Origin of the sequence: Ensifer oleiphilus, from assembly GCF_013371465.1 — a bacterium.
Taxonomy (GTDB): Bacteria; Pseudomonadota; Alphaproteobacteria; order Rhizobiales; family Rhizobiaceae; genus Ensifer; species Ensifer oleiphilus.
Genome location: NZ_JABWDU010000008.1, coordinates 56,292 through 113,962 on the forward strand (window position 1 = coordinate 56,292; position 57,671 = coordinate 113,962).

Sequence of the window (57,671 nt, forward strand, 5' to 3'; positions counted from 1 at the left end):
AACGGATCGCCTCCTGCGGGCAGGCATCGCGACAGGATTGGCAGGCGACATTGTTGCGGGCGAGACAGCCGTCGCCGACAGCAACGACATGGGCGAGCTGCGTCGAGCCCAAGACCACGAATACCGGCTCCGGGCAGGCCCGCGCGCAGTCGCCGCAGAACGTGCATTCACCGCCGGAAAAATCGAGTGTCGGACGCTCGTCCAACAATGAAATGATGTGGGTGGGACAGCGCTCCACACATCGGCTGCACCCCGTGCATGCCGTCAGGCTTTCAAGCGTGACGCCCGGCGGCAGTACGCGCCTTCGCGTCTCCCGGCGACCGAGCAACAATCCGCGTCTGGTTGTCACTGCTCCCATCGATCACCTCAATGTCCGAGGGGCCCCGGAGGGCCAAAGATCATTTGATAGAACCAGACCAGGAAGCCGTAACCGGCGACCGTGCCAACGGCAACGATCGGCCAGATGCCGAAGGCAAGAACGAGAAAAGTCAGAAGCTCCTGGCGCCGGCGTGAGCGCGGCTCCTGATCGGTCAAGTGCTGTGAAGGTACCTCTGACACGTCAGGCTCCCGGGCTCGTTGATCCGGAAGCATAGTAACAACCCGTGACAGAAAATAAAGCGGAACAAACTACACAATCTTATTCAAGTAAAAAATAACATCTGTCAATTCAAGAGGGATACTTACCCCAACAATTCCAGTGGTTCTTTGCAAATCTGGAGCAAGAGTCACACTTCGTATTTTCGTAGATCACCATATGATGGGAACAATGAAAGAACGATGGCCCGCCGCAGCGCGTCGGTAAAGCGCCAGCCGCGCGCGGCTTGCTGACGTCGAAGACATTGGATTTTGCAGAGAACTTGGCGAATCGCTGCGTCGCCGATCGCAGATCTGCCGAAGCGGACAGGGTGTCGCACGACAACACTATGCGCCGCCCAGCCAACTCGCCCCTCCCTGAACGACACGCTAACCGTGCCACCTTCCCCGCGATTGCCGGTTGACAACCCGCATCAGATCAGGACACATATTGCATTACAAAGGGATCAATTCCTTAATACGGGAATAAACGGAGGATCAGGGGTGCCGGACTTGCTTGTGAGCTTGTATTCGCCGACGCTCGCCAATCTCAAGCGCAAAACCGAAACGACCGGCATTCGCATTCGCCCGGCGCTTCCGCCGGAAATGCATGTCGTCGTCGAATGGGTAAGGCAGCACTTCAGTGAGAATTGGGCGAGCGAGGTTTTGGTCGCCTTCTCCCGCCAACCGATTGCCTGCCTGATTGCGGTGGAACGTGCAAATCTGCTCGGCTTTGCCTGCTATGACACGACGGCGCGCGGCTTCTTTGGCCCGACCGGAGTGTCGCCCGAAAGTCGCGGCCGCGGCATCGGCGTCGATCTGCTCACCGCGTCGCTCGAGACCATGAAGACGCTGGGGCACGCCTATGCCTTCATCGGCGATGCCGGTCCTGTCGATTTCTACGCCAAGACCATCGGCGCGGTCGCCATCCCCGCCACCGACAAGGGCATCTACGAAGGCATGCTTCGCAGCCCATCCAAATAATCATTAGAACATCGGAGCTTTCCCATGGCATCGACGCCGCTTGCCCTTTTCGTCGGGCTTCCAAATCCGACACTGTCGGACGACGAGTTTGCACTCTTCCGCGAAACCAATCCTCTCGGCCTTTTTGTGGGCCGCCGCAACCTTCGCGAGCCCGGCCAGGTCAAGGTCCTGATCGAGCGCTTCCGCGAGGCCGTTGGCCGTGAGGATGCGCCTGTTTTCACCGATCAGGAAGGCGGCCGCGTCCAGCATCTCGACGCCGGTCCGTGGCCGCTTTTCCGCAGCTTCGGCCAGTTTGCCGAACTTGCCCGCCATGATCTTGACCTCGGAAAGAAGGCGCTGCGCCTGTCGTCGCAGGCCATGGGCACGATGATGACCGAACTCGGGCTGACCAGCGGCTGCTCGCCGGTTCTCGATCTCGTCTTCGAAACGACCAGCTCCGTCATCGGCGCACGTTCCTTCGGTTCGGATCCGGACTTCATTGCAGCGCTTGGCCGCGAGGTGGTCGACGGCCTGCTCGAGACCGGCAACATGCCGGTGATGAAGCACATTCCCGGTCACGGCCGCGCAACGCGCGATTCCCACAAGGAACGCCCCGTCGTCGACGCATCGCGCGAAATACTCGAAACCACCGACTTCAAGCCCTTCGTCGCCCTCAGGGATACGCCCTGGGCGATGGTCGCTCACGTCGTCTACTCCGCCTATGACAAGGAGCTTCCGGCATCGATCTCGCCGACCATGCACGACGTCATCCGCAAGGACATGGGCTATGAGGGCGTGCTGGTCTCCGACTGCATCTTCATGGAATCGCTTCGCGGCACCCTGCCCGAGCGCGTGAAGCAGGTGCTCGACGCCGGCTCCGACATCGCACTCCACAGCCACGGCGATCTGGCCGAGAGCGAGGCAGCCGCCAAGGCGGCGCGCCCGCTGACGGAGGCGGCCCAGAAGCGCATCGCCGCCGGCCAGAGCCGGATCGGCAAACTCAAGGTCGATGTTCGTGCGGCGCACGCCGAAGTCGAAGAGATGTTCAAGAGCGTTCTCGTCGCCTGACGAGACGCCATTCACCAATCAAGGGGGGAGACACCATGAAAACATCCATTCTCTGGGCAGCGACCGCGCTGACCCTTTTTGCCGCGCCGGCCATGGCGCAGTCGGTCCTGACCGTCAACATCGAGCCGGCCACGACCTGGGTTCGCAACTTCAACCCGTTCAACCAGACATCGGCGCGCCAGAGCACGCTCGATTTCATCTATGAGCCCCTGATCGTCTTCAACCGTTTCGATGACAACAAGCCGACATTCCGCCTCGCCGAGAGCTTCAAGCTTGCCGACGATCTGAAGTCGATCGAGTTCAAGCTGCGCCCGAACCTGAAATGGTCCGATGGCAAGCCGCTGACATCAGCCGACGTCAAGTTCACCTACGACTACCTGAAGAAGTTCCCTGCGCTCGATTTCGTCAGCATCTGGACCTTCATCACCAGCGTCGAGGCCGTCGACGGCCAGACCGTACGCTTCACGCTCGCCAACCCGAGCTCGCTTGCCGCCGAGCAGCTGGCCCAGCTGCCGATCGTACCGGAACATGTCTGGAAGGACATCGCCGAGCCGGTGACCTTTGCCAACGAGACACCTGTCGGCAGCGGCCCGATGACGGAAATCCCGCGCTTCACCGGCCAGACCTATGACCAATGCCGCAACCCGCACTACTGGGACGCAGCGACGCTCAAGGTCGATTGCATGCGCTTTCCGCAGCTCGCCGACAACAACCAGATCCTGACCGCGACCGCGTCGGGCACGCTCGACTGGGGTGTTTCCTTCATCCCGGATATCGAGAATGTCTATGTCGCCAAGGATCCTGAGCACTTCCATTTCTGGTACTCGCCAAGCAGCATGGTGGCCTTCCTGTTCAACCAGGAAACCGCCAACGAGAACAACCGCAAGGCCTTCAACGACGTAAAATTCCGTCGCGCGGCCTCGATGGCGCTCGACCGCGGCACCATGGTCGACGTCGCCGGCTACGGCTACCCGACGCTCAACGAAGATCCGGCCGGCATGGGCGAACTCTACAAGAGCTGGGCTGATCCTTCTGTCGCGACCGACTTCGGCACCTACGGCAAGTACGACGCCGATGCCTCCAAGGCGCTGCTCGACGAGGCCGGCTATGTCGACAAGGGCGGCGACGGCTTCCGCGACAATCCTGATGGCAGCAAGATCTCCTTTTCGATCATCGTGCCGAGCTCCTGGACCGACTGGATCGACACGGTGACGATCGCGGTCGAAGGCCTGCAGGCCGTCGGCCTCGATGCCAAGATCGAAACACCGGAGGAAGCCGTCTGGACCGGGAACCTTATCAACGGCACTTTCGACGCGGCGATCAACAGCCTGCCGGCATCCGCCTCGCCCTACTATCCCTACAAGCGCGCCTTCAGTGCTTCGGACAAGGGCAAGACGCGCTTCACTGCGCAGCGCTGGTTCAATGCCGACGTGGAAAAGCTCGTGACCGAGTTCACCCACACGGCCGACCTTGCCAAGCAGAAGGAAGCGATGAACAAGGCCCAGCGCATCGTTGCCGAAAACATGCCTGTCATGCCGGTGTTCAACAACCCGAACTGGTATCAGTACAACACCAAGCGCTTCAAAGGCTGGGTGACGGCTGAGACCCCGTTCGTCAATCCGTCGATCTCGCGGACCAACCCGGCGCGCCTGCTGCACCTGCTGGCACTCGAGCCGGTCAACTAAACATCCCAGGACTGACGGGAGCGGCTCACGATCGGGCTGCTCCCGTCTCAGCGCGGGCTCTTTGAGAGCAGACATGCTCAGCGAAGGCTAGCGCCGTTTCTAAAGGTTTCTACCGCCTCTCCTCCCGGCAACAGGGGCAAGGCGCAGTCGATGGAGTCCCCATGGCTTTCCTGCTTCGCCGCCTATGCTTCTATCTGGCAGCCTTCGTCGCGGCGGCGACGATCAACTTCTTCCTGCCGCGACTGATGCCGGGCGATCCCGTGCAGATCATGTTTTCGAGCGCGGGCGCGGAACTTCCGCCTGAAAGCCTGCAGGCGCTGAAGCTGACCTTCGGTTTCGTCGACGGCCCGCTGTGGCAGCAATACCTGACCTATCTCGGCAGCATCTTCAGCGGCGATCTCGGTCGCTCCATCAAGTATTTCCCGCTGCCGGTGTCGACGGTTCTCGGCAACGCGCTGGTCTGGACCGTGGGCCTGATGGGTACGGCGACCATCATCAGCTTCACGCTCGGCACCTTCCTCGGCATTCTCGCCGCCTGGCGTCGCGGCAGCCTCTTCGACGTCATCGTTTCCGTCGGCGCGATCTTCGCGACCTCGGTTCCGGCCGTCGTCACCTCGCTGATCGTCGTCTTCTTCTTCGGCTTTACGCTCAACTGGTTCCCGACGGGCTACGCCGCCGATCCGGCGCTCGATCCGGCCTTCACGCTGCAATATCTCGGCAGCGTGCTCTATCACGGCATCCTGCCGATGCTGACGCTCTGCACGGTGCTCACAGGCGGCTTTGCCGTTACCATGCGCAACAACATGATCAACCTGCTTGGCGAGGACTATATCGTCATGGCCCGCGCGAAGGGCCTATCCGACGGACACGTGATGCTTTGGTATGCGGCGCGCAATGCGCTGCTGCCGACCGTGTCGAGCCTTGCGATTGCCATCGGCACTGTTCTCGGCGGCTCGCTGGTGACCGAAGTCGTGTTCAACTATCCGGGGCTCGGCAACATCCTTTACCAGGCGATCCTTGCCCGTGACTATCCCGTGATTCAGGGCCAGCTTCTGATCATGACCGCCACCATGCTTGTCGCCAATTTCATCGTCGATGTCAGCTATGTGTTGCTCGACCCCCGACTGAAGAGGGCGTGAGATGAAAACCCAACCTTTCGGATTGATCCGCAATCGCAAGGCCCTTGTCGGCGTTGCCATCATCGCCTTCATTCTCTTGGTGGCCATCGCCGCACCGCTGCTCACGCCCTATGACCCGGGCGCGCGCGTCGGACGACCGCACCAGGCGCCATCGCTTGCCCATTGGCTCGGCACCACCCGTATTGGCCAGGACGTGTTCACGCGGCTGATTTACGGTGCCCGCACCTCACTGGCGGTCGGCTTCGGCGCGGGCCTGCTCATCACCATCGTCGGCACCGCGCTCGGCATTCTTGCCGGCTATCGCGGCGGCAAGGTCGACGAGGTAATCAGCTTCTTCACCAACATGGTGCTCGTGGTTCCCAACCTGCCGCTGCTGCTCGTTCTCGCCGCCTTCATCGGCCAGGCGAACCCCTGGGTCATCGCGCTGATACTTGGCGGAACCTCTTGGGCCTGGGGCGCGCGCGTCACCCGCGCCGAAACGCTTTCCGTCAAGCAGAAGGATTACGTCAAATCGGCGGAGATGATGGGTGAGCCGCGCTGGCGCATCATGACCTTCGAGATCTTCCCCAACCTGATCTCGATCGTCGGCATCAACTTCATCGGCAGCGTCATCTTCGCGATCATCACCCAGGCAACCCTTGAGTTTCTCGGCCTTGGCGATCCCAAGGTCGTCTCCTGGGGCACCATGCTCTATGCCGCACAGAAGGCGTCTGCGCTTTCGGTCGGCGCGTGGTGGGACATTCTGACGCCCTGCTTCGCGCTCGCCTTCCTCGGTATCGGCCTGTCGCTTCTGAATTTCGCTGTCGACGAAATCGCCAATCCGCGCCTGCGCACCGGCAACCGCCTCGGTCGCTGGTCCGCCCTCATTCGCTCCGGGGAGGGTCGCCTGTGACCGCGCCATTGCTATCGGTGAAAAACCTCACGATCGACTATATCGGCGAGGAAAAGGATTTTCGCGCGGTCGACAATGTCAGCTTTGACGTTGCGCCCGGCGAAGTCTTCGGCCTTGCCGGCGAATCCGGTTGCGGCAAGAGCACCATAGCCTTCGCCATCAGCCGGCTGCACAAGCCGCCGGCGCTGATCCGGCGCGAAAGCACCATCCTGCTCAACGGCCGCAACGTGCTCGATCTCGATGACAAGGCCTTGCGCGATTTCCGCTGGCGCGAGGTCGCGATGGTGTTCCAGAGCGCGATGAATTCGCTGAACCCGGTGCTGCGCATCGAGCATCAGTTCTATGACGTGCTGAAGACCCATAAGGGCATGAGCCGTCCGCAGGCGCGCGACCGCACCGCCGAAATGCTGAAGCTCGTCGACATCGCGCCAGATCGCATGCGCGACTATCCGCATCAGTTTTCAGGCGGCATGCGCCAGCGCATCGTCATCGCCATCTGCCTTGCGCTCGACCCGCGGCTGGTGGTGATGGATGAACCGACGACGGCACTCGACGTCGTCGTCCAGCGTGAGATCCTGCAGCGGATCAACGAGTTGCGCCGCAGCCTCGGCTTTGCCGTCCTGTTCATCACCCACGATCTCGGCCTGATGGTGCAGTTCTGCGACCGCATCGGCATCATGCTCGCCGGCAAGCTGGTCGAGCAGAACACGGCGGAAGCGATCTACGGATCGCCGCAGCACGATTATACGAAACAGCTCTGGGCCTCCTTCCCCTCGCTCCATGGAGGCGTTCTGCTATGACCGTTCAACAAACTCCGATCCTCGCCCTCGACCGGGTCACGAAGACCTTCGGCCACGGGACGGGCGCCGTTCGCGCCGCCCGTTCGATCTCGTTTTCGCTGCATGCCGGTCGGGCGCTTGCGCTTGTCGGCGAGTCCGGCAGCGGCAAGACCACCTGCGCCCGCATGGCGATGCGCGAGTATCTGCCGACGGAAGGAGAGATCCTGTTCAAGGGTCAGCCGGTCGAAGGCACCAATGCCGCAGAGGCGGCACACTACCGCCGTGCCGTGCAGATGATCTTCCAGGATCCGTTCGCCTCGCTCAATCCTGCCCACACCATCGCCTATCATCTGAAGCGGCCGCTCATGCTGCACCGCCCGGATATCAAGCGCTCCGAAATCGACGCGACGGTGCGGGCGCTGCTGCAGCAGGTGAAGCTCGATCCCGACCTTGTCGCGCCGAAATATCCGCACGAGCTTTCCGGCGGCCAGCGCCAGCGCGTCAACATCGCCCGCGCGCTCGCCGCCAAACCGGAGGTCATCGTCGCTGACGAACCAACATCTATGCTCGACGTCTCCGTTCGTCTCGGCGTGCTCAATCTCCTGAGCGAAATGAAGCAGGAGATGAAGCTCGGCTTGCTCTACATCACCCACGATATCGCCACGGCTCGCTATGTCGCAGAGGATATCGCGGTGATGTATTCCGGCCAGATCGTCGAGTGGGGCAATGTCGGCAAGGTGATCGACAACCCCGCACATCCCTATACCAAGCTCCTGCTGTCCGCGGTCCCCGACCCGGACGTCCGCTTCGACGACCCGAGCGTGCGGCTGCGTCCGGAGGATGTGGAAGACATCCGCCGCCAATCGGCTATGACCCAGGACAGGATTGTCGAGGTCGACAGCGATCACTTCGTCCGGGCCGCCTGATCCATCTCCGATTTCCAGTCCGTCGACCGAGCTTTCGCCCAGGACTTAAAAACACAACGCCCCGCTTTGGAGCGGGGCGTTGTGTTTGGGCAATCGTTGCCGATCGCGCATTCCTGGCGAAGCCGGTTGTGGCGTGCCGCTAGGGCACGCCACAAGCCATGCTCAGGCCGCCTTCATCTGCTTTTCGACGTCGGTCGGAACCGTGGAGATCGTCTTCAGGATCTGCGCGGCGATCTGGTAGGGGTCACCCTTGGAGTTCGGGCGGCGGTCTTCAAGGTAGCCCTTGTAGTCGTTGTTGACGAAGCTGTGCGGAACGCGGATCGAGGCACCGCGGTCAGCAACGCCGTAGCTGAACTGGTGGATCGAGGCGGTTTCGTGCTTGCCGGTCAGGCGCATGTGGTTGTCAGGACCGTAGACGGCGATGTGGTCGGCGCGGGCTTCGGCGAAGGCCGCCATCAGGCTCTCGAAGTATTCCTTGCCGCCGACTTCGCGCATGTAGGCGGTCGAGAAGTTGGCGTGCATGCCCGAGCCGTTCCAGTCGGTGTCGCCGAGCGGCTTGCAGTGGTATTCGACGTCAATGCCGTATTTTTCGGTCAGGCGCTGCAGGAGGTAGCGCGCCAGCCAGATTTCGTCGGCGGCCTTGCGCGAGCCCTTGCCGAATACCTGGAATTCCCACTGGCCCTTGGCCACTTCGGCGTTGATGCCTTCATGGTTGATGCCGGCGGCCAGGCAGATGTCCAGATGCTCTTCGACGATCTTGCGAGCGATGTCGCCGACATTGCCGAAGCCGACGCCACAATAATAAGGGCCCTGCGGCGCGGGGAAGCCTGCCTCCGGGAACCCGAGCGGGCGGCCGTTCTGATAGAAGAAATACTCCTGTTCGAAGCCGAACCAAGCGCCGTCGTCATCTGCGATCGATGCGCGGGTGTTCGAAGCATGCGGCGTCTTGGCATCGGGCATCATGACTTCGCAGAGAACGAGCACGCCGTTCTTGCGCTCCGGGTCCGGATAGACGGCAACCGGCTTCAACACGCAGTCGGAGCTGCTGCCTTCGGCCTGCATCGTCGAGGAACCGTCGAAGCCCCAGAGCGGAAGCTGTTCAAGCTGCGGAAAAGCGTCGAATTCCTTGACCAGGGTCTTGCCGCGCAGGTTGGGGGTCGGCTTGTAACCGTCGAGCCAGATGTATTCGAGCTTAAACTTTGTCATTTCTTTCTCTCACATGACGCCAGAATGGCTTGGTTCCAAAGCGGGCGGGCAATCCAGATCGGCTGCCCGACGACCGTTAGCAATAAGAATGCATTAATCGTGCCAGTTGGCTTCGCTTGGCCAAAACACGAGATATCAATGGTCTCGGCATCCCCCGTGACAGCGCGAGCGGCGGCGCAAGACTAAGGATGAAGCGGACTGCACAGAAAATAGGCATCATCAGCCGCACTTTGAGGCACGGCCGCGAGCAAACCACTGCCGAAGAAGGCGCGGCGCTGCAAATGGGCCGCCGCGGCGTTGCCGCCCCGCAAACGAGGACCATCACAATGGCTGCACGGAAAACAAGCAGTGACGTCGCGCCCGGTAAAAAAACGCGGCCGGACTCGGGGCTACCGGGTGATCGTTGCGAGCACGCGATAAAGCCGCTCGTCGGTCGACTGGGCAACGTTGAAGCGCAGAAACCCGGCAGCCGTTCCTGAATGGCTGAAGGCATTGCCGGGGGCCAGCACGATATCGTGCGCCAGCGCCTTCTGCGCCAGTTCCGATGCATCAAGCCCCTCCGGCAGCCTGCACCAGAGAAACATGCCGGCCTGCGGCTCGATCCAGGGCGTGATCCCAACCGCAGCCAGCCGCGTGGCCGTCTCGGTCATCGTCCGCGTCAGGCGCAGACGCAGCGCCTCCATGTGCTTTCGATAGCTGCCATCCCGCAACAAGGTCAGCACCAACTCGGCAGCGAGGCTCGGACCGCCGAATGTGGTGGCGATCTTAAGATCGGTCAGCCCCTCGATCCAGGCACGGGGGGCCGCGATGTAGCCGCAACGCACGGACGCGGAGAGCGTCTTGGAAAAGCTGCCGATCTGCACCACACGGTCAAGACCGTCAAAGGCGGCCAGCCGCGGCGCCGGTGCATGCTCGAAATCGGCAAAGATATCATCCTCGACGATCGTCAAGCCCACCTGCTCGGCAAGCCGCAGCAGACGATGCGCAACCACGGGAGAAAGCGTGGCGCCGGTCGGATTGTGCACTGCGGAATTGGTGATGTAGAGGCGGGGACGATGGGCTTCCAGCACCTCGGCAAACCGGTCGAGATCAGGACCAACAGGCGTATAGGGCACGCTGACGACATTGACGCGGTGCGCCCGCAACAGCGCCTGGAAATTGAAGTAGCAGGGATCGTCGACGATGACGGTGTCACCGGGCTCGAGCAGGAACCGACAAAGCAGATCGATCGCCTGGGTACCTGACTCGGTCAGGATGATCTGATCGGGCGATGCTTCGACGCCATGCTCGGCGAGTCGCCGCGCCAGCAGCTGCCGCAAGGGCCGCAAGCCAAGCGGCGTGCCGTATTCCGTCAGGCTGGCTGTCTCCGCGCGCGCGATCGAGCGCAGCGCCCGCCTGAGTGCTGCCTCCGGCATCCACGACGCCGGCAGCCAGCCGCAGCCGGGCTTCAGCACATTCACATCTGTTTCAAGAGCTTGCCGCGAAACCCAGAGGGGGTCGACCGCGCGGTCGAGCCGCGGACCGACCTCGGTCAGCGACAACGGCGCCAGGTGCGCAGACACGAAAAAGCCGGAACCGGGCCGCGAGCGGATCGTGCCCTCGGCGGCAAGACGCTCATAGGCTTCCACGACCGTCGACTTGGAAACCCGCATCGTCGTGGCGAGTGCCCGAATGGAAGGCAGCTTGACACCCGGCGTCAACGATCGCCCGGCAATGCGTTGCCGGATTGTGCCCATGACGCCCTCAATCAGGGTCTCGCCACCGGTCTCCGTTTGCTGAAACGCCATCTGTATTGGACCTTGATGCAGGACAGTTTGGCGAAACTGTACTGCATTGTCTCTGGAAGAACCACTGTCTCCAACAGATACATGTAGAAAAGGAGACGACAATGGACAGAACGACCACCGGCTGGTTAAACGGCTTCCTCGGCGTATTGATTTTCAGCGGCTCGCTGCCGGCCACACGCGCTGCGGTGATGGATTTCGACCCGGTTTTCCTGACGGTCGCGCGCGCGGCGATTGCGGGCGCGCTTGCGCTCTGCCTGCTCCTCGTCTTTCGCCAGCCCAGGCCGACGCGCTCCGATCTGGTCTCTCTGGTGATCGTCGCCTTCGGCGTCGTTCTCGGCTTCCCGCTTCTGACCGCCCTGGCGCTCAAGCATGTGACATCGGCCCATTCGATCGTCTTCGTCGGCCTGTTGCCGCTTGCGACCGCCGTCTTCGGCGTGCTTCGCGGCGGCGAACGTCCGCATCCGGCCTTCTGGCTGTTTTCCTGCCTCGGCAGCGCGCTTGTTGCCGGTTTTGCGTTGACGCAGGGCTTTTCCGCCTCGCCGGTCGGCGATCTACTAATGCTCGGCGCCATCGTTGTCTGCGGCCTTGGCTATGCCGAAGGAGCAAGCCTTTCGCGCAAGCTCGGTGGCTGGCAGGTCATTTGCTGGGCGCTGGTGCTGTCACTGCCCGTCATGATCGCCATCGGTCTCTTCACCAACGCACCAGCCGTCGAAATGGTGAACTCCGGCGCCTGGGCCGGTCTGGCCTATGTCTCCGTCTTCAGCATGCTGATCGGCTTCGTCTTCTGGTATCGCGGACTTGCGCTCGGCGGCGTCGCCGGCGTCGGGCAATTGCAGCTGCTGCAACCCTTCTTCGGCCTGGCGCTGGCGGCAGCGCTTCTGCATGAGCCGGTGAGTGGAGCGATGCTTGCAGTGACCGGGGCTATTGTCCTGTGCGTTGCCGGGGCAAAGAAGTTCGCGAAATAGACGGCGGGCTTTCGGCCCCTCGTCAGAGATGGTCGAGCTTCAGCCTCTTGCTCAGCAGGTCGATGAAGGTCCGCACCTTGGCCGTGGGCGCCCTGCCCTCGCGCCACAGGATGTGGATCGGGACGGGGGACGGCTCGAACGCTTCGAGCACCACCTGGACCCTGCGATCGACAATCAGATGTTCGATCTGCCAGAGCGGCGAATAGCCGAGACCGAGCTCTTCGCCGACAGCCGCATAGATAGCCGCCATGGCATTGACCCGCAAAGGGCCCGAGACCTTGACCCCGCGTGGCCTGCCGTCGATCGTGAACATCCACGTCCCCTGCCGATCGTCGCCCAGGCGCGTGATGCAGTCGTGGTGCTTCAGGTCCTGCGGGTGCTTGGGCCGACCGCGTGCGGCAAGATAGGAGGGGGCGCCGAAGACGACCCGGCGCAAGCCGCCAAGCCGCTTGCCTGCCAGGCTCGAGTCGGCCAAGTCGCCAATGCGCACCACCATGTCGAGCCCGCCGCCTGCAAGATCGACGAAGGCATCGGAGAGATCGAGTTCGACCTGAACCTCCTCGTATTGCCGCATGTATTCGGCAACGATCGGCATCAGGAAGCGCGGCGCAAACAGCGCCGGCGCGCCGATGCGCAGCACCCCTGAAGGCTCCAGCCGACGCTGCGCCGCCTCCAGTCGCGCTTCGCGTATTTCATCCACCGCAGGCTTTACCCGACGATAGAAGATCTCGCCCGCCTCGCTCGGGGTCGAACGTCGCGTCGTTCGGTGAATGAGTTCCACGCCGATATCGTCTTCAAGGGCGGCAAGCGCACGGCTGACGGTCTGCAGCGGCCGCGAAAGTCGATTGGCAGCCGCCGTCAAGCTCCCGAGCTCGACCACGGCGACGAACACTTCCAGATCTTCGATACGGCTCATTATATTATCCCGGTTTTACAGATAATATATCGCATTCTCGGCCAATTGTCTGAATTTTTGCCAAGCGATACCCTGTGGTCACATTTCATGAGAAGACCGTAAGGAAGGCGACATCGCATGGCAGCGACAGCGAAAACAACCGCCGGAAACAGGATACTCGTCGTCGGGGCGACCGGCCGATTTGCCAATCTCGTCGTGCCCGAGCTGGTCCGCAGAGGCGCTACCGTCCGCGCCCTTGTCAGGGACCAGTCAAATACCGTCCTGGCGCAGTCGCTTGGCGCCGCGCAAATTGCTGTCGGCGACCTCAGGGATCGCCAAAGCCTCGACATTGCGTTGCAGGGTATAGACGGCGTCTTTCATCTCGGGCCGGCCTTCGCGCCTGATGAAGCGTCGATGGGTGTCGCGATGGTCGAGGCGTCGGTCCGCGCGGGCGTGCGGAAGTTCGTGTTCTCGTCGGTCATCCAGCCAACCAACACGCGATTGAAGAACCATGCGGCCAAGATCCCCGTCGAGGACGCGCTCTATTCGTCCACGCTCGAATACACCATCCTGCACCCGGCGAACTTCATGCAGAACATCCTCTCGGCCTGGCCGGCTGTCGTCGGGAGCGGCGTCTTTTCCGAACCCTTCCCGAAGACCGCGCGCGTGGCGCGTGTCGACTATCGTGATGTGGCCGAGGTGGCGGCGATTGCCCTGACGGAGGAGCGGCTCGCCTACGCCACCCTCGAACTTTGCGCCGATGGCCGCCACGACAGAGAGGAGATTGCCGGAATGATGGCGAGCGCGCTGGGTCGTCCCATCGAAGCCGCGGAAATCAGTTTCCACGAATGGGCTGCACCAGCCCGGGTCAAATACACCGAACACCAACTCGGCCTGCTCGCAAAAGTCTACGAGCATTACGCAGCCTTTGGCCTTGGCGGCAACAGCCTGTCGCTGCGAGCAGCACTCGGGCGGGAGCCGCGAAGCCTGCGGGCCTTCATAGAAGAGCTTGCGACCGCCGCTGCTGCCCGCCAGCCCTTCCAAGCATGACACCCCAAACCGGAGCATCACCTCGATGTCGAACAAACTTCCTGCTCGCTACAACGCCATCGCCATGCCTCTGGTGCTGTCGGTCCTGATGTCCTGCCTCGTCTCGGCAGTATCGACGGCCGCCAATACCGGCTTCAGCGCTGACCTCTTTGCCCAATGGATGAAAGCCTGGGGCATCTCGTGGCTCGTGGCGTTTCCAAGCCTGATGCTCGTATTGCCGCTGGTGCGCATGATCGTCGGCGCGCTGGTGCAAGCACCGCAAGCCCGGCGTTGAATCTTCAACCCTGCAGGCGATGAACCGATGCAGCGAGATCATCGCTGTGGGCCTGCGCGGTGATCGCAGCGAGCCGATAGGGCTCGCTGCGCGACTTGTCTCACGCGCCCCAGGTCGTTTCCAGCACGCGGATCCAGTTGCCGTGGCAGATTTTCGCCAGGGACGCCTCGTCGTAACCGCGCTTGCGCAAGAGGTCGACGAGCAGCTGCAGGTCGGCTGCGTCACGCATCGATACAGGAATGGTCGTGCCGTCGAAGTCCGAGCCGAGCGCCACATGGTCGAGACCGATGCGATTGGCGATATAGTCGAGGTGATCCGCCAGAAGGTCGAGGCTGGTGTCCGGGTTCCTGATGCCGTCGGAGCGCAGGAACAGAACGCCGAAATTGATGCCGGCCAACCCGCCCGTGTCCTTGATCGCGTCGAGCTGGCGATCCGTGACGTTGCGGCTGTGCGGGCAAAGCGCATGCACGTTGGAATGGGAGGCGACCAGCGGCGCTTTCGAAAGCGCGGCGATGTCCCAGAAGCCCTGTTCGTTCATGTGCGACAGGTCGACCATGATCTTCAACTCGTTGCAGGCGCGGATCAGGTCCTTGCCGCTTTCCGTCAGGCCCGGACCGATATCCGGCGACGAAGGGAAACGGAACGGAACGCCATAGGCAAAGATGTTCGGTCGGCTCCAGACAGGCCCGAGCGTGCGCAGGCCAGCGGCATGCAGCACGTAAAGGGCATCAAGATCGGCAGCGAACGCTTCCACACCTTCGATGTGGAGCACCGACGCAAACACGCCGTCTGCGATCGCCTGGCGAATATCGGCCGCCGACCGGCAGATCTTCAGACGGCCCGCTGCCTTTCGCTCCAGACCCATCAGCAGGCGCGCCATGCCGAGCGTGCTCTTCAGCGCGTCCTGTTGTTCAGGTGTGGCGAAATCGCCATTGGCGTCCTTCTGCATGCTGGGAGAGGCGACATACACAGCGCAAAGACCGCCGGCGAGACCGCCTTTCTCCGCCTTCATGAGATCGATGTGGCCAGAACTGCCACCATCTATGAAACGGGCTTCAGCGTCTGGCTGCTGCGAATGCCACAAGCGCGACAGCACATCGTTATGTCCATCGAAGACCGGGATTTTCGCCTGTGTTGCCAATTGGGGATCGCCTTTCAACCTGCTTGCCGGCCACGGCGACCGGCTGCGCGCGACTCATTGCATCGTCGCGCGCGAACATAATCATCCCACTCCCCTAGGGGAAAGCCGTCCATCGGCGCAAATGCAAACCATGCATAGGCCTTGCCGAAATCGGAATTGGTCGCGCCCAGCCATGTTGTGCTTAATCCGCGCCCTAACAAGGCAACACGGGTGACATCGAGGTTAACTGCAAAAACCTCACGGCGGCCGTTCGCATGACGTCAAGTCCGAGAAGGGGATATTTCCGATGATTTCCAGACGCAACCTGTTGATCGGCGGCGCTGCCGTGCCGTTTCTGTCCTATGTCAGCCTGGTGCCGGCCTTTGCCGAAACGCCGAAGGACATCCTGGTTGTCGCCCAGCAGCTCGACAACATGACCAGCCTCGATCCGCACGAGAGCTTCGAAGCGGTCGGCAGCGAAATTTGCGGCAATATCTACCAGAAGCTGGTTCACCCCAACCTCAACGACGCCAACAAGGTCGATCCGACGCTGGCCGAATCCTGGGAAGCCGATGCCGACAGCAAGGTCTTTACCTTCAAGCTTCGCGCCGGCGCCACCTTTGCGAGCGGTGCACCGGTCACCGCAGAAGATGCGGCCTTCTCGCTGCAGCGCGCGATCAAGATGAACAAGGGCCCGGCCTTCATCATCGCCCAGTTCGGCTTCACGCCTGAGAATGTCGAAGAGCGCATCGCCGCCGTCGACGGCTCGACCCTTCGCCTCACACTCGAGCAGCCGGCATCACTCGCCTTCCTGCTCTATTGCCTCTCGGCCAATGTCGGCAGCATCCTGGAGAAGAAGGTCGCGCTCGAAAACGAAGTCGACGGCGACTTGGGCAATGCCTGGCTGCAGAAGAACACCGCCGGCTCGGGCGAATTCGCGCTGCAGTCCTGGAAGCCTAGTGAAAGCGTCGCGCTGACGGTCAATCCGAACGGCCCCTACAAGGGCAATATCAAGCGCATCATCCTGCGCCATGTCGCCGACCCGTCCTCGCAGCTGCTGATGCTGCAGAAGGGCGACGCCGATATCGCCCGCAACCTCAGCTCCGAGCAGCTTCGCACGCTGCAGGGCGACGAGAACTACACGCTCGTTCGCAAGGGTGTGGCCTCGCTGGTGCTGATTTCGCTCAACCAGAAGCAGGCGAACCTGGCAAAGCCCCAGGTCTGGCAGGCGGTCAAGCACGCGCTCGACTACAAGGGCATGCAGGAAAACATCGTGCCCCTCACCCACAAGATCCACCAGAGCTTCCTGCCGGAGGGCTATCCCGGCGTCGTCAACGACGCGCCGTTCGTGAAGGATGTGGCCAAGGCCAAGGCGCTGATGGCCGAAGCAGGCCTTGAGGCCGGTTTCGACATCGTCATGGATCACTATTCGGCGCAGCCCTATCCGGATCTCGCCCAGGCGATCCAGGCAAACCTTGCCGAAATCGGCATTCGCGTGCAGCTGCAGGCAGCAGAAAACCGCCAGGTGCTCACCAAGATGCGCGCCCGCGAGCACCAGATGGCGCTTTCGGCCTGGGGGTCGGACTACTTCGATCCGCACGCCAATGCCGACGTGTTCAACATCAATCCCGACAACTCGGATGATGCCAAGTCGCGTCCCTTCCTGTGGCGCTCGTCCTGGCAGGATGCCGAGATGGCGAAGAAGGCCGAAGCCGCCCGAGACGAGAAGGATCCGGCAAAGCGCATCGCGCTTTACGAGGAGCTGCAGCGCGCGCACATGGAGCACAGCCCCTTCATCTTCATGCTGCAGACAACGACCACGGCCGCCTGCCGCAAGTCGGTTGCCGGCATCCGGCTCGGCACGCTCTCTGACGCCCACTCCTATGCAGAGGCGTCGAAGGCTTGAGCAAGCGTATCAAGAGCTTTTCCGCCACGTTGAGCAGCGTCTTCCTGACGCTGCTCGGCCTGACGATCGTCACATTCATGATCGGGCGCGTCATGCCCGTCGACCCGGTGATTGCCGCGGTCGGTGATAACGCGTCCGAAGCGGTGATCGCCCAGGCCCGCATCGAGATGGGCCTCGACCAACCCCTGATCGTGCAGTTCTTCCGTTATCTCTGGCAGCTGCTGCATGGCGATCTCGGCATGTCGATCCTGACTCGCAACCCGGTTTCCACCGACATTGCCCGGTTCTTCCCGGCAACGTTGGAGCTGGCGACGGCTGCATTGATTTTGTCGGCGGCAATCGGCATTCCGCTCGGCGTCTGGGCCGCCGTCCGGCAAGGCAAGTTCGTCGATCAGGCGATCCGCGTTGTCTGCCTTGCCGGTCACTCCGTTCCAGTGTTCATGCTGTCGCTGATCTCACTGTTGATCTTCTACGCCACGCTTGGCCTTGCACCGGGACCCGGCCGCCAGGACGTGATTTTCGACGGCATGATCGATCCCGTCACCGGCCTCTTGACGATCGACACATTGATCGCTGGCGATTGGGATGCCTTCCGTGACGCCGTCGCGCATATGGCGCAGCCGGTCTGCATCCTCGCCTATTTCAGCATGGCCTATATCACCCGCATGACCCGGGCCTTCATGGTCGATGCGCTGAAGGGCGAGTTCGTCATCACGGCGCGCGCGAAGGGACTGTCCGCCTCCACTGTCATCTGGAGCCACGCCTTCCCGACGGTCGCCGTGCAGCTGGTGACGGTTCTGGCGCTCACCTATGCCGGGCTCCTCGAAGGCGCCGTCGTCACCGAAACGGTGTTCAGCTGGCCGGGTCTCGGCCAATATTTGACCGTGTCGCTGATGAACGCCGACATGAACCCGGTGGTTGGTGCGACCCTGTTGATCGGCCTCATCTATGTCGGCCTCAACCTCATCGCCGACCTTCTCTATCGTGTACTGGATCCCCGCGTCCGATGATGCTTATGACCTTCAGAAACTGGGCGCTGGATGAAACGCCCGCCTCACGCACCCAGGCCTCCTGGGGCCATCGCTATCGCATCTGGCTGAAGCTCAGATCCAACCCGCTGGCGATGATCGGGCTTGCGATCATCCTCGTGTTTTCGCTGCTGGCAGCGCTTGCGCCGGTGCTGGCGCCGCACGATCCTGCAATCCAGAACCTTGCAAACCGGCTCGCCGCTCCGAGTGCCGCCCATTGGCTCGGCACCGATGAGCTTGGTCGCGACATCTTCTCGCGCATCCTTTACGGCGGACGCGTGACGCTCGGCATGGTCGTTTCCGTGGTCGTTCTCGTGGCGCCGATCGGCCTTGCAGTCGGCTGCATCGCCGGTTATTTCGGCGGCATCGTCGACACTGTCTTGATGCGCGTCACCGACGTCTTCCTCGCCTTCCCGCGCCTCATTCTGGCGCTGGCCTTCGTCGCAGCCTTGAAGCCGGGCGTCGAAAGCGCCGTTCTCGCGATCGCACTCACCGCCTGGCCGCCCTATGCGCGCCTCGCCCGTGCCGAGACCATGACGGTTCGCCGCAGCGATTTCATCGCCGCCTGCAGACTGACCGGCGCTTCGCCCTGGCGCATCATCATGCGTCATGCCGCACCGCTCTGCGTTCCGAGCCTGATCGTGCGCATCACGCTCGACATGAGCTCGATCATCATCACTGCGGCCAGCCTCGGCTTCCTCGGCATGGGCGCGCAGCCGCCGTCGCCGGAGTGGGGTGCGATGATTGCCACTGCCAAGCGCTTCATCTTCGACCAGTGGTGGGTTGCTACCGTCCCGGGCATCGCGATCTTCCTGGTGTCGCTCGCGTTCAACTTCCTCGGCGACGGATTGCGCGACGTGCTCGATCCGAAGGGAGACTGAGCCATGCTGGTCGACATCCAGAACCTCCGCATCGCCTTCGAGAATCGCTCTTCCCGGTTCGAGGCCGTGCGCGGCATCTCGCTTTCGCTTGGTGCCGAGAAGCTCGGCATCGTCGGCGAGAGCGGCTCGGGCAAGAGCCTGACGGCACGCGCGCTGATGAAGCTCTTGCCCTCCAATGCTGCCATATCAGCCGATCGGCTCTCATTCGACGGCATCGATGTACTCGCCGCGTCGGAAAAGCAGATGCGCCAGATCCGCGGCAAGCGGGCGGGCTTCATCCTGCAGGACCCGAAATATTCGCTGAACCCGGTGATGAACATCGGCCGGCAGGTGTCTGAAGCCTGGCGCACCCATAAGGGCGGCAGCAAAAAGCAGGCGCTCGAGGCAGCGATCCACCTTCTCGACCAGGTAAAGATCCGCAATCCGCGCGAAGTCGCTGGCTCCTACCCGCACGAGGTCTCGGGCGGCATGGGCCAGCGGGTGATGATCGCGATGATGCTGGCGCCGGATCCCGAACTGCTGATTGCCGACGAGCCGACGAGCGCACTCGACGCGACCGTGCAGGCCGAAATCCTGCGGCTGATCGAGGAACTGGTGTCGGAGCGCAACATGGGCCTCATTCTCATCAGCCACGACCTGCCGCTCGTTTCGCATTTCTGCGATCGCGTCGCGGTGATGTATTCCGGTCGGGTTATTGAAGAGCTGAAGGCGTCGGAGCTGCTTAACGCGCGCCATCCCTACACCAAGGGTCTTCTCAACTGCATGCCCTCCCTTACGCATCCCAGGGACCGGCTGCCTGTTCTCAAGCGCGATGCTTCGTGGCTTACCGCATGATCGACGTTGAAAATCTCCGCATCAGGTTCGGCGACCGCGAGGTTGTCAAAGGTGTCTCGTTTTCGGTGAAGAAAGGCGACAGCTTCGGCATCGTCGGCGAAAGCGGCTCGGGCAAGTCGACGATCCTGAGGGCCATGGCCGGGCTCAACGAAAGCTGGGAAGGCCGCATCGCCTTCGGCGGCGAGCCTGCCCAGCTGAAGCGTCCGCCGGGCTTCTTCCGCCGGGTGCAGATGGTGTTCCAGGACCCCTATGGCTCGCTGCACCCGCGCCAGACGGTCGATCGCATTCTCAGCGAATTGCCGCTGGTGCACGGCATGGACAATATCGACAAGCGCATCGTCCAGGCACTGTCGGACGTCGCCCTGCCGCAGGCGGCCCGCTTCCGCTTTCCCCATCAGCTTTCCGGCGGCCAGCGCCAGCGCGTCGCGATCGCGCGCGCACTGATTGCCGATCCGCAGGTGTTGCTGCTCGACGAGCCGACGAGTGCCCTCGATGTCTCGGTGCAGGCGGAAATCCTCAATCTCCTGTCCGACCTTCGCGAGGCGCGAAACCTCACCTACATTCTCGTCAGCCACAACCTCGCGGTCATCGCCCATCTCTGTGGTCAGGTGGGTGTGATGCTGAACGGCGAGATGGTCGAACAACTGAGCGCGCAGGATCTGCGTGTAGGCAAGACGAGCCACGCCCATACCACGGAACTGCGCACGCTGAGCGTGGGACTGGAAGAACCGGCCTGACCTCGACCCTTTCGTGACAACAAGCACAATGGAAGATCCCATGCCGGCACATCTCGATTGGCACGCTGCATCCACCACCGCCGAAGCTTTCGCCAGGCAGTGGGCGGAAAACGAACCCGGTGGCGCCGTCATCGGCTTCGATGAGAGCGGCATCCGCTTTTGGCATGCGCGCGGCGTCGAGAGCCTGTCGACGCTCACGCCGTTTTCGGCCGACAGCGTCGTGCGCTACGCCTCCGTCACCAAACACTTCTTCTGCGCCATGGTTCTTCAGCATGAGGACGCCATCAATCTCGACGACCGGCTTGGGCAGCATCTGCCCGAACTGGCATCGCCGCTTGCCGACGTGACGGTCGGCCAGGCGCTCGACATGAGTGGCGGCTTGCCGGACACACGCGAATGCCTGTCACTGCTTGGGCTTTCCGTCTACACCGAAACCGAGGCCGCGCCGCTTCTTGCATTCCTGGCACGGTTGCGGCGGCTGAATTTCGATGCCGGCCACGAAGTCTCCTACTCCAACACCGGCTATCGCCTTGTCGAAGCGGCATTGGAGCGCCGCGGCTTTGCCTTCGACGATTTCATCCAGAAAGATGTTGCCGGGCCGCTCGGCGTCACCTTCAATGCGCCCGACGTCTGGAACGATCCGGTCGAAGGCCTGGTGCCCGGCTATTGGCATAACGGCGACCGCTGGCAGCTTTCCGCCGCCGGCCTACATATCTCCGCTTCCGGCAGCCTGACGGGGAGCGCCAATGCGCTGACGGTCTGGCTGCAGGCGTTGATGCGTGGGCAGGGCCATTTCGAAGGCGTGCTGGAGAAGTTGCAGGCGACGCGCTTGCTGGCCGACGGACGGCCGAGCGGCTACAGCCTCGGTCTGCGCCTGTCGACGCTCGGCAAGCGCAGCTTCGTCGGGCACGGCGGCTCGCATCCGGGCTACAAGACCTATTTCCTCATCGACCCTGAAAGCCGCTCGGGCTTCGTCGTCGTCTCCAACCGCGAGGACACCAACGGCCACAAGATCGCGCTCGAAAGCCTGGCGGCGCTCACCGGCCTGCCGTTGCCGACGCCTGCCGCCGGCATTCCCGATGGTCTCTATGTGACGGAACAAGGCCCCTGGTGGCTTGAGATCAAGGGCAGCGTCTGCACCTACCTCGATGCCGACGACACGCTCTATGACGACGGCGACGGCTGGGTTTCGTCGCGTTCGGCCTCCTCGCCGATGCGGCTGCGGCTGGAGGGATCAGCGCTCGTCGGCGAGGCCGGTCATGCGGCGCGACGCTTCCTGCCGGTCACTGACAAGCAGGCGGTTGAGACATTCCTCGCCGGAACGTGGCAGTCGACTGAATGGGCGGAGTTCGAAGTCCGTGATGATGCCGTGGTGATGGGCGTCGGCCCGGTGCGGCACACAATGCCACTCACGGCACTAGGCAACGGTCGCTACCTCTTCACCCTCCATGATGGTCCCTGGACGAAGCGCGTCTGCCTGCATGTCCTCGACGACAACAGGGTAGAGCTCGTGCTCAATCGTGCGCGAATGATGGAATACCGCCGTCGCGGCTGATTTCTCTTGAAGCATGCCCAACTGTGCCTAAAAGGGGTCAGGTCACCGCTGCAAGGCGGAAATTGACGCTTTTCAGGAGTGCATGCTTTGGAAATCAAGTGGCTCGAAGACTTTCTGGCACTGGCGAGCACGCTCAATTTTTCGAAGGCGGCCGACGAACGGAACGTCACCCAATCCGCCTTCAGCCGCCGGATCAAGCAACTCGAGGCCTGGGTCGGTGCCAGCCTCGTCGACCGCGCCACCTACCCCTCACGGTTGACCGAGGCGGGCCAAAAGTTCGTGCCGGTGGCGCAGGATACGCTTCAGCACCTCTATCAATCGCGGCGCAACCTGCAGAAGGAAGAGGGTTCAGACGCCAAGACGATTAAGGTGACCGCGCTCCACACGCTCTCCTTCACCTTCTTTCCCGCCTGGATGAACCGGATCAACAAGAAGGCAGGTCCGGTGTTCTCGCGGCTGCGCCCGGATTCCGGCAGCATGGAAGAAAACCTCAACTCGCTGGTCGACGGATCCTGCGACTTCCTTCTGACCTACGCCCACACCCAGGTGCCGCTGTTGCTCGACCCGCAGGCGTTCGAACACCGCTCGCTAGGCCACGAAAAGATCATTCCGGTTTCGGCGCCCAACGAGACGGGATCGGCCGCACACCTGCTGGAGGGCGGCTCGAGGCCTTTCCCCCATATCAGCTACGAGAAATCCTCGTTCTTCGGGCAATTGCTGGGCGAGCTCGTCGGCGCCGACCTGCCGCCGTTCCAGCGGGTTCACGAGGGCAGCATGTCCGTCGGCCTGAAAGCGATGGCGCAGGCCGGTTGGGGCATCGCCTGGGTGCCGGAAAGCCTGATGATGGCCGAGCTTGCCTCCGGCGCACTCGTGCGCGCCGCCGACCCTCGCTGGGATATCAGTGTCGAAATCCGAGTTTACCGCGCCAAGGACAACCGGCGCCCGGTCGTCGGGCGCATTTGGCAGTCGCAGGAGACGGTGGCCGCTTGAAGGAGGTATGATGCGGCTTCCGTCAGGAAGCACTTCGCACCACCGTCTTGACTGTTGCTCCTCTCGCCGACCGCTAGATCGCCGTCCGCCGGGCATTCTCCAGATAAAGTTCACGCAGCCGCTTGACCATAGGCCCGGGCTTTCCGTCACCGATCGGCTTGCCGTCGATGCGCGTCACAGGCACGACGAAGTTCGAAGCGCTCGTCAGGCAGGCCTCGCGGGCGTTCAGCGCCTCGTCGAGTGAGAATGGCCGCTCCTCGACCGTTAAACCCTGCTCACGCGCCAACTCCAGCGCGGCAAGCCGGGTGCAGCCGGGCAGCGTGGCGCTGCTGTTGCCGCGCGTCACGATCCGGCCGTCGTCGGTGACGATATAGGCGGTCGAAGACGCGCCTTCGGTGACAAACCCGTCCTCGATCATCCAGGCCTCGTCGCAGCCTTCGGCCTTCGCGATGCGCTTGGCCATCACCTGCGGTAAGAGACACACGCTCTTGATATCGCGACGCGCCCAGCGCAGGTCGGCGACCGACTTGACGGAGACACCCTTGTCGACGGCAGCCACATGCTCAAGCGTCTTGACCTGGGTAAAGAGCAGCAGCGTCGGCTTGATCTCGCTTGAAAACAGGAAGTTGCGATCCTCGGCGCCCCGCGTCAGCTGCAGGTAGACGACGCCCTCGACCACGTTGTTGTCGCGCACCAGCCGCCGCTCGATCTCGACGATCTCGCCAACGGATACCGGGAGCGGCACATCGATCTCGCGGGCGGAGCGTTCGAGCCGCGCCATATGCAGGGCGCTGTCGATCAGCTTGCCTTCCAGCACGGCGGTCACTTCGTAAATGCCGTCGCCGAACAGGAAGCCGCGGTCGAAGACCGAAAGATGTGCCGCGTTCTCGGAAACGAGCTCGCCGTTCAGATAAACGATACGGCCGGTCGGGTTGGACATGGGAACTCCGTCAGAGGGAAGAGAATTAGGCCTTGAGAGCTGCAAGCCGGTCGAGCGAGATCGCCTCGACCGAACTCGCCTTGCCGGTGGCGGCGTTGAAGCCGGTCGTGGATTGCGCCGTGACCAACGAATTGAGGATCGCCTCTTCGGCCGCCTCGATCGTCGCTTCGAACAGCGGAGAGATCAGGTCGTTCGGCAGGTCGGGATAGCTGGCGATCCCCGCGCGCCGTTCGCGCGTACGGCGGACGGATTCGGCTGTCGAGAACGCCAACGCATAATCGCCCGACCCGTTGCTGAGCGCGGCGCCGGTGCGGGAAAGGCCGCCAAAAGCGCGTTCGGCCAGACGTTTCAGGTTGCGCGCCGACAGCGGCGCATCGGTGGCAACGACGATGACGATCGAGCCGTCGCGATCATGGCCGGACGGCGCGGCGTAAGGCTGGCCGCAGACCAGAAGTCTGCCGCCATAATTGGACTGCACCAGCACGCCGACGGTGAAGATCTCGCCCGCCGCCTTGACGCGGCGCGAGCTTGTGCCGATCCCGCCCTTGAGGCCGAAGGCGACCGTGCCGGTCCCGGCGCCAATGGCGCCCTCTTCGACCGGGCCGGGCTTCGCCGCGGCAAGCGCCCCGCCGATCTCGCCGACCGTTGGGCGGCCGGCGCGGATATCGTTCAGCCTGCTGTCATTGGTCTCGCCGACGACGGCATTGAGCGAAACGACCTTTTCGTTGCCCGGCTGGGCCAGCGTAAACTGGTTGATCGCCTCGATCGCCCGGCCGGTCGCCAGCGTGTTGGTCAGGACGATGGGTGTTTCAAGTTCGCCGAGCTCGGCGATCTGGGTGGAGCCGACGAACTTGCCGAAGCCGTTCAACACCGCAAGCGCTGCCGGCACCTTGTCCTGAAACAGATTGCCCGGATGAGGAAGGATGGCGGTGGCACCGGTGCGGATCCTGTCGCCTTCGACGACGGTCGCATGGCCAATGGTAACGCCGGCTACGTCGGTGATCGCATTCAGCCCACCGGTCTCGTAGACGCCGGGGCGAAATCCGAGATCGCGAAGTCTTTGACGCGTATTTGCCGACATGTGGCGTTTCCCCATTTTGCCAGAGGGCGATCCGCCGCAAACGACCGTCGCCTTATTTGGCTGGAAGCTACTCTTCCCCGCGACAAAACGGCATCGCAAAAATGGAATAGTTCTATGAGAAGTCCGCAAGACGACCGGACGGCTCGTCTCGGGGAGAAGAGCGGTTGGCAAAATCGGCTCAGTTGGGCGGCAGGCGGCGGCTCTTCCAGGCCGTCTGCGGAATGATCCCGCCGATAGCGAAGCTGAAGGATGTGACCTCAACCGTTTCGAGATTGACCTTGCACTTGAAATCGACGTCGTACCAGTTGCCCTTGCTGCGATAGGCGCCGCCGCTCGCGTCGATCTGTTCCTTGCCGATAAACCCGCCTGATGGCCCGAAGGGGACGAGCATATCGGGAAAGTCCTCCGGCCGCTGGTGGCGGATCTGCTCGAGCGCCTCGATGTTGCAGAGCTGGAGGATACGCTTCTTGACCGGCAGCTGGCCCATCGCCTGCTTGACGCGCGGATCGGCGATCGACTTTGCCGAGAACAGCTCCTCGGCCTTGACGAACCGGTCGGACGGCAACTTCGCCGTCGTTTCGGCCTTGCCGTCGGTTGCCTCGCTCTTCTCCTTGTCGGCCACGGGTTTGCGCATGGGCATCGGGTCGGTTTTGGCCACCGCCTTCTCCGCGTCGGTCGTGGCCGCCGGTTTCTTCTCGGCAGCACTTTTGTCGCCGGTCGCCGTGCTCGACAGGACGGCAACTTGCTGCTGCGCCTGCTCTTCCGTCTCCTGTTGCTTCTGCGCCTTCGGCTCCTCTGTCTTTTCCACCTTCTCCGTCGCGGCAGCGGTCGCTTCTGCCTTCTTCGGCTGGTTCACCACGTCCCTCTTCTCAGCCTTCGCAGTGGGCGGAAGCTGCGCAACCTTGGCGTCCTGTTTCGTCGTGGCGGCGGCCGATTCAAAGGCCTGAGGCTGGCGGCGGGCAGGCGCCGGCTGGGGCTTCGGCTGCTCCGTCTTCGGCTGCGCTTCCTGCTTGGGCTTTTCCTGCTGCTTTGGCTGCGGTGGAGGGACGAGTTCGACGTTGACGCTTTGCTCGCCCTCAGGCTTCGGCGTCTCGTGCGGCAGTTGGATCAGCAGCAGGGCGATGACAAGCAGATGCAAACCCACCGAGATCGGCGTCCCCCATCTGATCTTCTCCCACCATTTTTCGGAAAACAGCTGCATTGCCTACGAGATAATGGACCTCAGGGACGGAAGCTAGGTGCCTGCAAAATCTGACGGAATTATTGCATGGTCGGCCCATGCATTGGAATGTAGCAATTGCCCGCGTCCAGCGGGCGGGAGGCCAAGTTGGAAACGGGACAGCTGCTTTTTGTTTTGCTCGTGGGCGTTCCGGTCATCGCGCTCGCCTTGCTTGGCGCTCTGTGGCTGATCTGCGTTGTAAAGCGCCCGCTCCTGGGAATTGTCGGAATGACGATCGTCGGTGCGACGTATTGCTACGGAGAAGGTCTTGTTTTCTTGCTGTTCGCTCCAAGCATCTTGGCCTGTGTTGCTGCGCCGAGAGGGCCTGGAAAACCCTCTCTGCAAGAATGCGAAGAGCGAACCCGTCGGCGTCTCACCGGCCTTAACCGGCATTGCTTGACTGCGCTGTCGCTTCGCTTCTGCGCTATCGCCGCCATTTTCCCCTCTAATGGGAAATTTCTTCCCACAACAGCGAAGATTCAGCACATCTATCTCTATTCTATAATTTCTATAGATTTAAAACATAAATCAGTTGCGGTCCTGGATTTGACGGGCGGCGCGACGGACGAACATCATGGCCAGGAGCCTCTTCATGCAGCGCAGTTCCAAACGAAGCAGATTTTTCACAAAGGCATTTGCAGCAACGGCGGTCCTGACCGCTGCTCTGGTCGCCTCCTCCGCGCTTGCGGGCGAAACCCTCGACAAGATCAAGGCGCGTGGCCTCATCAAGGTCGGCGTCGGCACCACGCCGGGCTTCTTCACGCCCGATAGCAGCGGCCGCTGGCAGGGCTTCTTCGTCGATTTCGGACGCGCGCTGGCTGTCACCGTCTTCAACGATGCCGAGAAGGTCGAGTTCACCAACTCCTCGCCGCAGCAGCGGCTGCCCGCTCTGCAATCGGGCGAATTCGACATCCTGCTCTCCGGCGTGACACAGACGGTCACCAGAGCGTTCAAGCTCGGCTTCCACTTCGGCCCCGTGGTCTTCTATGACGGCCAGGGCCTGCTGGTGCGCAAGGATCTCGGTGTCGGCAAGGGCGAGGAGCTCGACGGCGCGACGATCGGCGTGCAGAGCGGCACGACCGGTGAACTCAACATCGCCGATTTCTTCCGCAAGACCGGCAAGACCTTCACGCCGGTCACGATCGAAGAGACCGGCGAGTTCCTGAAGGCTCTCGATTCCGGTCGCGTCGACGCCCTGACACAGGACGCCACCGACCTTGCCGCCAAGCGCACCCAGCTTACCAAGCCGGACGACTACGTCCTTCTGCCCGAGCGCCTGTCCAAGGAGCCGCTGGCACCGGCCATTCGTGCCGGCGACGATCAGTGGCTCGAAATCGTCAACTGGACCGTCTACGCCACAATCCAGGCGGAAGAATTCGGCATCACCCAGAAGAATGTCGACAGCTTCCTGACCAGCGAAGACCCGGGCATCAAGCGCTTCCTCGGCGTCGATCCGTCGCTCGGCGAGGCCATCGGTCTCGATCCGAAGTTCGCCTACAACATCGTGAAGGCCGTCGGAAATTACGGCGAGATCTTCGACCGCAACGTCGGCAAGGGCACCCCTCTCAACTTCGACCGCGGCTACAACCAGCCCTGGACCGCCGGTGGCCTTCTCTATTCGCCGCCGTTCCGTTGAGCCTTTGCCAGTATCTGCGATGACATCGACCCTTCAACCGGGCCCCCGAGGGCCCGGCTTTCCCTCACGCCTGCGCACATGGCTCGGGCCTTTGCCTCTTCAGCAGCATCTGCTGCTCGCCGGCGTCCTTGCGATCTTTGCCCTCTTCGGCTCCAACACCGCCGAGAGCATGCACCGGATGGGCCTCACCCCCGGCTTTAATTTCCTTTCCCATCAGGCGAATTTCGAAATCGGCGAAACCGTGCTTCCCTATTCCGCGGGAGATACCTATGCACGAGCGCTTGCCGCGGGCCTTGCCAACACCGTCAAGGTCGCCATCGTCGGCTGCGTGCTCGCCACGGTTCTCGGTGTTGCCCTCGGCATCGCCCGGCTGTCGGGCAACCTGCTGCTGGCAACCTTCGTGCACGGCTATGTCGAACTGCTGCGCAACACGCCGCTGTTGCTCCAGCTCTTTCTCTGGAGCGCGATCATCCACGCGCTGCCGCCGCCGCGCGGCGCTTACGCCTTCCTTGGCAGCATCTATCTCAGCAATCGCGGCGTCTATGTCCCCTCCATTTCGCTGCAGGGGCTTTCCTGGGCGATCTGGCTGCCGGCGATCATGCTGACTGGCTATGCATCGTTGTCGCTCTCGCGCCGTTTGTTAACAGGCACCAACTTCTACATGCCGAAAGCCGCCATCACTGTCCTTGGCTCGCTCGCCGTCTGCACGCTCGCCCTCACCTCCTTCGGCCTTGCTGCCACGATCGACCTGCCCGCCAAAGGTGGCTTCAACATCAAGGGCGGCCTTTCGCTGACGCCGGAGTTCTTCGCGCTGCTGATCGGTCTGGTCGTCAACGCCTCGGCTTCGATTTCCGAAATCGTGCGCAGCGGCATTCAGTCGGTGAAATCGGGCCAATGGGAAGCCGCGCGCGCGCTCGGGTTGAGCCCCGCTCAGATCCTGCGCCTCGTCGTCCTGCCGCAGGCGTTGCGCGTCATCACGCCCCTGATGATCTCGAGCTTTCTCGACCTGACCAAGAACTCCAGCCTCGCCGTCGCCATCGGCTACCCCGACATCGTCAGCGTCGCCAACACCACCGCCAACACCACCGGCCAGGCGCTGGAAGCGATCTGCATCATTGCGGCGGTCTATCTTACACTCAGCCTGTCCGTGTCTGCGCTAATGAACCTTTACAACCGACGCGTCGTGCTTCGCGGGGAGACACGGCGATGAGCCATATCGAACTGCCGCCACCAGCCGCCCCGGACTGGCATCGTTGGCGAAGCGGCCTCTTCGGCGGCTGGGGCAACAGCGTCATCACGCTCGCCGCCCTCGCCGCCTTCGTCTGGCTGCTGCAACCGTTCCTTCGCTGGGCAATCTTCGACGCGGTATGGACCGGAACGGCTAGGGATTGCGCTGTCGACGGCGCCGGCGCCTGCTGGGCTTTCATCGGCGCCAAGCTGCGCTTCATCCTCTTTGCGTTCTATCCGCCCGACCTGCAATGGCGCCCTGCCCTAGTCGTCGCGGTGGTGATCGCCTTGCTGGTGCTGTCGGCCTTGCCGCGTTTCTGGAGTTTCCGGCTGTTGCCGCTATGGATTGCTGCCCTCGTCTTGAGCTGGCTGCTGATGGCAGGAACGCTGACGCCGCCTCAGGTATCGACCAACAATTGGGGTGGACTGCCGATCACCCTGGTGGTTTCGATCGCGGGTCTTGCCTTTGCGTTTCCGATTGCGCTCCTGCTGGCACTCGCCCGACAATCGCAGATGGGCATCATCAGGACGCTTGCGATCGCCTTCATCGAGACGCTGCGCGGCGTGCCGATGATCGCCGTGCTCTATGTGGCAATGCTGATCGTTCCACTCGCCCTGCCGAGCGGCGCTGCGATCGACAAATTGTTGCGCGCGCAGATTGGCGTGACGCTGTTCTTCTCGGCCTACCTCGCTGAGGTCATTCGCGCCGGGCTGCAGGTGGTGCCGTGGGGGCAGCGGGAAGCCGCACTTTCGCTTGGCCTTGGCTACATGCAGACGATCCGGCTCGTCGTCCTTCCCCAGGCGCTCCGTGCCGTCATCCCGGCGATCGTCAACCTTTCCATCGGCATCGTTCTCAACACGTCGCTGCTGGCGGTGATCGGCATATACGACCTGCTGAATGCGGCCAGGACCTCAGCCACGGATCCGACATGGCTCGGCTTCTATACCGAAGCCTATGTCTTTGCCGCCGCGGTCTACTTCGCCATCTGCTTTACCGGTTCGCGCTACAGCATCTGGCTCGAGAACCGTCTAAATGCCGCCGCTCGTCATTGACGGCTATACTCCACACCGCCTTGCACGAAACGTCCTGGCGGGCCAAGAGTGCCGATAACGGAATCGGATGCCGGACGGGCACATGAAACGAAGCGAAATCGCGATCATCGGCGGCGGGCCGAGCGGGCTGATGGCGGCGGAGATCCTGTCTCTGCAGAACCACTCGGTGACGGTCTATGACAGCATGCCGACCGTTGCGCGCAAGTTTCTCCTCGCCGGGAAATCCGGGCTCAACATCACCCATTCGGAAGATTTCGAGCGCTTCTCCGGTCGTTTCGGCATTTCGTCAGTGCCCTTGCGAACTGCACTCGACGCCTTCACACCTCAGGATGTGCGCGCGTGGGCGGAGGATCTCGGAACGGAAACCTTCGTCGGCTCGTCCGGTCGCGTCTTTCCAAAGGCGATGAAAGCGTCGCCGCTACTGCGCGCCTGGATCAAACGTCTGGAAGCCCAAGGCGTGCGCATCCTGACGCGGCACCGATGGACCGGTTTTGGCGGCCAGGCCCTGACCTTCGAAACACCGGACGGCCCCAAGATCGTGCACACCGATGCCACGTTGCTCGCGCTTGGCGGCGCCAGCTATCCGCGGCTGGGGTCCGACGCCGGCTGGTTGTCCGCGTTGACGGGCAAGGGTATCGATATCGCAGACTTCCGTCCCGCCAATTGCGGTTTCGATGTCGGCTGGAGCGACCAGTTCCGCGAGCGTTTCGCAGGCGAGGCGCTGAAGTCCGTCACGGCGACTTCAAAGGCGGGCACGATTCCGGGAGAATTCGTCATTAGCCGCCACGGGATTGAAGGCAGCCTCATCTATGCGCATGCGGCTGAATTGCGCGACCAACTGCAGGTGGAAGGGGCCGCCGCATTGACGATCGACCTCGCGCCCGGCCGGTCTCACGACCGGTTGGCCAAGGACCTGGCGCGCCAGTATGGCAAGGCGAGTTTCTCCACCCGCCTGCGCAAGGGCGCAGGGATCGAGGGCGTGAAATCTGCGCTGTTGCGCGAGATCGCGCCCGCTGCGTCCCATGCCGATCCGAAGGCGCTTGCCGATCTCATCAAGGCCTTGCCGATCATCGTCCTACGCCCCCGCCCGATCGCCGAGGCGATTTCGTCGGCAGGCGGCGTTCGTTGGAGCGCTGTGGATGAGGGCTACATGTTGAAGGCATTGCCGGGCGTTTTCGTCGCCGGCGAGATGATCGACTGGGAGGCGCCGACCGGCGGCTATCTGCTCACCGCCTGCTTCGCGACAGGCCGCGCCGCCGCCCGCGGCATCGACGGCTGGCTTGTGCGATAGGTGTCAGCACACCTGCAAAGTGGTATCGCTGGTACCGCCCGATACCAGGAGACAAACGCAAGACGCCGGCACTTTCGGGTGCCGGCGTCTTGCGTTTCAGCGTTGTGCCCTGCCTCAACTGTCGTTGAGCACGAGCCCCTTTGTCAGTTCCAGCGCCTGCCGCTCGAACAGGCCACGGTAGATGCCGCCGTCGAGGCGGATGAGCGCCTCGTGCGTGCCCTCTTCCGCGATCCGGCCGTGGCTGAACACCAGCAACCGGTCGAGTGAGCGCACCGTCGACAGCCGATGGGCGATCACCAGGGTCGTACGACCCAGCATCAACCGTTCCATCGCCTGCTGGATCAGCACTTCCGATTCCGAATCGAGGCTCGACGTCGCCTCGTCCAGGATCAGGATCGGAGCATCCGCCAGGAACGCCCGAGCGATCGCGATGCGCTGGCGCTCGCCGCCCGACAGCTTCACCCCGCGTTCACCCACCAGCGTGCCGTAACCCTTCGGCAGGCCGGTGATGAAGTCGTGGGCGCTCGCAAGCTTTGCCGCCTTCTCGATCTCCGCCTGCGTGGCCGAAGGCCTGGAATAGGCGATGTTTTCGGCAAGCGAGCGGTGGAACAGGATCGGCTCCTGCTGGACGATCGCGATCTGCTGGCGCAGCGACGCCTGAGCGACACCGGCGATATCCTGACCGTCAATCCGGATCTGGCCGGACTTCAGGTCATGCAGCCGCTGGATCAGCTTGACGAAAGTCGTCTTGCCCGAACCGGAATGCCCGACAAGGCCCACGCGCTCGCCAGCCGGGATCGTCACCGAGAACCGGTCATAGAGCGGCTTGCGATGAGCACCGTAGTGGAAGGTCACATCATTGAATTCGATGCGGCCATCAGTGATGCGGATCGGTTTTGCGCCAGCCTTGTCTTCGATGCCGAGCGGTTGGGCGTGGATGTCCACCAGCTCTTCCATGTCGTTGACCGAACGCTGCAGGTTGCGGATGTGCATGCCGACTTCACGCAGGTAGCCCTGCAGGATGAAGAAGGAGGTCAGCACGAAGGTGATATCGCCGGCCGTCGCCTGTCCCTTGGACCAGAGAAACAGGGCAAAGCCGATGACGGCCGCGCGCAGGACGAGGAGCAGCGCACCCTGCGTCGTGCCGTTGACCGTGCCACGCACCCAGGTGCGGCTCGTACGGTCGCGCCATTTGGTGATCACCTTGACCAGCCGCGCATCCTCGCGGGCTTCCGCGCCAAAACCCTTGACGACATTGTTGCAGCTGACGGCATCGGCCAGCGAGCCGCCGAGCTTGGTGTCCCAGCTGTTGGCCAGACGCGCCATCGGCGCGACATAACCCAGCGACAACATCACCGTCGCCGCGATGAAGGTGAGCGAGCCCACACCGATAATGACACCCATCATCGGCCAGTACCACGCCATCAGGGCCGTCGAGCCGACCAGCATGATAACAGACGGAAACAGCGCGATCAGCAGTGTGTCGTTGAGCAGGTCCAGCGCCCACATGCCGCGCGTCACCTTGCGCACCGTCGAGCCCGCAAAGCTGTTGGCATGCCAGTCGGACGAGAACCGCTGGATGCGGAAGAAGGCGGCCGAGGCGATGTCGGACATCATCTTGAGCGTCAGATCGACGACACCCATGAAGGTGAAATGCCGGAAAATGATGGCGCCGAGCGACAGCGCCGTCATCGTCCAGAATGCCGCAAGGGCTGCATCCCAGGCGACCTGGTCGGAGGCGGCTCCTGTCACGACCGCGTCGACCAGCCGACCGGAGTAGAGCGGCGTCAGCACATCCGCGATCGTCGACAACATCACGGCGCCGAGGATGAAGGAAAGGCGAAGCGGCTGGCGCTTCCAATGAACCCAGGTGAAACCGAGAACGCTGCGGAACGCACCGCCGCGCAAGGCGAAACGAGTAAAAGCCATAGTGATTGCCCAATGCCTTGAGCATTGGCCTCAAAATTCTAGTCAATGAAACATGCCGAAAAGGGAAACGGTTTTCCGATCGGCATCAACGATTGGTCGCTTCCGCATCAAGGGAAGGCCAAAGTCAGCGAGACAGGTTCTGACTTGAAACAGCAAGAGAGCAAGACTCTCCGTCGTCTACTTCAGAACTGTACGCCGCCCCGTAGGGAGAAAGAATAAGCTGGCATCTGTAACCTCCCTGATCTGTTGCCGGAACTCGGGTTATAGGCGAATCGCCCGCAACCGCCAAGCGAGGAAATCTAGCCACGCCGCCAAAGTGCAACCGGTGCGGCCCGATTGCAACAGTGAATGGAAGCCTGTCGGGGTTTACCACGCCACCGTCTTCGTAGAAAAGTAGATCGTCGGCCGATGGCGGGATCAACCCGCCGGGACGCCGACAAAAGGGAGGGACCGCGGGCTTTTTTCCGGAAAGAGCTGGCGCCGGTCGTGGTGATGCAAAGTGCTTAAGTTTCGGTTCGTCATTCTTGCGGCGTTGCAGGTGCTGGCTTTTGCCGGCCTCGCCGTGTTCGTGACCGCCGCGCGTGCCGCCGAAAAACAGGATCTGGTGATCGTCACCTCCTACCCGCCATCCTTCTTCGAAGCCGTTCCGACGGGCATTCGAGACTGCAAATCCTGATATCCGCCTTTCGATCATTCAGCGCAATACGGCAAGCGCCACGCGCTTCGTCATGGAGAAGGCCGATGTGCCGGCCGACATCTTCTGGGCCTCGGCGACCGATGCCTTCGAGCTTTTGAAGCGCAACGGCGAACTGCGCCCGATAGCGCCGCGCCAGACGGGCGCCGCCGATAAGGTCTTCGGCTATCCCGTCAACGATCCCGAGGGCTATTATCTGGGTTTTGCGCTGTCCGGGTATGGCTTCGTCTACAATCAGTCCTACCTCGCCCAAAACAAGCTGCCGGTGCCGCGGGACTGGCAAGACCTTCTGAACCCCGTTTATTCCGGACAGATCGGCATCACCACGCCGTCGCGCTCGGGCACCACTCACCTGATCGTCGAAGCGCTGCTGCAGACCTATGGGTGGGAAAAGGGCTGGGCGATGCTGTCCCAACTCGGCGGCAATCTGTCGACGGTCACGGCCCGCAGTTTCGGGGTTGCATCCGGTGTCGCGCAAAGGCGCTTCAGCATCGGCATCACCATCGACTTCCTCGCCAATGCGCCAGAATTCGCGGACGCTGGCAACGTCTTCATCCTCCCGCCCGATACCGTGTTCGTGCCGGCCAGCATCGCGATCCTGTCGCGGGCGCGCAACGTGCGCGGCGCTGAGCGCTTCATCGATTTCGTCCTCTCGGAACGCGGCCAGAAGGTGCTGTTGCAGCCGGCCGTCGCACGCATTCCGCTCAACCCCGCGCTCAACAAGGGCCTGTTGCCGCAGGAAAGCGGTGACGGCCTGTTGAAATACAGCGGTTTCGACGCGGCGCTGTCGGCGCGGAGGTATGGGCTCGTCAACCTGATCTTCGACGACTATATCGTGCGCCGCCGGGCAACGCTCGCCCGGCTTTGGAAAAGGGTGACAGACCTGGAAGCGATCGAGATCGACGACGCGCAGCAGCGCAGCATGCTCGCAAGAGCCCGGCGCCTGCTCTCCACGCCGCCGCTTTCGGCAAGTGACGTCGAAAACGCCGACGAAACGCTGAAGGCAGAGTGGCCGCGCAGTATCGCCCGCTCGCCCGCGCATACGGCAATGACGCAGCGACTGCGTGCCACGATCGAGCGGAACCTGGCAACGGCCGAAATGCTCCTGTCGTCTGTCGGGCGGCCGGCGGCGGGCCTCACGCCGTGGCGGCAATGATGAGCCAATCGATAGAGCCTGCGGGCGACATCCGCCGCTGGCGCTTCGGCATCGGTGCACGCCTTATCCTTGCCTTCGTCGCCATCGTCGGGCTCGCCGTTGGCGCCTGCCTGGTCGGATGGCTGTCCTACGAACGGCTGTCGGGCGAACTGTCTCGAATTGCCGAAGACCAGATGCCGCAACTCGCTTTCGCCTCGCGGCTGTCCAAGGCGGGCGCGGATATCGGTTCGGTCACGACGGTTCTCGCCGGGGCCGAGACACGAGCCGAGTACAACGAGATTCGCAGCAGCTACGCCGCGCGCCTGCTGACGCTTCGATCGCTGCTCGGGGAAAGCGGGGCGAAGGCGGATGCGACCGACCTCTTGCCGCTGGCACAAGCGATCGGCGAAAACCTCGACAAGATCGACCTTGCCGCCGGCAAGCGCTTCACGCTCAGAGAGGCGATGCGGTCCGATATCGAGGAGCTGCGCTGGGTCCAGGCGGACCTGCTCGAGGAAGCTGATCCGCTCGTAGACGATATTCGCTTCAACATCGAAGCCGAGACCCGTAACGGCCACGGGGCGGCAGCGCTTGCGGAACAGCAAAAGAGCGAGGCCCTGCTGACGGCGGTGTCGCAGGCAAACCTCGCCACCGGGCTGATCGGCCGGCTCGTCAACGCCACCACGCAAGAGGAAATTCAAGAAACCAACGCCTTTCTCGGCGACAGCGCCGACGACCTAGCAAGCCGCATCGCAAGCCTCGAAAACTGGCCGGATAGCATCACCGTCCGTCAGCTGGCACGCCGCATTCTCGACCAGTCCGACGTCTCGACGGGTATCCCCAATCGCAAGCGCTCGGAAATGATCGAGGCGGCAAAGCTCTCCGAACTTGCCGCCCAGAACGGCCGCCTGGTCGACGACCTCGCACGCAGGATCGAAACCGAAGTCGTCGCGATCGAGGCGAGCGCAGCTGCCGCCGCGCAGCGCGCCGCCACGGCGATCGAAACCGGCCGCAGCCTGCTGCTGGCGATCGCCATCCTTTCGGTGCTGCTGGCGACCGCAATCGGCTTCTTCTACGTCTATCGCAATCTGCTGGCCCGCATCCGGCTGCTTTCGGCCGCTGCCGGCGCGATCAGCAGCGGGCGTCCCGCAACTGCCATCCCCGCGCCCGAGGCGGACGAACTCGGCGACCTCGCCCATGCGCTCGTGCTCTTCCGCCAGACCCGCGACGAATTGATCCAGTCGGCAAAGCTCGCCGCTCTCGGACAAATGGCGGCCGGCATCGGCCACGAACTCAACCAGCCGCTGGCCGCACTCCGGGCCCATATCCATAGCGCCACGACGCTGATCGGGCGCGGCAAGGGCGACCAGGCCGTCACCAATCTCGACAAGATGAAGGGGTTGACCGGGCGGATGGCCGACCAGATTAGCCATATCCGACGTTTCGCGCGCCGGCCCGACGCGCAACTGCGACCCGTCGACCTCACGGCTGCCGTCCGCGACGCGTTCAGTCTGCTTGAACATAGGTTCGAGGAGGAGGCTGTCGAAATGCAATTGCGCCTACCGGAGGAGGCCGGCGTCCTGGTCATGGCCGAGCAGGTGCGGCTCGAACAGGTGGCGGTCAATCTCATCGGCAACGCCTTGGACGCCGTCAGAGGCAGGCCCATGCGCCGGGTGCATGCAACGATCGAGCAGGTCGGCGCCGATGCCCGGCTGGTCGTCGGCGATACCGGCAGCGGCATTGCCGCTGATGACGTCGCCGCCGTCTTCGACCCGTTCTTCACCACCAAGCCGGTCGGATCCGGCCTCGGGCTGGGGCTTTCCATTTCCTACAACATCGTCAAGGACTTCGGTGGCGAGATCTCGATCCTTGAGACCAGTGCGCATGGCACGCAATTCCTCGTATCCCTGAAAGGCCCGCAATGACGTTGGACCCGGATATCATCCTGATCGACGACGATGCCAGCGTGCTCGAAGCCTGCTGTCAGGTGCTCGAACTGGAAGACTTCAGCGTGTCGCCTCATGGATCGGTGACATCGGCGCTAACAGGCCTTCGCGCCGACAGCCGGGCCGTCATCGTTTCCGACGTGCGCATGCCGGATCACGATGGCTTCGACCTGGTCGCAGCCGTGCGCAACATCGATCAAGACATCCCGATCATCCTGATGTCAGGCCATGGCGACATCCCGATGGCCCTTCGCGCCATGCGCGACGGTGCGTGGGATTTTCTGGAGAAGCCCGCCGATCCCGTGCATCTTATCGAAACCGTTCGCCGCGCCCGCGACCACCGCCGACTGCTGCTTGAAAACCGTCGGCTGCGGCTGTCGGTCGACGACGATGGCTGGGAAACACGCCTGATCGGGCATTCCGCACCCATGGTTGCCTTGCGTGAAAAGCTGAAGCGCATCGCGGCTGCGGCAACCGACGCTCTCATCCTCGGCGAAACCGGCACCGGCAAGGAGGTGACGGCACGCGCGATCCACGATTTCAGCGGGCGCAAGGGTCGCTTCGTCGCGGTCAATTGCGGCGCCATTCCCGAGACGATGCTGGAATCCGAACTTTTCGGCCACGAGGCCGGCGCCTTCACCGGCGCGCGCGAAAAGCGCATCGGCAAGATCGAATATGCCGATGGCGGCACATTGTTTCTCGACGAGATCGAATCGATGCCGCTTGCCGCCCAGGTGCGATTGCTGCGCGTGCTGCAGGAGCGTGTCATCGAACGGCTCGGTTCCAACGTCGAACTGCCGGTCGACATGCGCGTTGTGGCAGCGACCAAGGCGGATCTGCATGCGGCGGCCAGGAAGGGCGATTTCCGCGAGGACCTCGCCTATCGCCTCGACATCGCCCGCGTGGAACTGCCGCCGCTTGCGCAGCGCAAAGGCGACGTCGGCTTGCTGTTCCAGCACTTCCTCGGCCTCGCCGCCAAGCGGCAGGGCCGCACGCCGCCGCGCGTCAGCGCCGAGCTCCTGGCCGAACTCAATGGAAGAGCGTGGCCCGGTAACGTTCGCGAACTGCGCAACGTCGCCGAGCGCTTCGTGCTCGGGCTTGAGGATCGCGCCGATGTGGATCGGGCGGCCGCAGGCGGCGAGACGCTGGAGGTGCAGATGGATCGGCTGGAGCGTGCCATCCTGCTCGACAGCCTCGCCAGAAACGATGGCCGCGTCGGTGCGACCGCCGACGCGCTCGGTATCTCGCGCAAGACGCTCTACCTGAAGATGCGCAAGTTCGACATCGCCGCCCAGGGCGATGGCGAAGCGGGCTGATGTTACCGGTTTGACCCGGCCAATTCGCGGGGTTGTTACCTTTTTTACCCATCAGGCGGCCATGAATGCCCGATTTCCAACAGTTTTCAATCTGGCACGGTGCTTGCTCTCAATAGATCGGACACCAAACAAGCGTTGTCCCTATTGGGAGGAGATACCTATGTTGAAGACCATTGCTGCGGCGATGCTGATGTCGGCTGCCTTCGTTGTGACGGTTCACGCCCAGGACGGCGGCAAAGTCACGATCGTGACGTCGTTTTCCAAGGACGTAACCGATCCGTTCAAGGCGGGCTTTGAGGCCGCAAACCCAGGCTTTACCCTCGACGTCCAGAACAAGAGCACGAGCTCGGGCGTCAAGTACATCGATGAGACCAAGGTGAACAACCAGGTCGACCTGTTCTGGGCATCGGCGCCGGATGCGTTCGACAGCCTCAAGAGCCGCGAGCTGCTCGCCAAGTTCACGCCGTCGGTCACGGGCCTTCCCGAGAAGGTCGGCTCCTACCCCGTCAATGACAAGGACGGCTATTACTTCGGCTTTGCCGCCTCCGGTTACGGCATCATGTCGAACGACCGTTATCTCGAAGCCAACGACCTGCCGAAGCCGGTCGAGTGGAGCGACCTGACCAAGCCGGAATACCACGATCACATCGCGATTGCCGCGCCCTCGCGTTCGGGCACGACCCACCTGACGATCGAAACGATCCTTCAAGGTGAAGGCTGGGACAAGGGCTGGGCGACGCTGAAGGGGATCGGCGGCAACCTGCAACAGGTCACCGAACGCTCGTTCGGCGTGCCGGACGCCGTCAACTCCGGCCAGACCGGTATCGGCATCGTCATCGACTTCTTCGCCTTCTCGGCGCAGGCGAGCGGCTTCCCCGTTTCCTTCGCCTACCCGTCGGTCACCACGGTGGTTCCGGCCAACATCGGCATCGTCGCCAATGCGCCGAACCAGGCCGGTGCCGAAGCCTTCGTCAACTATCTGCTTTCCGAAAAGGGCCAGGCCGTCCTGCTCGAGCCGGCGATCCGTCGTCTGCCGATCAACCCGGCACTCTACGAGAAGGCACCGGAAGGCTTCCCGAACCCCTTCAAGGATCCGCGCTTCCAGTCGATGATCACCTTTGATGCCGACGTATCGAAGAAGCGGACCGATGTCGTCGATACGCTTTACGACCAGCTAATTTCGTTCCAGCTCGACAACATCAAGGGTGCCACCAAGGCGATCCATGAAGCGGAAAAGGCGGTTGCTGCCAACGAGCAGGCTGCGGCCCGCGCGCTGCTGACCGAAGCCCACGCCCTGATCGCCGCCATGCCGATCACGGCCGAAGAAGCTGCCAGCCAGCAGATCCGCGACGCCTTCACCGGCGGCGAGGAAAAGACCGCACGCCAGGCGGAGCTTGAGCAGAAATGGGCTGGCTTTGCGAGCGAGAAGTATGCCGCCGCCAAGGCCAAGGCCGAAGAAGCGCTGGCGCTCGTCGACTGATACCGGCTTAGAAGGCCGCCTGCTACCCGCGGGCGGCCATCCCCGAAAACCTTTGCCTTCGCCAAGCCTGACGCGCCTGCCAGTCGGCTCTCAGAGGTCTGAACCGATCCTGGAGCAACGCGCAGCAGTCGAAAGCGTTGCCGCGACCCCAGCGATCCAGAGGCTTGGGGACGCAGCAAGCGCGTCAGGCTTGTCGACCACAATTCGGAGTCTGCCCCATGGCGCTCGTTCAATCCATTCCCATAAGACGCGTTTCGGCCAAGCCCGGACAGATCTTTGCGATCTCGCTGATCGCGCTTTTCCTCGCCATCTTCCTGATCATCCCGGCCGGGACGGTCATCTACACGGCCTTCACCGAAAAGGGCACCGGCGCGCTGACGATCGTCAACTTCGTCGACTTCTTCAACACCGACCTGTTCCGGCGGTCTTTCTTCAACTCAGTCTACGTCTCCGGCATGTCGGTCGTCTGGGCTAGCGCCATCGCACTTCCGCTCGCAGTCCTGACCACGCGCTTCGACTTCCGCGGCTCGCTGATCATCCAGACGCTCGGTTTCGTGCCCTTGATCATGCCGCCCTTCGTCGGCGCGGTCGCCATGCAGCTGCTCTTCGGCCGCAACGGCACCGTCAACCTGATCCTAAATGACTGGTTCGGCATCCGCATTCCCTTCATGGAAGGGCTGAACGGCGTCATCTTCGTGCAGTCGCTGCACTACTTCCCCTTCATCCTGATCAATCTGTCGACCAGCCTGCGCAACATCGACCGCTCGATGGAGGAAGCCGCCCAGAACCTCGGCTCGTCCGGCGTCCGACTGTTTCGCCGCATCGTCTTCCCGCTCGCCATGCCCGGCTATCTCGCCGGCGCGTCGCTGGTCTTCGTCAAGGTCTTCGACGACCTGGCAACGCCACTGCTTCTGAACGTCAAGGACATGCTGGCGCCGCAGGCCTACCTGCGCGTCACCTCGGTCGGCCTCACCGATCCCATGGGCTACGTCATTTCGGTCATCCTGATCGCCGTCTCGATCTTCGCCATGTGGTTGTCAGCCGTCGCCATGCGCGGCAAGGACTATTCGACGACGCAGCGCGGTGGCGGCGGCCTATCCCGTCGCAAGCTCAGCCGCGGCGAAAGCGTCATTGCCTATGGTGTCGTAGGCCTGATATTGCTGCTCGTCCTGTCGCCGCATATCGGCCTGTTGCTGCTGTCGCTGGCCACAGTCTGGTCCTTCAGCCCGCTTCCCGACGCCTATACGGTCGCACATTACGGCCGCGTCTTCGGCGAAAGCTCGCTCTACATCAAGAACACGCTGATCTACGCCAGCCTCGCCGGCCTGATCGACGTGGTCATCGGGGGTGCCATCGCCTACCTCGTGCTGCGCACCAAGGTCGTCGGCCGCCGCTGGCTCGACTGGGCGGCAACCGCAGCACTTGCCATCCCCGGCGTCGTGCTCGGCATCGGCTATCTCAGGACCTTCTACGGCATAACACTGCCGGATGGCACGCCGCTTGCGACCCTCTGGGTCATGGTGGTGCTGGCCCTTTCCATCCGCCGGCTGCCGTATGCCCTCCGTGCCTGCTACGCAGCCCTGCAGCAGGTGTCGGAATCGCTGGAAGAGGCGGCCGAAAACCTCGGCGCCACCAAGCAGCGGACGATCCGTCGCATTGTGTTGCCGCTGATGACGGGCGGCCTGCTTGCGGGCTTCGTCACCAGCTTCTCGACGGCTGCCGTCGAGCTGTCGGCAACGCTGATGCTGATCCAGAGCAACTCGGACGCACCGATCGCCTACGGGCTCTATGTCTTCATGCAATCGCCGGCGGGTCGTGGCCCGGGTGCAGCCCTCGGCGTTATCGCCGTGATCATGGTCGCACTCTGCACCCTGCTCTCGCACTACGTCATCGAGCGCCGCCAGAAGGCGCTGGGCATGACGAAATAGAAATTCGGGAGGAACATTATGACTGTCAACATCAACAGCGCAGCACTCGCGGTCAGCCCCGCTAAGGCGATCAGCATCAGCGACGTCAATCTCTATTACGGCGCCCTTCACGTGCTGAAGGACATCAACCTGGAGATTCAGCCGGGGGAATTCTTCGCCTTTCTCGGCCCGTCCGGCTGCGGCAAGACCACGCTTCTCCGGCTGATCGCCGGCTTCAACAACGCCCGGCAGGGCAAAGTCGTCATTGGCGGCCAGGACGTGCTCGACATGCCCGCATGGAAGCGGGATATCGGCATGGTGTTCCAGTCCTATGCGCTCTGGCCGCATATGACGGTGGCTGCCAACGTCGCCTTCGGTCTTGAGGAGCGGCGCCTGCCGCGCGCCGAAGTCGAACGCCGGGTCCAGGCGGCACTCGAACTCGTCGGCCTGAAGCACCTCGCCGATCGTCGCCCGTCGCAGCTTTCCGGCGGACAGCAGCAGCGCGTCGCGTTGGCGCGCACCATCGCCATCGAGCCGAAGGTGCTTTTGCTTGACGAGCCGCTTTCCAACCTCGACGCCAAGATGCGCGTCGAAGTCCGACGCGAACTGCGCGACCTGCAGCAGCGCCTGAAGCTGACGACGATCTTCGTCACCCACGACCAGGAAGAAGCCAACACCGTCTGCGACCGCATCGCCGTCTTCAACGAAGGGCGCATCCAGCAAGTCGGCACTCCGATGGGGCTTTACGAGAAGCCTGCCAACCTGTTCGTCGCCAACTTCCTCGGTACGGCCAACATCCTCGACGGCACCGTCAAGGGTTCGGGCACGCAGCGCACCTTCGAAGTGGCGGGAGCAGGCTCGATACCGATTCCGGCCGGCGCATCGGTGCCGCCGGGCGCCAAGCTGGTCTTCCGGCCGCAATACGCAACCCTCGGCACGCTGGAGCCGGGCGCCGTCGCCCTCACCGGCACGATCGCGCATCGCGAATTCCTGGGCGCCACGGTGCGCTATGGCGTTCAGGTCGGCACGGCAACGGTGCTGATCGACGCGCCGTTCCACTCGGGAGACTCCTTGCTGGAGACCGGCGCAACGACAACACTCGGCCTCAAGCCCTCCTCGGCGCTCTGGCTTGCCGAGTGACCAATCGGGCACCCGCCGCGCATTTTCCGGCGGGTGCCCTTCTCATTTCATTTTCGGCCGGTGTACAAGCCGCAGTATTTCGAGCATGCCATGACCTTCCCTCTGCCAAACATCATCCTCATCCGCCACGGCGAAACCCAATGGAATGTCACCGGTCGGCTGCAAGGCCGAAAGGACACGCCGCTGACCGCCAACGGCGTGCGCCAAGCACTCGCCGTCGGGCTCAGGCTTTCCGAAAGGATTGCCGGCGAGACCAAGCTCAAATTTTGGGTCAGTCCACTCGGGCGCGCGCGCCAGACGGCGTCGATCATGGCCGACACATGGTCGGTTCCCTTCGAAGAATTTACCCACGACGAAGCGCTTGTCGAGCGGGCCTACGGTTCCTGGGAGGGCCGCGCCCACGATGAGATCGAGCGGGATCTGCCACAGGAATATGCGGCACAGAACGCCGAGCCGTGGGATTACGCCATGCCCGGCGGCGAAAGCCGCACCATGCTCGACGCCCGCCTGCTTGCCTGGCTCGCGACGCTCGACCACGACAATACGCATGTGGTGGTGACCCATAGCGGTTGTGTGCGCGCCCTGCGCGGCATCTACACCAAGGCGTCCCGCGCCGAGATCCTTGCCTATCGCGAACCGCAGACGGCCTCGTTCCTGCTTTCATCAGGCCAGGAAACCATGATCGCCATTCCGCTCAACATTCTGCGGGCACTCGGCTGCGAGGGCGAAGGCCGCACCGTCTGGATCTGAACAGCAGCAATGCACTTCAACGCAAACAAATCCCGCCGTGATGGCGGGGTTTGCACTTCGGCAATGGCGGCAATGAGCCTCAGTCGCGATCGGTTTTTAGAACTGAACCTTGAGCCGCGGGTTGACGCCGTGATCGGACACGCCGGAACCGATCTGGCCGCAGTAGTTGACGTCAAGCGTCGCCGACGGTGCGATGTTGAAATCGACACCGGCCTCGACGATTGCCGCGTCCCTTGCGATTGGTGCCCCGGCAACCGAGAAGGCATCGCCACCCGAAAAAGCCCGGGCTTCACTAGCCGATGTCGATGCGCTTGTCACCGATAGCCTGCCCGACGTAGGCATTGTCGCCCTGCTGCCAAAGCACGGCGTGAGCATTCACCACGAGCCGCCATGCCCCCGGTGCTTGCTAGGTGACGACCAGACCTGACGAGCAGACCGTCATGTTCCGTCCTCGCGCCTTGGCGTCGAGCAGCGCCGCATCGGCCCGCGTCAGAAGCGTCGCCACCGTACCCTCGCGTGGCGACGAGGCGATGCCGATCGACACCGAAACGGAGCCGAGGATGCGGCCGCGATGCGAAAGCGGCGTGGTTCCGATCTTGTCACGCAGGCGCTCAGCGAATTCGAAGCCTGCAGCTTCGCTCATGTCTGGCAAAAGCATGGTGAACTCTTCGCCGCCAAAACGATAGGTCGTTCCAAGCTCGCCGGCTGCATCCAGCATGATCTGGGCGACATATTGCATCACCACGTCGCCGGCATCGTGGCCGAACTCGTCGTTGAAGCGCTTGAAATGATCGATGTCTATCATCAGGCAAACGAGTGGTTTTCCAGCCCGCTCGCGTAGTTGCTTGTTCAATGCTTCATCCAGGCACCGCCTGTTCAGCAGACCCGTCAGGGCATCACGGACCGCGAGATTGGTCAGCTTCTCGCGCAACTGCAGGTTGGCAACGGCAAGGCCGATGTTTTCCGCGATCAGTTCGAGATAAAGCCGCGACGTCTCAACCGCCGGCTGTTCTGGCGAGCGCTCCTCGAAATAGAGCAGTCCGATCGTATCGCCTTGCGCCGTCAGCGGTACGCAGAGGCCGGCGACATCGCTCTCGTCCAGATGCTGGCAGGCAATGTCGCTCTGGCCGCCGTTGCTGACATGCGGCCTGCCGCGGCGAAGCCCCCAGCAGGCGCTTGAGGGGAAAGTGTCTGCCGAATGCTGCGGGTCGAGCCAGGTGCCGACAAGCGTCAGCGACGTCCGGTTGTCATTGAGCACATAGAGATGGCCGGCAAGGTTGGGGAAGATCTGCGGCGCAAACCGTGCAACCACCTCCGCCAGTTCCTCCTGGATCTGGCAGGCCTGCAGCCGATGCATCATCTGCAGGATCAAGTCCTTGGTCTGCTGATCGAGCCGCCGCTCGGCATCCAGCCGATCGCGCTCGAGCCCGTTGGTGCGAAAGATATGGATCGCCTCGTTCATCTCGCCGATCTCGTCGCGACGGCGGTCGAGCGGGACTTCGACCTCGTAATCCTGCTTGGCGAGCCGGGTGACGATGCCCGTCATGCGCACAAGCGGCATCGCCACCCGCCGCTTGAGCACGAAATAGAGAACGCCGAGGAAAAGTGCTGCCGTGATCGCAAGCATCGTCCTTGCGGCAAGGCCGAACCAGTCGCTGCGCTCCTTCGCCTGCTCCAGCACCGCACCAGTCCTGGCCTTGGTCAGTTCGCGGAAGCGGACGACCGTTTCAAGCAACGCGGTCTGAAGACGGTCATGTTCCGGGCCGAAGAGCATCTGTTGCGCCGCCGCCTGATCGCCCTTCTGATAGGCGACGATCGCCGCGACCTCGATCTTGTCGAGCGCCTCCGCCTCGCGCTCAACCTCCTGAAGCGCCGCCAACTCCTTCGGCGACGCGCCGAATTCGCGCACATTGCGGATTGCCGCCTCGTGGGCGCGCTCTTCCTCTTCCTTGCCATGGAAGCGTTCGAGGTGGCGCAGGTCTCCCCGCATCACGTAGAGGCGCGCAGCGTCGCTTCGCTCTTCCGCGCCGAGCGCAAGATCCTCGCCAAGCGTGTCGAGCACAAGGTGCTGCTCGGCCGCCTGCCGCTCCTCGATCGCACTGTTCGTCGACAGGATGAAGGCCACACCGGACAATCCGGTCAGGAGGACCGTGACGCCGTAGGCCCAGTTTGTAATCGCATTGATTCTCATGGGATGAACTATAGCCGATGCCGATTGAGAGCGAATTAAGCGCTTCGGCCGCTTTTGGCGACAGTTTTTCTGCAGACAACGGCTGTGCGCCTCACGCTGTCTGATTGGCTGGCACGGTCGCACCGATCCGGCGACACGTTCGATGAAGGCGCCCCTGGCATTTCGCGACCCTGCCGGACTTCGATCTTCTGGAAATCACACCGCATGCAGCAGTGACCGCAACGGTCCGTTCTGGAACGCGCCAACGGCATCGGGACCGGCTGCAGCCAGTCCCGATGCCGTTGGCATAAATTGTACCGCTAAAGCCCGGTTACCATTGCTTGCTGAGCTTCAAGGTAAATGTCCGGCTTTCGCCATAGCCGCAGACCGAAAGTCCCTGGCACCCCTTCACATATTCCTTGTCGAAGAGGTTGGAGACATTCAGCGATGCCGCCCAATCATTCTTCTCATAACGGATTGCCGCGTCGACCAATGCAGCCGATTGGACCTTGCGTGTGTTCTCCGCATCGGCCCAGGACTCCCCCTGGTACCTGACGCCAGCGCCAAGGCTGACCCCCTCGAGCGCTCCGGACGGCACCGTATAGTCGAGCCACAGCGATGCCTGAGCATTGGGAACCAGGTAAGGCGTCTTTCCCACCAGCGCCGTATTGGCGTCCTCGGTCACCTCGAGATCGATGAAATCAAGGCCGGCGATCAGCTTCCAGTCTTCATTGATGTTGGCCTTGCCCTCAAGCTCGATGCCGCGGGAGCGGACCTCGCCCGTCTGGGTGGAAATGCTCGTCAACGGGTTGGTCACAAGCGCATTGCGTTTGGTCAGCTGGTAGAGCGATGCGGTCAGTACACCGTCGAAGAACGTCGGCTCGTACTTCACCCCGACCTCGAACTGTTCACCTTCCTGGGGCTTGGTATTTCCTGTGGCGGTCACCGCCACGATCGGGTTGAAGAAAGTTGCAACGCTGACATAAGGCGTCACGCCGTTGTCGAATTCGTAGGCAAGGCCGGCGCGGCCGCTGAAAGCGCCTTCGTTGTAGCTGAAGGTGTTGTCTTGCGTGGGAGCCCAGAAGGTCGGGCCGTTCCGGGTGTTGGTGTCCACGTAGTCGTAGCGGCCATTGAGCGTAACGAGCCAGCCGTTGCCAAACCGGATCTGATCCTGCGCGTAAACGCCCAGTTGCTGCTGCGTCACCACCTGGTTGATATAGGTGGCGTTGGCGGGCTGCGGCGCCCCGTAAATCGGATTCGTTGCGCTGATGGGTGTCGCAGGCGATGAAGCCTGGACATGGTCCAGCCGATAGTACTTGTAGTCGAGGCCAACGAGCAGCGTGTGTTCCAGTGCCCCGGTCTCGAATTCTCCCTCGACACGGTTGTCGACAGCGAAGGTATCGACCTTCGATGTCGCCTCAAACCCTAGGCGATAAAGCAGATTGTTCGGAGTGGCGGGCACCGTCGACGACGGAAACGGCAGGCTCGGATCGTAGTAGCCGTAGGGATATGGACCGTTCTCATGCTTGTAGAGATGGCCATAACGCAGGTTCTGACTGAACTGCCATCCACCTTCGAACTCGTGCTTGAATTCATAGCCGACCATCTGCTGGACATAGGTGCCCTCGTCCAGATCGGGTTCGCCAAAGAATGCATCGCGATCGATCTTGCCGAACGGCGCGTCGACGACGGTGCCGACATAAGGCAGGAAGCCGTTGCCGACATGCACCTGGTCGAGGCCCTGCAGAACGCCATAGACCGTCAGGCTGGTCGCATCGTCGGGTGCGTACGTGATCTGCGGAATGAGCAGGCCGCGCAAATCGTTGGAGAAGTCGGTGTAGGTGTCGCCGCCCGACACCTTGCCGGTGACGCGATACTGGATAGTGCCGTCGTCCGTCAGCGTGTCGTTGACGTCGAAGCCGGTGAAGGCGTTGCCGTCGCTGTTGATGCCGATCTCTGTGTAATAGAGCGGCTCATCGCGTGGCCGCTTGCTGATCAGGCTGATGATGCCGCCGGGGTTGGCACCACCGTAGAGCACCGAGGCTGGCCCTTTGAGCACTTCGACCCGCTCCAGCATGAACGGGTCGATCTGGAAGCCGCCGAAGCCGAAGCTGAACAGCGACAGACCGTCGAGAAACACGCCTGTCTGCCCGGCGTCGAAGCCACGAATGTAGTACCAGTCCGTATCGGCATCGACGCCGAAAGGCTCGGTGGTAACGCCGGGCGTGTAGCGCAGCGCCTCGTCGATCTTGTTGACCACGCCGCGATCGTCGAGTTCATCGCGACCGATGACGGAGACGGATTGCGGAATTTCGGCGATCGGCGTCGCCGATTTCGAGCCGGTCGTCGAGGCTTTGGCCACATACCCCTCGACCGGGCCGGTGGCGTCGTCGCGCCCGCCCTGCGCCTGCACCTCGATCTTCTCGAGTTTCGTTGTGCTGGCATCCTGGGCAACCGCGACGGTCGACACCAACAGCGCGATGCCGGCGACGCCGCTCGTAAGCAGTTCCTTCAAACGCACACCCTTACCGTCATGCTGCATCGTATCGTCGCCCCTGGTTGCCCGGCCTGCTATCCCCACAGCGTAGAGCCTGGCTGACTGCTGATAAGATGACCGTTTATATCAAGTATTAGAGTGGGGCTTGTTTCGATCGGCGAAAGTTGAACGCTCTTGGGCAAATATGTGTGGGCAACTGTTCGACGCCGAAGGCATTTGCTCAAGCGAGCCGGCTTCTTTTCCAAAGCGCCGGCGTAACCCCGACGGCCTTGCGAAAGGCGCGAGTGAAGTGCGCCTGATCCGAAAAACCGGTTTCGGCAGCGATCTCGGTCAGAGACGCTTCATTCTTCAGGAGAAGATGCTTTGCCCGCTCGATCCGGGCATTCGTCTGCCACTGGTGCGGCGCCACGCCGGTCGAAGCCTTGAAGGCGTGGCTGAAGTGCGATTGCGAAAGTCCGGCAAGGCTCGCCAGCTCCTCCAGCCTGATGTTGCGAACGCTGTTTTCCTCGATGTACTCCACGACGCGACGCAGTTGCCACGATGCAAGCTGGCTGCGCTTGCGGGCACTGTTGCGGTTGAGCTTCATCAGGTCGATGAAAAGAGCGACCGCCAGCCCGTCGCCATAGAGATCGTGAAGAGGCTGCGGGTTCAGGCATTCCGAAGCGATCAGCCGGGCGAGCTGGAGAAACCGCTCGTCCTCAAACATCAGCCGCGGCACGTCGCACTGGCCTGTATCGAGGTCCTCCATCAGCCGCCGGCTGAGGATGTTGATGTTGAAGTGCAGATCGAGATGGCGGATATATCTGACATCGACCACATCCGCCCAGATCTCCATGCCGGCCGGGATGTAGGAGATCGCCTGGTCTCGGTCGTTCTGGACGGTGCCGTTCGCCTGGGATGAGAGTTTGACGTTGCAGCGGCTCCCACCCTGCGCATCCAGCACGATGAACATCCGGGGATCATTCGATACGTAATAGCCGCCTGCATGCGGCTCGCACTCGACATCCCACACATCGGCGATAATCCCGTTCCACTCCCGACGATGCAACTCGCCCAGGACCTTGAAACCGGCAATCTTGTTCTGCATCCGCGGCTGAAAGGTCATGATCGCGTTGCCCGTCTTCGGGAAGGTGGCTCTTCTTATTCCTTCACTCACTACTCAACTTTAAACTCTGACGGAAGTCCCCCTGCGATTGCTTTTGAAAGGGACGCTGTACCGGCCGGTAGAGTAACCGCGCCGACAAGGAAGGTATTTCAAGCAATCCACATAAAAGCATCACGCGAGCGGTCGCCTGCGCAGGCAATCTGGATGTATGGCTTGCCTGAAGAGATCAGGAGACCCCGATGGAAACCGTTGAAATCGCCGACCGCAGCGAGTTTGCCCTCTGGGCAATCCAGCGCGCCCAGGAAATCGTCGTGACCGAAGGCGCGTCTTTCGCGATGGCGGCGCGAGACATGGACGACGCGGCCCTGAGTGCCGCGGCCGCAGCCCTCGGCAAGGCCATCAGCGAGGCCATGCTCGAGGTGTTTGACGGTCTCGTCTCGGACTGAGCCGCCAGAGGCAAAGGGCCGCGCGAAAGGCGGCCCTGCCCCCTCTCATTGTCTCGCCTTCTGTCTTGCAAGCTCCTTCTGGAAGGTCGCGCGGGATTTTTGAACGATCTGGCCGAGCAGATCAGGATCGACGAAGGCATCCTTGTCGCCTGCGTCGCGCCGTGCCGCCCTTCCGAGAACATCCGCGAATTCCGGATGCGCCGGCAGCACCACGTCCGCCTTCATGGCGGCAAGCCGGTCGAAGCTCACCTCGAAATCGCCGACGATACCGGGGTAGCGCTTGTTGGCGAACAGCTTGTTGCCGGCAACGGTGACGCTGCAGGGAAAAACCACTTTGAGCGCGCGTCCGGCCTCGGTCACCGACGTCGACCAGGTGGTGCAGCCTGGTGTGTGTCCTGGCGTCAGCGTCGCCTGCATGCTGATATCTCCGAGCGTCACGACGTCGCCGTCGGCAAGAACATGGTCGACCTTCACCGGCGGAAACGTTCCGCGCCTATAGCTGGTCTCACCGTCATGCAGGCCGTTTTCCAGCGCCCAGCGATCGGCCGCGATCGCATGGAGCTTGGCGCCGCTGTCGCGCTTAATCTGGGCAACCCCGGCGACATGATCATAGTGGGCATGACTGGTGACGATGATCTTGATATCGGAGAGCTTGAAACCGAGCGCGACGATGCTCGCCTCGACAAGGCTGGCGGTGTTCTTCAACGTGCCGTCGAGCAGAATGGCGTCTCCACCCGAGGTAATGAGATAGGCCGAAAGCCCCTTGGTGCCGACGTAATAAATGTTGCCGACGACATGGAACGGTATTGTCGGCTGCGACCACACTGTGTTGTCGGCTGTGGCCGCACTGGCCATGCAGAAGGTGGCGACCGCCGTCGCCAAAACACGCCTCATCATTTTTCTCATGGAAGTCTCCGCATCTCGAATTTGGTTTTCGCGAACCTTGGATGCGCCTTGCCTAAGCAGCCGCGCCGAGGACGGCAAACGACGATAATTTGCGGCAGCCATTAGAATTATTTGGATTTCGACCATCGGTGGCGATCACCAGCGGCAGCCGTGCCGCTGACGATTGCGGCAGCGAGAAAATTTAGACCACGCAATGCTCATGCAACCCTTGAGACCGAGTGTCGCTCTTATTGCCACCAGCAGAAGAGGGACGATGGTGAAGGGAAACGGGCTTCACCGCGACAGCGGCACACAGCAAAGCGTGGCTCGGGCTTGCGTGCGAAAGGTTTGCCCGATCGGGCGCTTCCTGCTGCTTGCCTTCACACCCTGGCTCGCCCTCGTTTTCTTCCTTGTCGAGGCTCATGCCGAGACCAAAGGCTATGCTCGAGAGAAAACCGTCGCCATCACATTCGACGACCTGCCGCACGCCCGCGCCGGCGAGGACGGAACGGACGGACCTTCAGTACAAAGGATAGACGCGGCGAATACCCACATTCTTTCGGCCCTCAAGGCACACAAGGCGCCGGCGATCGGCTTTGTCGTGGAAAGCAAGGTGCGCGCCGTCGGGCCGCGAGCCAAAGCCATACTGAAGAGTTGGACCGGCCCGCGGCTGACGCTCGGCAATCACACCTTCTCGCACGCTGACACCAATGCGCTCGACCTTGCCGGCATCAAACGCGAGATCGTCGATGGCGAGCACACGGCGCGGCAACTCCTCAAGGCCGCGGGAAAGGGGCTGCGTTTCCTGCGGCTCCCTTACAACCACACCGGCGACACACCGGAAAAGCAGAAGGCGATCGCCGCGCTTGCGGCGAAGCGTGGCTACACGATCGCCGCCACGACTATCGACACCTCGGACTACGTCTTCGATCGCGCCTATGAACGTGCTCTTGCCGAGAACGACACGGAAGCGGCCCACCGCATCAGGACGGCCTATCTGATGCACACCCAGCGACAGATCGCCTATTACGCCGATCTCAACGCGCAGGCCCTTGGCTACGAACCGCCAGCGATCATGCTGCTGCACGTCAACCGACTGAATGCAGACGCAATGAAGGGGATCCTGTCGCTGTTCGAAGAGAGCGGTTACGACTTCGTCACGCTCGAGAAGGCGCAGGCGGATGCCGCTTATCGGCGACCACTTTCCTATGCAACGAAACACGGTCCGATGTGGGGTTATCGCTGGGCGAAAGACAGAAACGTACAGGTTGATGGCAGCCACGAAAGAGAGCCGCCGGAATGGATCGTCAGTTACGGCGAATAGCCACAAGCCGAAGCTGTTGGCCTGGCAGCCCCACCGGGCCAACGCCGAGATATCGCCTTCAACTGTCGGAGCTCGCGCCCAAATGCGGCGCCGCCTACGCCGAACTGCTCGCCGCCGGTACATCGGCTTGCAGGGAGCTGTCTTCCTTTTCTGCCATCAGCCAATCGTGGAAGGCGGACATCGCCAGCGTCGGGGGGCGCGATTTCAGCCGCGTCAGCCAGTAGCTCCCCATTGACGTATAGACGCTGAAAGGCTGGCGCACCGTTCCGTTCGACAGCAGCCGGGAAAACATGAGAGGCGGCGCAAGTGCAACGCCGATGCCCTGGGCTGCCGCCTCCATCATGGCAAGCGACGAATCAAACACGACACCTTTGAGAAGCGGCGCCGGATAGGTGATACCGGCTGCGGCAAACCAGTTTACCCATTCATCCGCCCGGTAGGAGCGCAGCAGCGTGTGGCCGAGGAGATCTGAAGGACGACGCAGCGTATCGGCCAGTTCAGGAACGCACAGGACCGAAAGCGGCGCTTCGAACAGCCGCGTCGCCTCGATGTTGTGCCACGAACCGCTGCCGAAGCGAATGGCGTAGTCGAGCCCCTCGGCCGCCATGTCGACGCGATTGTTGTTCGTCGACAACCGGATATCGATGAAGGGATACTTTTCCTGAAAATCCGCCAGCCGGGGCAATAGCCAGCCGACGGCAAAGGTGCCGACGGCGCCGATCATCAGAACTTCGCGAAGATGCCCGCCCTCGAACCTCTCCAGCATATCCGCCATGCGATCGAAGGAATCCTGAAGCACCGGCAGCAACGCCTCGCCCTCGGCCGTGATCATCAGGCCGCGCGGCAGGCGCTTGAACAGCGTCACGTTGAGGCGGCTTTCCAGGAGCTTGACCTGATGGCTGACAGCCGCCTGCGTCACGCACAATTCGATCGCCGCGCGGGTGAAGCTCAGATGTCTTGCAGATGCCTCGAAAGCGCGCAGGGCATTGAGAGGGAGATGCGGCCTGACCATGAATGCCCTAATTCAGCTAATGGGTCCTGCAAATAAACGTCGTTTGCCGCCTCGGCACAAGCCCTTTACGGTGAACTCATGTCGGCACCCCGTCTCGTATGGGCGAGGCCGCCCACACATCGAGGTTTTGGCCCTCGTCGATACGCCCCCGTGGAGGATCCAACCAATGTGCCGTCTCAACTGAACGTCCACCAGGCACGCGCCCTGCACATTTCGCACCGTCACGCCGGCGTCGACCGTCGCCGCGCGCCAAAGCGGCGCGTCGCAGCCTTTGGTGGCAAAGGTGGGCGACGAACCCCCCTCTGAGGGAATAGACGAAACACCGGGCTCCTAGGCCTGGTCCGGCGCATCGCCTTGACGCAACAGACCTGCGCACGCCAGCCGCTCACGCCTGCAGCGGATGGCGAAGCCATGTCCTTCGAACCATGAAAGCCGCCGACATCCGTCATGAAATTCACTGCAAACCTTCTCGCGACCCTGATCAACCTTGTTGCGCTTCTCGGCGTCGGGCTGGCATTTTGCGTTGCGGCCCTGACACGTGACCTGCCGGACCATCGGGCGCTGGCGACCTGGGAGCCGGCGGTCACCACACGGCTTTACGCCGGCGATGGCGCCATGATCGCGCAATATGCGCGAGAACGCCGGTTGTTCCTGCCGATCGGCGCCATACCGGCGCGGGTCAAGCAGGCGTTCCTTTCCGCCGAGGACAAGAACTTCTACCTTCATCCCGGCATCGACCTGACGAGCCTTGCCACCGCGCTCTGGTCGAACGTTGCCAACTACAGCTCCGGTCGCCGCATGATCGGTGGCTCGACGATCACGCAGCAGATCGCCAAGAACTTCCTGCTGTCCTCCGACAGGACGGTGGAGCGCAAGCTGCGAGAAGCGATCCTTTCGATCCGCATCGACCAGACCTATTCCAAGGACCGCATCCTCGAACTCTATCTCAACGATATCTATCTCGGTCTTGGCGCATACGGGATCGCGCAGGCCGCGCTGACCTATTTCGACAAGCCGGTCGATCAGCTAACGGTGGCCGAGGCAGCCTATCTCGCCGCCCTGCCGAAGGCCCCGAACAACTACGACCCGCACCGCCATCCGGATCGCGCTGTCACCCGGCGCGACTGGGTCATCGAACAGATGCGCCGCAACGGCGTCATCGCTGCCGAGGTTGCGGCCGCAGCGACCGCTTCGCCGCTCGGCATCAAGCCGAAGCGACAGGAGGTATCCTCTGACAAGGCAGACTACTTCACTGAGGAAGTGCGGCGCCAGCTGGGAACGCGTTACGGCGAATCCGCCCTCTACACCGCCGGGCTCTCGGTGCGCACGACGCTCGATCCGCTGTTGCAACAGGCGGCCATGCAAGCGTTGCGAAAGGGCCTGATCGCCTACGATCAGGCAAAAGGCTACCGGGGGCCGCTCGCCCGTCTGCCCTCGCTTGATGGGTGGCAGCAGGCACTCGCCAAACGCCAGCCACTTTCGGATGTGCCGGAATGGCAGCTGGCTGTCGTTCTCTCCGCCGCCAAGGACAAGGCCGAACTCGGCCTCAGGCCCAAAGCGGCAGACGCGTCGCCAACGTCCGCGCGAACAGCCACGATCAAGCGCGAGGACACGGCCTGGGCCTTGTGTCGGCTCGCCGAAGGCAAGCGTCGTTGTGCCACCTCGCTCGACGGCGTGTTGTCACCGGGCGACGTCGTCTATGTCGAGAAACTGGAGGCCGGCTATGTCCTGCGCCAACCGCCGCAGGTGCAGGGAGCACTGGTCTCGATGGATCCGAACACCGGACGGGTGCTGGCAGTCGCCGGCGGCTTTTCCTACGCCCAATCCGAATTCAACCGCGCGACCCAGGCCTATCGCCAGCCGGGCTCGTCGTTCAAGCCGTTCGTCTACGCCGCAGCGCTGGACACCGGCTATGCGCCGACAACGCTCGTCATGGACGCGCCGATCGCCATTCCCGATGGCACCGGCAAGACATGGCGGCCGAAGAACTATGACGGCCGCTTCAGCGGCCCCTCGACGCTGCGCACGGGGCTTGAGAACAGCCGCAACCTGATGACCGTGCGCCTTGCGCGGCATCTGGGCATGAATCTCGTCGCCGACTACGGCAAGCGCTTCGGCCTCTACGACGAGTTACGCACCTACCTGCCGATGGCGCTCGGCGCCGGCGAAACCACGCTGCTCAGGCTCGTTTCCGCCTATGCCGTCATCGCCAATGGTGGCAAGGCCATCAATCCCTCGATGATCGACCGCGTCCAGGATCGCTATGGCCGAACCATCTACCGCCAGGACAGCCGCCAGTGTGCCGACTGCAACGCGCTTACCTGGGAAAACCAGGAAGAGCCTGATCTCGTCGACATCAGGGACTACGTGCTCGACCCGATGACGGCCTATCAGATCACCTTGATGATGCGTGGCGTCGTCGAACGAGGCACCGCCCGCAATGTCGCCACCCTCGGCGTCCCGATCGCCGGCAAGACCGGAACCACCAACGACGAGAAGGACGTCTGGTTCGTCGGCTTCACGCCCAACATCGTCACCGGCGTCTTCCTCGGCTACGACACGCCGAAGCCGATGGGCTACGGCGAGACCGGCGGCGGGTTGGCCGCTCCGATCTTCATCGACTTCATGAAGGTGGCACTTCAGGGAAAACCGGTGGCCGACTTCCACGCCCCGGCGGGCATGACCTTCCAGGCTGTCGACCGCAAGACGGGACGGTCGGTTGAGGAAGGCGCGCCGGGCGCCATCGCCGAAGCCTTCAAGCCGGGGACCGGCCCCTGCGACGGCAACTGCCCCATCATCGACGACCGGGAGACGGCCGAGTTGCCAGCCACTGATGCCGACAATGAGCTCTCTCCCGAGCTGCGGGAAAAACTGCTCGGCAATACCGGAGGGCTCTACTGATATGGCTCAACGCATTTCATCGCGCGCGGATCGTCGCAAGCGCATCGCCTTTCTGATCACCGGGTTCGTCGTCGTGTTCCTGACGATGCTCGGGCGCTTGATCCAGCTCGGCACGGCCGAGATCGAGACTACAGGCTATGTGCCGAAGCACCCCTCGGTCGGCCGCCCCTCGATCCTCGATCGCAACGGCAACCTCTTGGCGATCGACGTGCCTAGTTCCGGCGTCTATGCTGAGCCGCGCTTCATCGTGGACGCCGATGAGGCGGTCGAAAAGCTGACGGCCATCTTTCCGGAACTCGATGCTCGCGAGTTGCATCAGCGCCTGAAAAGCAAGGCGCCCTTCGCCTGGATCAAGCGGCAGGTTACGCCGGCACAAGAGCAGGCGCTCTGGGACACCGGCATTCCTGCGGTCGGTTTCCAGCGCGAAAAGCGGCGCGTCTACCCGAACGGTTCGCTTGCCGCCCACGTGCTTGGGAGCGTCGACATCGACAATATCGGCATCGCCGGCATCGAGAAGTGGATCGAGACACAGGGGCTCGACGTGCTGCGCCAGACCGGCATGGATCTCTCGCATCAGAACCTGCAGCCTGTCACGCTGACGCTCGATATCCGCATCCAGCACGCGCTGCAGATCGAGCTTGCCAAGGCAATCGAGAAGTTCGGGGCGAAGGCCGGCGCCGGGCTGGTGCTCGATATCACCAATGGCGAAGTCCTGGCGCTTGCCTCGGCCCCGGACTTCGACCCGAACAATCCGGCCGATGCGCTCAAGCCCGACCGCATCAACCGCATTGCCGCGGCCACCTTCGAGATGGGCTCCACCTTCAAGGCGCTGACCACGGCCATGGCGCTCGATTCCGGACAGTTTGGCATCCGCTCGGTGATCGACGCCAGCAGGCCGCTCGCCTTCGGCCGGTTCCGCATCCGCGACTATCTCGGCAAGTATCGGCCGCTCAGCCTGCCGGAAGCCTTCATCTATTCCTCCAACATCTCGATGGCAAAAATGGCGATCGCGCTTGGGCCGGAGAATTTCCGCGCTTTCCTCTCGCGTTTCGGCCAAATGTCGCGGCTGACGACCGAGTTGCCGGAAAGCGCCCATCCGCAGCTTCCGCGCTCCTGGGGGCAGATCGACACGGCAACCGCATCCTACGGCCACGGCATTGCGGTCACGCCGCTGCAGGCAAGCATCGCCGTTGCAGCCCTTGTGAATGGCGGCCGCCTGATCAGGCCCACCCTAATCAAGGGCTCTAATGTCGAGGAGCGGCTCCTTGCCACTGACCTCATCAAGCCCGAAACCGGCGAGGCCATGCGCTTTCTGCTTCGCCTCAACGCCAGGA

At 62.6% G+C, this 57,671-nt stretch carries 49 protein-coding genes (2 of these 49 cut by a window edge); 33 read left to right on the forward strand and 16 right to left on the reverse strand.

Going from position 1 to position 57,671, the window contains the following annotated elements:
- Together HT585_RS25010 and napE are read right to left on the reverse strand one after the other, a co-directional pair.
- A protein-coding gene (locus HT585_RS25010) for a ferredoxin-type protein NapF (protein ID WP_176355509.1) crosses the window boundary here: on the reverse strand, positions 1-358 show its 5' portion. 137 nt of this gene lie to the left of the window's left edge; 358 of the gene's 495 nt are visible here — the first part of the coding sequence; the start codon lies at positions 356-358; its stop codon lies beyond the left edge, outside the window.
- 8 nt (positions 359-366) lie between these two features.
- Positions 367-591 (reverse strand): periplasmic nitrate reductase, NapE protein, encoded by a 225-nt coding sequence (gene napE, locus HT585_RS25015; protein WP_176355510.1) that lies wholly within the window; start codon positions 589-591, stop codon positions 367-369.
- Between the two features lie 486 nt (positions 592-1,077).
- Here napE and HT585_RS25020 point away from each other — a divergent pair, with 486 nt between their 5' ends.
- The 7 genes from HT585_RS25020 (at position 1,078) to HT585_RS25050 (ending at position 8,025) form a co-directional block, all read left to right on the forward strand.
- The gene (locus tag HT585_RS25020) at positions 1,078-1,557 is read left to right on the forward strand and encodes a GNAT family N-acetyltransferase (protein ID WP_176355511.1); all 480 of its coding nucleotides are present in this window, start codon (positions 1,078-1,080) and stop codon (positions 1,555-1,557) included.
- Positions 1,558-1,581: 24 nt separating this feature from the next.
- Positions 1,582-2,604, forward strand: a complete 1,023-nt coding sequence (locus HT585_RS25025; protein WP_176355512.1) for a glycoside hydrolase family 3 protein — start codon at positions 1,582-1,584, stop codon at positions 2,602-2,604.
- A gap of 35 nt (positions 2,605-2,639) precedes the next feature.
- Complete coding sequence (locus HT585_RS25030; protein ID WP_176355513.1) at positions 2,640-4,289, forward strand: ABC transporter substrate-binding protein; 1,650 nt, start codon at positions 2,640-2,642, stop codon at positions 4,287-4,289.
- A 161-nt stretch (positions 4,290-4,450) separates the two neighbouring features.
- Positions 4,451-5,428, forward strand: a complete 978-nt coding sequence (locus HT585_RS25035) for an ABC transporter permease (protein ID WP_176355514.1) — start codon at positions 4,451-4,453, stop codon at positions 5,426-5,428.
- A 1-nt stretch (position 5,429) separates the two neighbouring features.
- On the forward strand, positions 5,430-6,320 hold the full coding sequence (locus HT585_RS25040) for an ABC transporter permease (protein WP_176355515.1): 891 nt from the start codon (positions 5,430-5,432) through the stop codon (positions 6,318-6,320).
- Complete coding sequence (locus tag HT585_RS25045) at positions 6,317-7,120, forward strand: ATP-binding cassette domain-containing protein (RefSeq protein ID WP_176355516.1); 804 nt, start codon at positions 6,317-6,319, stop codon at positions 7,118-7,120. The genes HT585_RS25040 and HT585_RS25045 overlap by 4 nt, the downstream gene beginning before the upstream one ends.
- On the forward strand, positions 7,117-8,025 hold the full coding sequence (locus tag HT585_RS25050; protein WP_176355517.1) for an ABC transporter ATP-binding protein: 909 nt from the start codon (positions 7,117-7,119) through the stop codon (positions 8,023-8,025). Before HT585_RS25045 ends, HT585_RS25050 begins: the two co-directional genes overlap by 4 nt.
- A 162-nt stretch (positions 8,026-8,187) precedes the next feature.
- Here the strand turns inward: HT585_RS25050 and HT585_RS25055 are convergent, their stop codons facing one another.
- Both HT585_RS25055 and HT585_RS25060 read right to left on the reverse strand, forming a co-directional pair.
- Complete coding sequence (locus HT585_RS25055; RefSeq protein ID WP_176355518.1) at positions 8,188-9,231, reverse strand: glutamine synthetase beta-grasp domain-containing protein; 1,044 nt, start codon at positions 9,229-9,231, stop codon at positions 8,188-8,190.
- A 389-nt stretch (positions 9,232-9,620) separates the two neighbouring features.
- The gene (locus tag HT585_RS25060; protein WP_176355519.1) at positions 9,621-11,018 is read right to left on the reverse strand and encodes an aminotransferase-like domain-containing protein; all 1,398 of its coding nucleotides are present in this window, start codon (positions 11,016-11,018) and stop codon (positions 9,621-9,623) included.
- 101 nt (positions 11,019-11,119) lie between these two features.
- Between HT585_RS25060 and HT585_RS25065 the strand changes: the two genes are divergently transcribed.
- The gene (locus HT585_RS25065; RefSeq protein WP_176355520.1) at positions 11,120-11,983 is read left to right on the forward strand and encodes a DMT family transporter; all 864 of its coding nucleotides are present in this window, start codon (positions 11,120-11,122) and stop codon (positions 11,981-11,983) included.
- A gap of 22 nt (positions 11,984-12,005) precedes the next feature.
- Here the strand turns inward: HT585_RS25065 and HT585_RS25070 are convergent, their stop codons facing one another.
- Positions 12,006-12,899, reverse strand: coding sequence for a LysR family transcriptional regulator (locus tag HT585_RS25070; RefSeq protein ID WP_176355521.1), 894 nt, complete (start codon positions 12,897-12,899; stop codon positions 12,006-12,008).
- A gap of 117 nt (positions 12,900-13,016) precedes the next feature.
- Between HT585_RS25070 and HT585_RS25075 the strand changes: the two genes are divergently transcribed.
- Both HT585_RS25075 and HT585_RS25080 read left to right on the forward strand, forming a co-directional pair.
- Positions 13,017-13,928, forward strand: coding sequence for an NmrA family NAD(P)-binding protein (locus HT585_RS25075; protein ID WP_176355522.1), 912 nt, complete (start codon positions 13,017-13,019; stop codon positions 13,926-13,928).
- Between the two features lie 25 nt (positions 13,929-13,953).
- A complete protein-coding gene (locus tag HT585_RS25080; protein WP_176355523.1) occupies positions 13,954-14,202 on the forward strand; it encodes a DUF2798 domain-containing protein in 249 nt (82 codons plus the stop codon).
- A gap of 100 nt (positions 14,203-14,302) precedes the next feature.
- On the opposite strand, the gene HT585_RS25085 is transcribed toward HT585_RS25080, so the two are convergent.
- The gene (locus HT585_RS25085; protein ID WP_176355524.1) at positions 14,303-15,343 is read right to left on the reverse strand and encodes a dipeptidase; all 1,041 of its coding nucleotides are present in this window, start codon (positions 15,341-15,343) and stop codon (positions 14,303-14,305) included.
- Positions 15,344-15,629: 286 nt separating this feature from the next.
- On the opposite strand from HT585_RS25085, the gene HT585_RS25090 reads away from it, so the two are divergent.
- The 7 genes from HT585_RS25090 to HT585_RS25120 all read left to right on the forward strand — a co-directional run bounded on the left by HT585_RS25090 (position 15,630) and on the right by HT585_RS25120 (position 23,253).
- Positions 15,630-17,228, forward strand: coding sequence for an ABC transporter substrate-binding protein (locus HT585_RS25090; protein WP_176355525.1), 1,599 nt, complete (start codon positions 15,630-15,632; stop codon positions 17,226-17,228).
- Complete coding sequence (locus tag HT585_RS25095; RefSeq protein WP_176355526.1) at positions 17,225-18,238, forward strand: ABC transporter permease; 1,014 nt, start codon at positions 17,225-17,227, stop codon at positions 18,236-18,238. The genes HT585_RS25090 and HT585_RS25095 overlap by 4 nt, the downstream gene beginning before the upstream one ends.
- Positions 18,235-19,137: a nickel transporter permease gene (gene nikC / locus HT585_RS25100; protein ID WP_176355527.1), complete on the forward strand. Its 903-nt coding sequence runs from the start codon at positions 18,235-18,237 to the stop codon at positions 19,135-19,137. The genes HT585_RS25095 and nikC overlap by 4 nt, the downstream gene beginning before the upstream one ends.
- A gap of 3 nt (positions 19,138-19,140) precedes the next feature.
- Complete coding sequence (locus tag HT585_RS25105; RefSeq protein ID WP_176355528.1) at positions 19,141-19,971, forward strand: ABC transporter ATP-binding protein; 831 nt, start codon at positions 19,141-19,143, stop codon at positions 19,969-19,971.
- A complete protein-coding gene (locus tag HT585_RS25110) occupies positions 19,968-20,708 on the forward strand; it encodes an ABC transporter ATP-binding protein (RefSeq protein WP_176355529.1) in 741 nt (246 codons plus the stop codon). Before HT585_RS25105 ends, HT585_RS25110 begins: the two co-directional genes overlap by 4 nt.
- A 40-nt stretch (positions 20,709-20,748) precedes the next feature.
- Positions 20,749-22,263: a serine hydrolase domain-containing protein gene (locus tag HT585_RS25115; protein ID WP_176355530.1), complete on the forward strand. Its 1,515-nt coding sequence runs from the start codon at positions 20,749-20,751 to the stop codon at positions 22,261-22,263.
- 87 nt (positions 22,264-22,350) lie between these two features.
- Positions 22,351-23,253 carry a LysR substrate-binding domain-containing protein gene (locus HT585_RS25120; protein WP_176355531.1) on the forward strand — a complete coding sequence of 301 codons (903 nt, stop codon included), beginning with the start codon at positions 22,351-22,353 and terminating at the stop codon, positions 23,251-23,253.
- 73 nt (positions 23,254-23,326) lie between these two features.
- Here HT585_RS25120 and HT585_RS25125 read toward each other — a convergent pair whose 3' ends face one another.
- The 3 genes from HT585_RS25125 to HT585_RS25135 form a co-directional block, all read right to left on the reverse strand.
- A complete protein-coding gene (locus tag HT585_RS25125; protein ID WP_176355532.1) occupies positions 23,327-24,193 on the reverse strand; it encodes a D-amino-acid transaminase in 867 nt (288 codons plus the stop codon).
- Positions 24,194-24,218: 25 nt separating this feature from the next.
- A complete protein-coding gene (locus tag HT585_RS25130) occupies positions 24,219-25,274 on the reverse strand; it encodes a P1 family peptidase (RefSeq protein ID WP_176355533.1) in 1,056 nt (351 codons plus the stop codon).
- A 178-nt stretch (positions 25,275-25,452) separates the two neighbouring features.
- Positions 25,453-26,418, reverse strand: coding sequence for a DUF930 domain-containing protein (locus HT585_RS25135; protein WP_343214080.1), 966 nt, complete (start codon positions 26,416-26,418; stop codon positions 25,453-25,455).
- A 667-nt stretch (positions 26,419-27,085) separates the two neighbouring features.
- Here HT585_RS25135 and HT585_RS25140 point away from each other — a divergent pair.
- The 4 genes from HT585_RS25140 (at position 27,086) to HT585_RS25155 (ending at position 31,700) form a co-directional block, all read left to right on the forward strand.
- Complete coding sequence (locus HT585_RS25140; RefSeq protein ID WP_176355535.1) at positions 27,086-28,129, forward strand: amino acid ABC transporter substrate-binding protein; 1,044 nt, start codon at positions 27,086-27,088, stop codon at positions 28,127-28,129.
- Positions 28,130-28,220: 91 nt separating this feature from the next.
- Complete coding sequence (locus HT585_RS25145) at positions 28,221-29,339, forward strand: amino acid ABC transporter permease (RefSeq protein WP_246707921.1); 1,119 nt, start codon at positions 28,221-28,223, stop codon at positions 29,337-29,339.
- Positions 29,336-30,409, forward strand: a complete 1,074-nt coding sequence (locus tag HT585_RS25150; RefSeq protein WP_176355537.1) for an amino acid ABC transporter permease — start codon at positions 29,336-29,338, stop codon at positions 30,407-30,409. The genes HT585_RS25145 and HT585_RS25150 overlap by 4 nt, the downstream gene beginning before the upstream one ends.
- 82 nt (positions 30,410-30,491) lie before the next feature.
- Complete coding sequence (locus HT585_RS25155) at positions 30,492-31,700, forward strand: TIGR03862 family flavoprotein (protein WP_176355538.1); 1,209 nt, start codon at positions 30,492-30,494, stop codon at positions 31,698-31,700.
- 114 nt (positions 31,701-31,814) lie between these two features.
- Here HT585_RS25155 and HT585_RS25160 read toward each other — a convergent pair whose 3' ends face one another.
- A complete protein-coding gene (locus tag HT585_RS25160) occupies positions 31,815-33,629 on the reverse strand; it encodes an ABC transporter ATP-binding protein (protein ID WP_176355539.1) in 1,815 nt (604 codons plus the stop codon).
- A gap of 499 nt (positions 33,630-34,128) precedes the next feature.
- Between HT585_RS25160 and HT585_RS25165 the strand changes: the two genes are divergently transcribed.
- The 8 genes from HT585_RS25165 (at position 34,129) to HT585_RS25200 (ending at position 43,997) form a co-directional block, all read left to right on the forward strand.
- Positions 34,129-34,305 (forward strand): hypothetical protein, encoded by a 177-nt coding sequence (locus HT585_RS25165; protein WP_176355540.1) that lies wholly within the window; start codon positions 34,129-34,131, stop codon positions 34,303-34,305.
- Positions 34,306-34,321: 16 nt separating this feature from the next.
- Positions 34,322-35,479 carry an ABC transporter substrate-binding protein gene (locus HT585_RS25170; RefSeq protein ID WP_343214088.1) on the forward strand — a complete coding sequence of 386 codons (1,158 nt, stop codon included), beginning with the start codon at positions 34,322-34,324 and terminating at the stop codon, positions 35,477-35,479.
- On the forward strand, positions 35,479-37,383 hold the full coding sequence (locus HT585_RS25175) for an ATP-binding protein (protein ID WP_176355541.1): 1,905 nt from the start codon (positions 35,479-35,481) through the stop codon (positions 37,381-37,383). Before HT585_RS25170 ends, HT585_RS25175 begins: the two co-directional genes overlap by 1 nt.
- A complete protein-coding gene (locus tag HT585_RS25180; protein ID WP_176355542.1) occupies positions 37,380-38,720 on the forward strand; it encodes a sigma-54-dependent transcriptional regulator in 1,341 nt (446 codons plus the stop codon). Before HT585_RS25175 ends, HT585_RS25180 begins: the two co-directional genes overlap by 4 nt.
- A gap of 160 nt (positions 38,721-38,880) precedes the next feature.
- Complete coding sequence (locus HT585_RS25185) at positions 38,881-40,200, forward strand: extracellular solute-binding protein (RefSeq protein WP_176355543.1); 1,320 nt, start codon at positions 38,881-38,883, stop codon at positions 40,198-40,200.
- Positions 40,201-40,418: 218 nt separating this feature from the next.
- Complete coding sequence (locus HT585_RS25190; RefSeq protein WP_176355544.1) at positions 40,419-42,128, forward strand: ABC transporter permease; 1,710 nt, start codon at positions 40,419-40,421, stop codon at positions 42,126-42,128.
- A gap of 18 nt (positions 42,129-42,146) precedes the next feature.
- Positions 42,147-43,247 (forward strand): ABC transporter ATP-binding protein, encoded by a 1,101-nt coding sequence (locus tag HT585_RS25195; protein ID WP_176355545.1) that lies wholly within the window; start codon positions 42,147-42,149, stop codon positions 43,245-43,247.
- Between the two features lie 90 nt (positions 43,248-43,337).
- Positions 43,338-43,997: a histidine phosphatase family protein gene (locus tag HT585_RS25200; RefSeq protein WP_176355546.1), complete on the forward strand. Its 660-nt coding sequence runs from the start codon at positions 43,338-43,340 to the stop codon at positions 43,995-43,997.
- A 96-nt stretch (positions 43,998-44,093) separates the two neighbouring features.
- Here the strand turns inward: HT585_RS25200 and HT585_RS25205 are convergent, their stop codons facing one another.
- The 4 genes from HT585_RS25205 to HT585_RS25220 form a co-directional block, all read right to left on the reverse strand.
- Entirely contained in the window at positions 44,094-44,339 is a 246-nt protein-coding gene (locus HT585_RS25205) for an autotransporter domain-containing protein (protein WP_246707923.1), read from the reverse strand.
- 64 nt (positions 44,340-44,403) lie between these two features.
- Positions 44,404-46,188, reverse strand: a complete 1,785-nt coding sequence (locus HT585_RS25210) for a diguanylate cyclase (RefSeq protein WP_176355548.1) — start codon at positions 46,186-46,188, stop codon at positions 44,404-44,406.
- 310 nt (positions 46,189-46,498) lie between these two features.
- On the reverse strand, positions 46,499-48,709 hold the full coding sequence (locus tag HT585_RS25215; protein WP_176355549.1) for a TonB-dependent siderophore receptor: 2,211 nt from the start codon (positions 48,707-48,709) through the stop codon (positions 46,499-46,501).
- A 175-nt stretch (positions 48,710-48,884) separates the two neighbouring features.
- Positions 48,885-49,769 carry a helix-turn-helix domain-containing protein gene (locus HT585_RS25220; RefSeq protein ID WP_176355550.1) on the reverse strand — a complete coding sequence of 295 codons (885 nt, stop codon included), beginning with the start codon at positions 49,767-49,769 and terminating at the stop codon, positions 48,885-48,887.
- Between the two features lie 239 nt (positions 49,770-50,008).
- Here HT585_RS25220 and HT585_RS25225 point away from each other — a divergent pair, with 239 nt between their 5' ends.
- On the forward strand, positions 50,009-50,215 hold the full coding sequence (locus tag HT585_RS25225) for a hypothetical protein (protein WP_077502544.1): 207 nt from the start codon (positions 50,009-50,011) through the stop codon (positions 50,213-50,215).
- A 45-nt stretch (positions 50,216-50,260) separates the two neighbouring features.
- Here HT585_RS25225 and bla read toward each other — a convergent pair whose 3' ends face one another.
- On the reverse strand, positions 50,261-51,121 hold the full coding sequence (bla, locus tag HT585_RS25230) for a subclass B3 metallo-beta-lactamase (RefSeq protein ID WP_246707925.1): 861 nt from the start codon (positions 51,119-51,121) through the stop codon (positions 50,261-50,263).
- A gap of 253 nt (positions 51,122-51,374) precedes the next feature.
- Between bla and HT585_RS25235 the strand changes: the two genes are divergently transcribed.
- Positions 51,375-52,424 (forward strand): polysaccharide deacetylase family protein, encoded by a 1,050-nt coding sequence (locus HT585_RS25235; protein WP_176355551.1) that lies wholly within the window; start codon positions 51,375-51,377, stop codon positions 52,422-52,424.
- 94 nt (positions 52,425-52,518) lie between these two features.
- Here HT585_RS25235 and HT585_RS25240 read toward each other — a convergent pair whose 3' ends face one another.
- Positions 52,519-53,436: a LysR family transcriptional regulator gene (locus HT585_RS25240; RefSeq protein WP_176355552.1), complete on the reverse strand. Its 918-nt coding sequence runs from the start codon at positions 53,434-53,436 to the stop codon at positions 52,519-52,521.
- Positions 53,437-53,883: 447 nt separating this feature from the next.
- Here HT585_RS25240 and HT585_RS25245 point away from each other — a divergent pair, with 447 nt between their 5' ends.
- Positions 53,884-56,337, forward strand: a complete 2,454-nt coding sequence (locus HT585_RS25245) for a penicillin-binding protein 1A (protein ID WP_176355553.1) — start codon at positions 53,884-53,886, stop codon at positions 56,335-56,337.
- A gap of 1 nt (position 56,338) precedes the next feature.
- Positions 56,339-57,671, forward strand: partial view of a peptidoglycan D,D-transpeptidase FtsI family protein gene (locus tag HT585_RS25250; RefSeq protein ID WP_176355554.1) — the 5' portion only. Its footprint extends 407 nt past the window's final position; the window shows 1,333 of its 1,740 coding nt (coding positions 1-1,333); the start codon lies at positions 56,339-56,341; the stop codon falls past the right edge of the window.

Excerpts from the sequence above, each read along its gene's own strand:
- HT585_RS25130 (WP_176355533.1), bottom strand. The coding sequence starts at position 25,274 with ATGTCGGCAAATACGCGTCAAAGACTTCGCGATCTCGGATTTCGCCCC.
- HT585_RS25060 (WP_176355519.1), bottom strand. The coding sequence starts at position 11,018 with ATGGCGTTTCAGCAAACGGAGACCGGTGGCGAGACCCTGATTGAGGGC.
- HT585_RS25160 (WP_176355539.1), bottom strand. The coding sequence starts at position 33,629 with ATGGCTTTTACTCGTTTCGCCTTGCGCGGCGGTGCGTTCCGCAGCGTT.
- HT585_RS25110 (WP_176355529.1), top strand. The coding sequence starts at position 19,968 with ATGATCGACGTTGAAAATCTCCGCATCAGGTTCGGCGACCGCGAGGTT.
- HT585_RS25140 (WP_176355535.1), top strand. The coding sequence starts at position 27,086 with ATGCAGCGCAGTTCCAAACGAAGCAGATTTTTCACAAAGGCATTTGCA.
- HT585_RS25245 (WP_176355553.1), top strand. The coding sequence starts at position 53,884 with ATGAAATTCACTGCAAACCTTCTCGCGACCCTGATCAACCTTGTTGCG.
- HT585_RS25200 (WP_176355546.1), top strand. The coding sequence starts at position 43,338 with ATGACCTTCCCTCTGCCAAACATCATCCTCATCCGCCACGGCGAAACC.
- HT585_RS25090 (WP_176355525.1), top strand. The coding sequence starts at position 15,630 with ATGATTTCCAGACGCAACCTGTTGATCGGCGGCGCTGCCGTGCCGTTT.
- HT585_RS25040 (WP_176355515.1), top strand. The coding sequence starts at position 5,430 with ATGAAAACCCAACCTTTCGGATTGATCCGCAATCGCAAGGCCCTTGTC.
- HT585_RS25030 (WP_176355513.1), top strand. The coding sequence starts at position 2,640 with ATGAAAACATCCATTCTCTGGGCAGCGACCGCGCTGACCCTTTTTGCC.
- HT585_RS25025 (WP_176355512.1), top strand. The coding sequence starts at position 1,582 with ATGGCATCGACGCCGCTTGCCCTTTTCGTCGGGCTTCCAAATCCGACA.
- HT585_RS25220 (WP_176355550.1), bottom strand. The coding sequence starts at position 49,769 with ATGACCTTTCAGCCGCGGATGCAGAACAAGATTGCCGGTTTCAAGGTC.
- HT585_RS25035 (WP_176355514.1), top strand. The coding sequence starts at position 4,451 with ATGGCTTTCCTGCTTCGCCGCCTATGCTTCTATCTGGCAGCCTTCGTC.
- HT585_RS25115 (WP_176355530.1), top strand. The coding sequence starts at position 20,749 with ATGCCGGCACATCTCGATTGGCACGCTGCATCCACCACCGCCGAAGCT.
- HT585_RS25215 (WP_176355549.1), bottom strand. The coding sequence starts at position 48,709 with ATGCAGCATGACGGTAAGGGTGTGCGTTTGAAGGAACTGCTTACGAGC.
- HT585_RS25225 (WP_077502544.1), top strand. The coding sequence starts at position 50,009 with ATGGAAACCGTTGAAATCGCCGACCGCAGCGAGTTTGCCCTCTGGGCA.
- HT585_RS25235 (WP_176355551.1), top strand. The coding sequence starts at position 51,375 with ATGGTGAAGGGAAACGGGCTTCACCGCGACAGCGGCACACAGCAAAGC.
- HT585_RS25240 (WP_176355552.1), bottom strand. The coding sequence starts at position 53,436 with ATGGTCAGGCCGCATCTCCCTCTCAATGCCCTGCGCGCTTTCGAGGCA.
- HT585_RS25080 (WP_176355523.1), top strand. The coding sequence starts at position 13,954 with ATGTCGAACAAACTTCCTGCTCGCTACAACGCCATCGCCATGCCTCTG.
- HT585_RS25185 (WP_176355543.1), top strand. The coding sequence starts at position 38,881 with ATGTTGAAGACCATTGCTGCGGCGATGCTGATGTCGGCTGCCTTCGTT.
- HT585_RS25055 (WP_176355518.1), bottom strand. The coding sequence starts at position 9,231 with ATGACAAAGTTTAAGCTCGAATACATCTGGCTCGACGGTTACAAGCCG.
- HT585_RS25155 (WP_176355538.1), top strand. The coding sequence starts at position 30,492 with ATGAAACGAAGCGAAATCGCGATCATCGGCGGCGGGCCGAGCGGGCTG.
- HT585_RS25205 (WP_246707923.1), bottom strand. The coding sequence starts at position 44,339 with ATGCCTACGTCGGGCAGGCTATCGGTGACAAGCGCATCGACATCGGCT.
- HT585_RS25190 (WP_176355544.1), top strand. The coding sequence starts at position 40,419 with ATGGCGCTCGTTCAATCCATTCCCATAAGACGCGTTTCGGCCAAGCCC.
- HT585_RS25150 (WP_176355537.1), top strand. The coding sequence starts at position 29,336 with ATGAGCCATATCGAACTGCCGCCACCAGCCGCCCCGGACTGGCATCGT.
- HT585_RS25210 (WP_176355548.1), bottom strand. The coding sequence starts at position 46,188 with ATGAGAATCAATGCGATTACAAACTGGGCCTACGGCGTCACGGTCCTC.
- napE (WP_176355510.1), bottom strand. The coding sequence starts at position 591 with ATGCTTCCGGATCAACGAGCCCGGGAGCCTGACGTGTCAGAGGTACCT.
- HT585_RS25065 (WP_176355520.1), top strand. The coding sequence starts at position 11,120 with ATGGACAGAACGACCACCGGCTGGTTAAACGGCTTCCTCGGCGTATTG.
- HT585_RS25180 (WP_176355542.1), top strand. The coding sequence starts at position 37,380 with ATGACGTTGGACCCGGATATCATCCTGATCGACGACGATGCCAGCGTG.
- HT585_RS25105 (WP_176355528.1), top strand. The coding sequence starts at position 19,141 with ATGCTGGTCGACATCCAGAACCTCCGCATCGCCTTCGAGAATCGCTCT.
- nikC (WP_176355527.1), top strand. The coding sequence starts at position 18,235 with ATGATGCTTATGACCTTCAGAAACTGGGCGCTGGATGAAACGCCCGCC.
- HT585_RS25050 (WP_176355517.1), top strand. The coding sequence starts at position 7,117 with ATGACCGTTCAACAAACTCCGATCCTCGCCCTCGACCGGGTCACGAAG.
- HT585_RS25075 (WP_176355522.1), top strand. The coding sequence starts at position 13,017 with ATGGCAGCGACAGCGAAAACAACCGCCGGAAACAGGATACTCGTCGTC.
- HT585_RS25175 (WP_176355541.1), top strand. The coding sequence starts at position 35,479 with ATGAGCCAATCGATAGAGCCTGCGGGCGACATCCGCCGCTGGCGCTTC.
- HT585_RS25125 (WP_176355532.1), bottom strand. The coding sequence starts at position 24,193 with ATGTCCAACCCGACCGGCCGTATCGTTTATCTGAACGGCGAGCTCGTT.
- HT585_RS25070 (WP_176355521.1), bottom strand. The coding sequence starts at position 12,899 with ATGAGCCGTATCGAAGATCTGGAAGTGTTCGTCGCCGTGGTCGAGCTC.
- bla (WP_246707925.1), bottom strand. The coding sequence starts at position 51,121 with ATGAGAAAAATGATGAGGCGTGTTTTGGCGACGGCGGTCGCCACCTTC.
- HT585_RS25195 (WP_176355545.1), top strand. The coding sequence starts at position 42,147 with ATGACTGTCAACATCAACAGCGCAGCACTCGCGGTCAGCCCCGCTAAG.